This is a genomic window from Methylobacterium aerolatum, from assembly GCF_022179085.1.
In the GTDB taxonomy this organism is placed as follows: Bacteria; Pseudomonadota; Alphaproteobacteria; order Rhizobiales; family Beijerinckiaceae; genus Methylobacterium; species Methylobacterium aerolatum.
The window spans coordinates 1-56,184 of record NZ_BPQE01000017.1; the positions used below are offsets into that span (position 1 = coordinate 1).

Genomic DNA, 56,184 nt, shown 5'->3' on the forward strand with positions numbered 1-56,184 from the left:
GGGCGCCGCGACCTACTCCTACGCACGGTAGGCCCGTCCCGGCGCGCCTGCAGCCGACGCTGCTTGCGGGGTTCCGGGAAGAGGACGAACAGGCCACAGGTTTGTGGCCTGTTCTACGGGCGGATACGGAAAAGAAATCGCGTTCAGGCTAGACCTCGCGTATGGGCTGCGGGCAACCTGCCGGACGAAGGACCGGCCGCCGAACCCGCCGCTCGCGAGAAGGGTGCTGAGCAGAAGCCCGATGAAAGCCGGACGCGCCGTTCCCGCCCGCGGGTTCCTCGCCGCTGTATTCTCGTTCTCGAGCCTGTGTCTCGTCCTCGCCGCCCCGGCGCGGGCGGACGTGACCGTCGGCGTCGCCGTCCCGCGCTCCGGCCCCTACGTCGCCGTGGGCGAGCAGGTGCTGCGCGGGGTCGAGGCCGCCGCCCGGGACGCCAACGCCATGGGCGGCCTCGACGGGCAGACCGTCGTGCTCGATGTGCAGGACGATGTCTGCGACTCGAACTCGGCCACGGCGGTGGCCAACCACTTCATCAATTCCGGCGTGCGGCTCGTGGTGGGCCATGTCTGCTCGAACGCCTCCATCGCGGCCTCCGACCTCTACGCCGCCAACGGCATCGTCATGATCACCGCCGCCTCCGTGGCGGCGAAGCTCACCGACCGCGGCCTGCCGACGATCTTCCGGGTCTGCGGCCGGGACGACGACCAGGCGCGCCTCTCGGCGGCCGTGCTGGCGGAGCGGTTCCGCGACCGCAAGATCGCCCTGCTCCAGGACCAGACCGCCTCGGCGCGGCTGCTCGCCGCCGCCACCAAGGACAACCTCAACCGCATCGGCATCAACGAGGCGCTGTTCATCTCCTTCCAGCCCGCGGAGAAGGACGACGAGGCCCTGGTCGACCGGCTGAAGGCCGCCGGGATCGAGGTCGCCTATTACGGCGGCGACGCCGCGGAGATGGGCCGCCTCGTCAAGATCGCCGCCGACCGGGGCTACCGGCCGCAATGGTTCGGCACCTCGGCCATCGCCACCCCCGACTTCGCCAAGATCGCGGGTCCGGCGAGCAACGGCGTGCTCATGACCTTCTACCTCGACCCGAGCCGCCAGCCCGCGGCGGCCGGCGTCGTGAAGACCTTCAAGGGGCAGGGGGTCGATCCCACCGGCTCGACCGTCTACGGCTATGCCGCGATGCAGGCCCTCGTGGCGGCGGGCAACTTCGCCCACTCGACGGAACCCCGTCCCATCGCCCAGGCGCTGCACACCGAGCGGTTCGACCTCGTGCTCGGCACGGTGGGCTTCGACTCCAAGGGCGACGTCACCGCCCAGGGCTACGTTCTCTACGTCTGGAAGGACGGCACCTTCACCCCCGCCGGCAAGTAGCGGGTGTCCAGAGGGCTATGCCCTCGGGTGGGGTCCAGGGGCGAAGCCCTTGGAACAGGCAGGGCTCTGCCCTGCGCCCGCCAAAGGACCCGTCTTTTGGGATCCCCTATCTGAGAGCCGCGTCCACCTCTTCGCCCCGGCCCAGGTCGCGGAGCAGGTCGGCGAGATGCGGGCGCACCTGCAGCTGGAGGCCGTGCAGGCGGCGGACCGCCTCGCTCAGGGAGCCGCCCCGGCCGAGCGCCGCGTCGGCGAAGGCGGTCATCCGGGCATTGGGCCAAGCGGGCTCCCGCAGGGCGTGGAGTTTCTCCACCAGCGCCGACGCCTCGGTGCCGGGCTCCCCTTGTGCGAACAGCATCAGCAGGGCGGCGGTGGAACGCGACAGGCCGTAATGGCAATGGACGAGGACATGCGCCGCCCCGTCGAGCTCGTGCCCGAAGGCGAGGATCGCCGCCACGTGCGCCGGCTCCGGCGGGACCAGGGCGCGCCCGTGCTTGGTCGTGCCGGGGCCGAGGCAATCGTCGAAATGCAGCGTCGTGCGGCGATGCTCGCCATAGACCCCGAAGGCGTCGGGCTCCGGCGTGCCGGGATCGAGGAGGGAGAGCACATGGCTCACCCCGCCCGCGCTGTGGCCCGACAATTCTTCCAGGCCGCAGACGGTGTGCAGGGTGAGGGCGGGGTCGGAACTCGGCATGGGCCTCATATAGCGTGCGGCGGTCAATCCGGTCGCGGCTGAACCGAACGGCCGGCTGATTTGTTTCGGGACGGGGCGCGGCCGTGCTATCCGCGCCCGCCGAATCCCCGCATCCCCGCGAGACGGACCATCAGCCCCGGACGAGATGCCTTCGGACGATAGCCCCACCCCGCCGCGCTCCGCCGCCCCGGCCCGGCGCGGCCTCCTCACGGCCGGTCTCGGCGCGGCCCTCGCGGCGCCGCTGGCCGCCCCCGCCCTGGCCGAGGGCGCGCCGGAGGTGCGCTGGCGGCTCTCCTCGGCCTACGCCAAGAGCCTCGACATCCTGTTCGGCGCGCCCGAGAGCCTGAGCCGGATCGTCGCCGAGGCGACGGACGGGCGATTCCAGATCCAGGTCCAGGGCCCCGGCGAGCCGGTCCCGGCCGAGGGGCTGCTCGATGCGGTCGGCGCGGGCACCGTCGAGATGGGCCACGGCCCGGCCTCCCTGGCCACCGCCAAGGATCCGACCTTCGCGCTCGCCACCGCGATTCCCTTCGGCCTCAACGCGCGGGGACAGGCGGCGTGGTGGCAGGCCGGCGGCGCGGCGGAGCTCTTCGCCGAGATCTTCGCCAAGGCGAACCTCGTCTGCCTGCCCGGCGGCAACACCGGCGCGCAGATGGGCGGCTGGTTCCGCAAGGAGATCAAGACGCTGGCCGACCTGCAGGGCCTCAAGCTCCGCATCGGCGGCCTGGGCGGGCAGGTGCTCGCGAAGTTCGGCGTGCAGCCCCAGGCGACGCCCGGACCGGACCTCTACGCCGCCCTCGAATCAAAGAAAATCGACGCGGCCGAGTGGATCGGCCCCTACGACGACGAGCGCCTCGGCCTGCAGAAGGTCGCGCCGATCTACCACTATCCCGGCTTCTGGGAGGGTGGGGCGATGCTCCACGTCTGGATCAACGCCGAGAAGTGGAAGGGCCTGCCCAAGGCCTACCAAGCCATCCTGCGGGCCGCCTGCGCGCAGATCAGCGCCGAGGTGCAGGCCAAGTACGATGCCCGCAACCCGCGCGCCCTGCGGCGGCTCGTGGCGGGCGGCGCGCAGCTCCGGCCCTTCCCCCAGGAGGTGATGGAGGCCGCCCTTAAGAACGCCAATGACGTCTACGCCGAGATCGCCGCCAAGAACGCCGATTTCCGCCGGGTCTTTGAGGCGCTGCGCGTGTTCCGCAACGAGGAGTATCTCTGGTTCCAGGTGGCGGAATACACCTTCGACAACTTCATGATCCGGGCGCGGGCGCGGGGCTGAGGCAGGGCTGGCCATCCCGGGCCGGCCGTGTCACGCCACGGTCACGGGCAGGGCCTAACGGCGCCCCCGGATGGATGGAGAGGGCGTCATGCGGCACATCACGGCAACCGGCCTCGCGGTCCTGTGCCTGGCGGCACCCTCGCCCTGCCTGGCGCAGTCGAGCCTCAACCTCCACGCGCTGCAGGGCCTCGCGCCCTTCGCCCGCCTGCTCGACACCCCCGAGGGCAAGGCCGCCCTCGACGCGAACCTCAAGGTCACGGGCGACATCCAGAGCGGAGCCGCCCGGCAGCCGACGCTTCTGCCGCTGGCCGAGCAGCGCCTCCAAGCCCTCAAGGACTGCTTCATCACCGACGGCAACGCGGCCCAGCTCGCGGACGGCCTCGGAACCCGCATCGGCGACGCCTACCAAGCCAAGGCCCGCTACGCCGACCACAAGACCTTCACCAGCCTCGCCCCGGCGGTGGCCCGGCTGATCGGCTACACCAACACCATCACCAAGTCCGATTCGAACGCCGGCAAGTACTTCTTCGCCAACGGAACCACCGACGGGAAGAAGCCCGTCTCGGAGCAGGCGACCGCCCTTCTGGCGAAGGGCGGCACGGTCGACGTGCTGGGCAAGGCCTATGGCCGCCCCGCCGGCTCGCCCGGCTCCGATGCCTACGGCGATCCCCGGCCGTTCCAGACCCTGCCGGCGCTGGCGGCCTACCGGGGCGAGGATTACTTCGGGCGTCCCTCGCACAGCCTCGACTGGCTGCGCGGCCCCAGCCAGGACCTCGTGAACAGCCCCTCCTTCCCGAGCGGCCACACCACCTACGGCACCACCGAATCGATGATCCTGGCGATCCTCGTGCCCGCCCGCTACCAGCAGATGGTGGTCCGGGCGGCCGAGTACGGCAACGATCGCATCGTGGTCGGCGCCCACTACGCCGTGGACGTGATCGGCGGCCGGGCCACCTCGCTGCACGCCCTGGCGCACCTGCTCGCCAACGATCCCGCCTATGTCGGGCAGATCCGCGTGAACCCGGCGGTGATCGACCCAGATACCGCCGACACGGGAAAGACCGTCAGCCTGTCCGACTACCCGGCGGTGGTGCGGGAGGCGCGGGCCGAGATCGACGCCTTCGTGCGGGAGACCTGCGGCGCGGACGTCGCCGCGTGCGCCGCCCAGGATACGAGCCGCTTCAAGGACGCGGCCGCCAACGCCGCCTTCATCGCCTCGACCCTGACCTACGGCCTGCCCGTGGTGCATCAGGACCGGGCGGACGGCCACGACGACGTCGCCGCCACCGCGCCGGAGGCGGGCCATCTCATCACCGCCGCCTTCCCGGACCTGACCCTCGCGGAGGCGAATCGCATCCTCACCGAGACGCTGGCGCCCGGCGGCGGCTTCCTCGACAACGGTTCGGAGTTCGGCATCTATTCCCGGCTCGACCTGTACGAGGCGGGGGGCCGCGCGGCAAAGCTGGCGCAGGCGAAGCGGGACGGAGCCGCGCCCTCGCGCTGAGGCCGGGGCGGTCGTTCCGGGGCGGCCGATCGCCCGAAGGTTCGGACACCAAAGAAAAAAGGCCGCTCACGAGGAGCGGCCCGAAGTCTAGGGAGGAAACGCCCAAGGAGGGCAGCGGGACTGCGACGCCATCGCTGTCCCGCACTGCACAAACTGAGGGCGGAACCCGGCGAAGACAAGGCCCTCGCCGGGAGAATTCGCGACCTCGGCCGCGCGGGCGCGACTTCCGAAGCGGCTGTGCTCAAAAGGTCGCACTGCAATCGGAGCTATAAAGCTGTCCCCCGCCAGTAGCGTGGCCTGTGTTTCCCGAGGGAGAGCAAGGCGATCCTCGCCCTCGGCCGGGTTGGCCATCCCTTCGACCGCCCTCGACTATTCCTGTGCTGGCCGCCCCGCCCGCCGCGGGTCGCTGCGACATCGACGGCACGGGCCCGGACGCGAAATCGATCCCGTCCCCGCGCCGCCGCGGCCTCCCCGCCCTAGCTTGGCGACACGATCTATTCTGCCGGGGGCCGGGACGTGGCGATTCAGGGCGAGCGCATCCGGGTGCTCAACGATGTCGAGCCGGAGGAGAAGGGGGCCTACGTCCTCTATCTGCTGCAGCAGGCCAACCGGGCGCGGTTCAATCCGGCCCTCGAATACGCCATCGAGGAGGCGAACCGGCTGGGCCTGCCGGTGGTGGCCTGCTTCGGCCTGCTCGACGGAAAGAACGGCTTCCCCGAGGCGAACGCCCGGCACTACGCCTTCCTGCTCCAGGGCCTGGCCGAGGCCAAGGCGGGCCTGGAAAAGCGCGGCATCGCCTTCATCATGCGCAGGGCCTCCCCCGGCGAGGTCGCCATCGACCTCGCCAAGGAGGCGGCGCTCCTCGTCCTCGACCGGGGCTACCTCGCCATCCAGAAGCAATGGTACGGGCAGATCCAGCGGCAGGTGAAGCGGCGGATCGTCCAGGTCGAGGGCGACGTGGTCGTGCCCGTCGAGACCGCGTCGGGCAAGCACGAATTCGCCGCCCGGACGCTCCGCCCGAAGCTCAACCGCCTCTGGGATCCCTTCATCGAGGACCTGAAGGCACGGCCCGTGAAGCACGAGGCCAAGGGGCTCGGCCTCAAGGGCGAGATCGACGTGTCCGATCCCGACACGGTGCTGGCGGACATGACCCTCGACCGGGAGGTCGGCCCGGTGAAGCGCTTCGTCGGCGGGGAGGGCGAGGCGCGCAAACGGCTGAAGGCGTTCCTGAAGGGCGGGTTCGAGGGCTACGGCGCCGGGCGCAACAAGCCCGAGGCCGCCGCCGCCTCGCACATGAGCCCCTACCTGCATTTCGGGCAGATCTCGCCCGTCGAGATCGCGCTGGCCATCCGCGAGGCCAAGGCGGGGGACGACGACGACCGCGGCGCCTACCTGGAGGAGCTGATCGTCCGGCGCGAGCTCGCCATGAACCACGTCTTCTATACGGCGGGCTACGATTCCTACGACAAGGCCGTGCCCGATTGGGCGCGCAAGACGCTGGCCGAGCACGCCGACGACGAGCGTCCGCACCGCTACACCGAGAAGCAGCTCGCGGCGGGCGAGACCCACGACCACTACTGGAACGCGGCCATGCGCGAGATGCGCGAGACCGGCTACATGCACAACCAGCTGAGGATGTACTGGGGCAAGAAGATCCTCGAATGGTCGCCCTCGCCGAAGGCCGGCTTCGAGCGCACCCTGCGCCTCAACAACCGCTACTTCCTCGACGGGCGGGACCCCAACTCCTTCACCAACGTCGCCTGGGTCTACGGCCTGCACGACCGCCCCTGGCAGAAGCGGAAGATCTTCGGCACCGTCCGCTACCAGAGCGAGAATTCCCTCAAGAAGTTCGATGCCAAGGCCTATGTGAGGGCGGTGGAGAAGCTCTGCGCGGCGGAGGGCTAGTGCAGTGACGCACTCACTTCGTTCCTACGTGTCTGCACGCGCTCATTGTTCTTGCATCAATTTTTCCAGTCTCGGCTGCCGCCTCCGACTGGATCGATGCACCAGAGCCGTCGTCGATCGGGGCGAGCCCAGTCCGTCGACGGCCTTGGGCGCGCGCCGGTTCTCCCCCTCGCACTCACCTCTGCACCAAGCTAAGCTTGGCCCCTAGAGGGATCGTTGCAGAATTCCTCCCACCCTCGACCTCATCCTGAGGTGCCCGCCTCGGCGGGCCTCGAAGGAGGCCTCCAGAAGGCGTCGCGATCCCTGGAAGCCTCCTTCGAGGCGGCTCGCGCCGCACCTCAGGATGGGGGTGTGGGTGGGAGGGAGGCGCCGGGCCGATGTGGCAAGGATCCCCCGGGACCGAAGGGAAACGGGAGTGATGGTGGGCAGGCAGAAGGGCCGGGATGAAGCGCCGAGGCGCTCCCGCTACGGCCGGTCCATCGCCCGGCTCCGTTCCGTCTCGATGGGGGCCTTCCCCCTGTGGCGCTCGCGGCTCCTGTTCCTGGCGGGCGGCATCGGCGTCGGCCTCGCGGCGGTGGGGATGGCCAAGGGCGCGGACCTCGCGCAGGAGGGCTTCAAGGCCCTCACCGCCCCCTCGCCCCTGATCGCCCTGCTCCTGACCCCGGCGGGCTTCGCGCTGGCCGCCCTCCTCGCCCGCACGGTCTTCCCGAACTCGCAGGGCTCCGGGATCCCGCAGGTCATCGCCGCCCGCCACGCCCGCGACGACGGCTTCCGCAAGGGCTTGATCTCCCTGCGGGTCGGCGTGGGCAAGGTGCTGGTGCTGTTCCTCGGCCTGCTCTGCGGCGCCTCGGCGGGGCGCGAGGGGCCGACGGTGCAGGTCGGGGCGGTGATCATGGCGGCCTTCGGGCGCCTGACGCCGGACCGCCTGCCGGGCCTTCTCCTGGCGGGCGGGGCGGCCGGCGTCGCCGCAGCCTTCAACACGCCGCTCGCCGGCATCGTCTTCGGCATCGAGGAACTGGGCCGGGCCTACGAGGCGCGCTCCTCCGGGCTGATCGTGGCGGGGATCGTGGCGGCGGGCCTGACCTCCCTCGGCCTCATGGGCAACTACACCTATTTCGGCACGACCCCAGCCGACATGCCCCTCGCCACCGCCTGGATCGTGCCGGTGGTCGCGGTGGCGGGCGGGCTCGCCGGCGGCGTGTTCAGCCGCCTTGTCATCCTGTTCGCGCGGGGGCTGCCGGGCCGCCTCGGGCGCCTCGTCGCCGCCCGGCCGATCCTGTTCGCGGCGGCCTGCGGCCTCGCCGTGGCCCTGTGCGGCCTCGCCTCGGGCGGATCGGTCTACGGGACCGGCTACGAGGAGGCCCGGGCGATCCTGCACGGCGACGCTCCCGCGAGCCCGCTCTTCGCGCCCCTCAAGTTCCTGGCGACGGTGCTGAGCTCGGTGAGCGGCATCCCCGGCGGCCTGTTCGCGCCCTCGCTGGCGGTGGGCGCGGGGCTCGGCGGCGTGATGCACCCCCTCGTCCCGGCGGCGCCGGTGGGGGCCATGGTGCTGCTCGGGATGGTCGCCTACCTCACCGGCGTCCTGCAGGCGCCGATCACGAGCTTCGTCATCGTCACCGAGATGACGCAGAACCACGCGCTGATGATCCCGCTGATGGTCGCCGCCCTCGTGGCGGATGCCGCCTCCAAGGCGGTGTGCCGCAGCGGCCTCTACCATACCCTGGCGGAGATCATGCTGGAGCGGGCCGACGTACCGGGCCAGCCCGTCGCCCGGACGGGATGAGAATAAAGGCCCTGCCGGGGGGACGAGGGAAGGAACAGTCGCGCTTGGCTGCCGGTTGACCCGTCGAGAGACAACCGCCTCGCGCCGCGGCGCGAGCCATCGGAGGATGCCTGATGACCCTTCTGAAATGGGCCCTGATCTGCTTCGTGATCTCGCTGATCGCCGGCGGCCTCGGCTTCACCGGCATCGCGGCCGGCGCGGGCTCCCTGGCGCGCATCCTGTTCGGCCTGTTCCTCATCGTGGCGATCGTCATCGTCGTCATCGCCTTCGCCGTCGGCCAGGTCGTCTTCTGAGCACGATGCGCGGACGGGTCTGCCTCGTCACCGGCGCGACGGGCGGAATCGGCCTCGAGACGGCCCTGGGCCTCGCGCAGGCGGGTGCCCAGGTCGGCCTCATCGGGCGCGATTCCGGCCGCCTCGCGGCGGGCGCGGAGCGCATCCGCGCGGCGGTGCCGGGGGCGGAGGTCACGACCTTCGCCGCCGACCTGTCCTCGCAGGGGGAGATCCGCCGCCTCGCCACCGAGGTCCGGCGGGCCTGCCCGCGCCTGCATGTCCTCGTGAACAACGCCGGGGCGATCTTCGACCGGCGGGAGGTCACGGCCGATGGGTTCGAGCGGACCTGGGCGCTGGACCATCTCGGCTACGTGCTGCTGACCCTCGAACTCCTCGACACCCTGGCCGCGACGGCCCAGTCCGGCGGCAAACCCCGCATCGTCAACGTCGCCTCGGCCGCCCACTACCGCGGGCACATCGCCTTCGACGACCTCAATGCCGAGCGCCGCTTCGCGCCGATGCGCGCCTACTCCCAGGCGAAGCTCGGCAACGTGCTGTTCACCTACGCCCTGGCCCGCCGCCTCGCCGGGCGCGGCATCACGGCGAACTGCCTGCATCCGGGCGTCGTCAACACCGGCTTCGCCACGAACACCGGCGGCCTGTTCGGCGCCGCCTGGGGCCTCATCCGCCCCTTCCTGATCACTCCGGAGAAGGGCGCGCGGACCTCGCTGCGCGTGGCCACCGCGCCCGATCTCGACGGCATCACCGGCCGCTACTTCTCCCATGGCCAGCCGAAGACCTCCTCCCGGGAGAGCCGCGACGAGGCGGTGCAGGAGCGCCTGTGGCGGGTCAGCCTGGAGCAGGTCGGCCACCGGGCCTGAATCCGCCCGTTCTCAGGGGGAGGGCGGCGAGGTCTCGGCCAGGAGCCAAGCCGCCGTGCCGGGATCTGCCTCGGCCACCGGCAGGGCGAGGAGGATCGGCGTGTCGTAGGGATGCTTGGCCTTCACGGCGGCGAAGAGCGCGTCCTTCAGGCCCTCGCGGCTCTTCAGGATCGCCACCACCTCGTTCGCCCGCTCGACGGCCCCCTGCCACGCGTAGACCGATTGCATCCCCGGCAGGACGTTGACGCAGGCCACGAGGCGCTCGCGCACCAGGGCCTCGCCGACGTTAACGGCGGAGGCTTGGTCGGGAAAGGTGGTGTAGACGAGGAGCGGGCGCTCCATGCTATGCCTCCGGAGTGCGGACGGCCCTGAGTGCGGCCCCGCGACGGCCGACGTCAACCGGGCGGGTCCGCTCGACAGTTTGGGAGCCCCCGCCGTGACCCCGCCGTTCCGGCCGAACCCGGCCTAAAGTCCATGCGCAACAAGTCGATCGCCTTCGTGGCGAGCCCCACCCGGGATGCCCGCGAGGCCGCCGCCCTGCTGATGCGGCGCTACGACCATGTGCCGCCCGAGGAGGCGGACGTGGTCGTCGCCCTCGGCGGCGACGGCCTGATGCTGCAGGTCCTCCACCGCTTCATGGACGCGCCGAAGCCGATCTACGGCATGAATCGCGGCACCGTGGGCTTCCTCATGAACGAGTTCGGCGAGGACGACCTGCGCGAGCGCCTGGAGAAGGCCCACCGCAGCGTCATCCACCCGCTCCTCATGGAGGCGACGGACACAGAGGGCCGCGCCCACAAGGCGCGGGCGATCAACGAGGTCTACCTCCTGCGCCAGACCCACCAGACGGCCAAGCTCAAGATCTCGGTGGACGGGCAGGTCCGCCTCGAACAGCTCATCGCCGACGGAGTGCTCTGCGCCACCGCCGCCGGCTCCACGGCCTACAACCTCTCCGTCGGAGGACCGATCCTGCCGCTCGACGCCAAGCTACTGGCGCTGACCCCGATCTCGGCCTTCCGGCCCCGGCGCTGGCGCGGCGCGCTGCTGCCGGACTACGCCCGCATCCACATCGAGGTGCTGGATGCCGGCCACCGGCCGGTGGCGGCGGTGGCCGACCACACGGAGTTCCGCCGCGTCCGCACGGTGGAGACCTCCCTCGACCGCACCACGGACCTCGTGCTGCTGCACGATCCTGGGCACAGCCTGGACGAGCGGATTCTCAGGGAGCAGTTCGGGTAGGTGCCGTTGCCGTCACTGCGTTCGCAATGACGAGCGTGAACTTAGGGCCGCCGGTACACCCACACCCGCGCGGGCGGCAGGTTGAGCCACACCCGGTTCGAGGGGGCGGCGGTGTAGCTGCCGGCCTCGCACTTGGCCGGGATCGGCGGCACCACCGCGTAGGTGAACTGGATGAACGGGGCCCCCGGCCGCATCAGGTCGTGGGCGGCGTTCAGCAGGTCGAGGCGCTGCTCCAGGGGCTTCGTGAACAGCGGCAGGCTCGACACCGCCGCCGCGCCGGGCTCGGACAGGGCCGAGGCAAGGGTGGTGCGGATGTCGTAGGCATCGCCCCGGATCACCGTAACGCCGGGGAAGCGGCGGGCGAGCAGGCGGCAAAAATCCGGATTGAACTCCACGAGGATCAGCCGCTCGGGCGCGATGCCCCGGCGGATCAGCGCCTCCGTCACCGGGCCCGTGCCGGGCCCCAGCTCGATCACCGGCCCGCCCTGCTGCGGATCGACGTAGGACGCCATGGTGCGGGCGAGCATCTTGCCCGACGGCGTGACCGCCCCGGTGACCAGGGGCCGCTCGAACCACGAGCGCAGGAATCTCGCCTCGTCCTCCAAGGGATCGCGTCGCGGCCCGCGAATCGCGCCCTCGACTCCGGAGACCTTTGCACTGGGATGGCGCAGCGGCGGCAAGTCCTGGATTCCCGATGCCGTGGAGAAAAGAATCGTGAGACGACGAAACGTTCTTATCGCTCCGCCTGGGCGCCGCCTAGGGTGCGGATGCCACGTTTCGCAGGTGCGAAAGTCGGCTCATCCCACCCCATGGCGAGGCCTCGGCCGGGTCACGCCTTGGCGGCGCCCCCAAAGAACTCGCGAACCTTGGAAAAGAACCCGGCCGATTCCGGATGATTTTCCGGCGAGGCCGACTGATCGAACTCCAGGAGCAGCTCGCGCTGCCGCTTGGTGAGGCTCTGGGGGGTCTCGACGAAGACCTGGATGTAGAGGTCGCCGACCTCCCGCGAGCGCAGCACCGGCATCCCCTTGCCCTTGATGCGGAACTGCTTGGCGGTCTGGGTGCCCGCCGGGATGCGCACCTGGGTCTGGGAGCCGTCGATCACCGGCACGGTGATCTCGCCCGAGAGGGCGGCCGTCACCATCGAGATCGGCACGCGGCAGAACAGGTCGGCCCCGTCGCGCTGGAAGAACTCGTGCGGCTTGATCGACAGGAAGACGTAGAGATCGCCCGAGGGACCGCCCCGCAGGCCGCTCTCGCCCTCGCCCGCCAAGCGGATGCGCAGGCCGTCATCGACGCCCGCCGGCACGTTGATCGACAGGGTGCGCTCGCGGTTGACCCGACCTGCGCCCTGGCAGCTCGGGCAGGGATCGTCCACGATCTCGCCCCGGCCGTGGCAGTTCGGGCAGGTCCGCTCGATGGCGAAGAACCCCTGGGCCGCGCGCACCCGGCCGTAGCCGCCGCAGGTGCCGCAGGTCCGGGGCTTGGAGCCCGCCTTGGCGCCGCTGCCCGAGCAGGTCTCGCAGGTGATCGAGGTCGGGATCTTGATGGTCTCGGCCTTGCCGGTGAAGGCCTCTTCCAGGGAGATTTCCAGGTTGTAACGCAGGTCGGCGCCGCGCTCGCGACCCGGCGCGCCGCCCCGGCGCCCGCTGCCCGGCCCGCCGCCCCGGCCGTCGCCGAAGAAGTTGTCGAAGATGTCCGACATGAAGTCGCCGAACTCGTTGCCGAAGCCCGGCCCGCCCCCGCCGCCCTGGCTGAAGGCGGCATGGCCGAACCGGTCGTAGGCGGCGCGCTTCTGCCCGTCGGAGAGGCACTGATAGGCCTCGTTGATCTCCTTGAACTTGATCTCGGCTTCCTTGTCGCCGGGATTGCGGTCGGGGTGGTACGACATCGCAAGCTTGCGGAAGGCGGTCTTCATCTCGCCGTCCGACGCCGTCTTCGCGACCCCCAGAACCTCGTAGTAGTCCCGCTTCGACATCCCGTTCCGTCTCCGGACAATTCCAAGCGCGACCTCACGGCGTGGCCGGCGAGATCGCGCGCCCCGTCATGGCGAGCGCAGCGAAGCGATCCAGGGTCGCGCCAAGGCGTCGGTCCGTTCCGCTGCCCTGGGTTGCTTCGCTGCGCTCGCAATGACGGCGAGGGTCTCGTGCGCTTCTTCCAACCGGCCCGGTCCGACACTCGCAGGAGGTCTTGGGCGGACGAAGCGGCGCCTGAGCCTGTCCCTCACTGCTGTACCCTCGCACGGGGCCACCGCAAGCGACGGCGGGGCCGGATCGCTCCGGCCCCGCACGATTTCAGACGAGCGTGGCGATCACGCCCGCTTCTTCTGGTCCTTCTCGTCGACCTCCTGGAAGTCGGCGTCGATGACGTCGTCCTTCTTCTCGGCCGACGCCTCGGCCGAGGCCGCGCCCTCCGGGCCGGCCGCCTGGCTCGCGGCATACATCGCCTCGCCGAGCTTCATGGAGGCCTGCGTCAGGTCCGTGGTGCGGGCCTTGATGGTCTCGACGTCGTCGCCCTCCAGCGCGGTCTTCAGCGCGGCGATCGCCGTCTCGATGCCGCCCTTGTCGGCCGCCGAGACCTTGTCGCCGTACTCCTTCACCGACTTCTCGGTGGAGTGGACGAGGCTCTCGCCCTGGTTCTTGACCTCGACGAGCTCGCGGCGGCGCTTGTCGGCCTCGGCGTTGGCCTCGGCGTCCTTCACCATCCGCTCGATGTCGGCATCCGAGAGACCGCCCGACGCCTGGATGCGGATCTGATGCTCCTTGTTCGTCGCCTTGTCCTTGGCCGTCACGTTGACGATGCCGTTGGCGTCGATGTCGAAGGTCACCTCGATCTGCGGCATGCCGCGGGGGGCCGGCGGGATGCCGACGAGGTCGAACTGGCCGAGCAGCTTGTTGTCCGCCGCCATCTCGCGCTCGCCCTGGAAGACCCGGATCGTGACCGCGTTCTGGTTGTCCTCGGCGGTCGAGAAGGTCTGGGACTTCTTGGTCGGGATCGTGGTGTTGCGGTCGATCAGGCGGGTGAACACGCCACCCAGCGTCTCGATGCCGAGGGAGAGCGGGGTCACGTCGAGGAGCAGCACGTCCTTGACGTCGCCCTGCAGCACGCCGGCCTGGACGGCGGCGCCGATGGCCACGACCTCATCCGGGTTGACGCCCTTGTGGGGCTCCTTGCCGAAGAAGGACTTCACCACCTCCTGGATCTTCGGCATGCGGATCATGCCGCCGACGAGCACCACCTCGTCGATCTCGGAGGCCGAGACGCCGGCATCCTTGAGCGCCTTGCGGCAGGGCTCGATGGTGCGCTGCACCAGATCGTCCACCAGCGACTCGAACTTGGCGCGCGAGAGCTTGAGGGCGAGGTGCTTCGGGCCAGTCTGGTCGGCGGTGATGTAGGGCAGGTTGATCTCGGTCTGGGTGGCCGAGGACAGCTCGATCTTGGCCTTCTCCGCCGCCTCCTTGAGGCGCTGGAGGGCGAGCTTGTCCTTGGTCAGGTCGATGCCCTGCTCCTTCTTGAACTCCGCGGTCAGGTACTCGACGATGCGGTTGTCGAAGTCCTCGCCGCCGAGGAAGGTGTCGCCGTTGGTGGACTTCACCTCGAACACGCCGTCGCCGATCTCGAGGATCGACACGTCGAAGGTGCCGCCGCCGAGGTCGTAGACCGCGATGGTGCCGGCCTTCTTCTTATCGAGGCCGTAGGCGAGCGCGGCGGCCGTCGGCTCGTTGATGATGCGCAGCACCTCGAGGCCGGCGATCTTGCCGGCGTCCTTGGTCGCCTGGCGTTGGGCGTCGTTGAAGTAGGCGGGAACGGTGATCACCGCCTGCGTGACCGGCTGACCGAGATGGGCCTCGGCGGTTTCCTTCATCTTCTGAAGGGTGAAGGCCGAGATCTGGGACGGCGAGTACTTCTTGCCGTCGGCCTCGACCCAGGCGTCGCCGTTGTCGCCGCGCACGATCTTGTAGGGGACGAGACCCTTGTCCTTCTGGGTCATCGGGTCGTCGTAGGTGCGCCCGATGAGGCGCTTGATGGCGAAGAACGTCCGCTCGGGGTTCGTGACCGCCTGGCGCTTGGCCGGCTGGCCGACGAGCCGCTCGCCGTCGTCGGTGAAGGCGACGATGGACGGCGTGGTGCGGGCGCCCTCCGAATTCTCGATGACCTTGGGCTGCGTGCCTTCCATGACAGCCACGCAGGAATTGGTGGTGCCGAGGTCGATACCGATAACCTTACCCATGGTGGGATCCCTCTTCTGTCGCGTTCAAGCAGACCGCCGAGCCCCGGAGCAGCTCGGCCCATGGCATTTCAGAACTCGCGATGGAGACTGACGCGTGAGATGTGAGAACGGGATCCGGGCCGGATCAAGGGCCGAGGACGGACGAGATCCGGCGGATAATCCCGCGTCGATCGCGATATAAGAAGCGGCGCGCGGCCCCGCAAGAAGCCTCCTCCGAACGGAGTGGCGATGGCTGCATCCCGTTCTCGCGGCTCGCCAATTTCAACCCTGCCGCAGCCTTCGGCTGGTTCTTGGCCGCATTTTGTTGCTTCGCTGCCACGTCAGCGCCACCGATCGCGTGTTAACCGTGGCGCAAGGGATCGTGATCGGCCCCCGCGAGACAAGAACCATAAGAGCCGCCCGCCCGTGAGACCGACACGCTCGATCCGCCTCCTGCCCCTCGCCGCCCTCGCCGCCGCCCTCGCGATGCCGGCCGGTCCGGCGCAGGCGCAGAACTTCCTCGAGCGTCTCTTCGGCATCAAGCCGGAGCGGCCCCCCGTGCCGCAGCTCCGGCCGTCGGATGGCGGGCCGGTGCCCGGGCCCGGCCAGTCCGAGGACGCGGTTCCCGGCCAGCCCGCCCCCGAGATGCGCCCGCCGCCCGTGCCGCGGGGACCCGTGGTCCTCAAGGCACCGGCCGAGGACAGCGTGATCGGGCAGGACCTCCAGCGCAACGGCATGGGCGGCAGCCTGAGGCTCGAGCGAGCCGCGGGCGGCGTCGCGGCGACGATCACCCTGCCGGGCACCAAGATCTCGCAACCGACCGAATCCTGTACCGTCAAGCTCGGGGGCGGCAAGCCCGTCCCCTTCACCTCCGCCGGCAGGCCCGAGGGCGTGCCGCGCTACGAGGCGCCCACCGCCGAGTGCCCCCTGCGCCTCGACGTCACCGAGGGCGCGGTGCTGGCGACGACCCTCGAAGGCGGCGCGACCTGCACCTTCACCGCCGCCGACTGCGCGACGACCCCCGTCGGGATGTGGGGGCCGGCCCCGGCCAGCCTCACCCCGCGCGCGGGTGAGTTCGACACCGCGCGGGGCGTCGCCGACAAGGCGGTGCGGGACAATTACAAGCTCATGACCCAGCGGGCGCGCTCCGAGGACGTGCGCCCGATCGTGGCCGAGCAGGCGGCCTTCTCGGCGGATCGGGAGCAGTTCTGCCGGGCCTATGCCCGGGAGGGCGTCCACGGCTTCTGCCACCTCCGCTACACGGAGAACCGCGCCCTGGCGCTGGCCACCCGCCTCGGCGCGAACACCGCGGCGCCCACCGCCGCGACGGCAGTAGCGCCGCGCCGGGCGCCCCGCCCGAGGCCCGCGGTGGAGGGGCTGAACCCGGATGCGGGGGCGGGCTTCGGGGCGGACCCGGAGTAGGATCGGCTGCCGCCTTCACCATCCTTGCGACGAGGGCGCGGATCTCATTCCCGCGAGCCGGGCCGGGACGCCGGATCGTGTCCCACCCTCCCCCTCGGAGCCTGACCGGGACACCGCCCGCTCCCACCCGACATCCCCATCCTGAGAATCTGGCCGTCGAGGTCCTGGCGGCTCATGAAGCCCGCCGCGTCATTGCGAGCGTAGCGAAGCAATCCAGGGCAGCGCGCCGACTCCGAACGTGGCGTATCCCTGGATTGCTTCGCTACCCTCGCAATGACGGAAATGGGCGACGACCTTTCCGGCCAGACACTCAGGATGAGCTCCCGGTGGAGAGACGAGGCGACTGCCCGGTCAGGTCCCTCACGCCCGCCCGACGCTCGCCGAGAGCATGGCCGGATCGATCCCGTTGCCGCGCAGGGTGCGCTCGTACTTGGACTCGAGGTCGGCGTTGAAGATCAGGCTCGGATCCGCCTGGCAGTTGAGCCAGCCGTTGGCCATGATCTCGCTCTCGAGCTGCCCCGCCTGCCAGCCGGCATAGCCCAGGGCCAGCACCGCGTTCGCCGGCCCCTCGCCGCTGGCGATGGCGCGCAGGATCTCGACGGTGGCGGTGAGGCAGATCCCGTCATCGATGATGAGGGTCGATTGGGCGATGTGGAAGTCGTCCGAGTGGAGCACGAAGCCCCGCCGCCCCTCGACGGGGCCGCCCATCAGCACGGGCATGTGGCCGACGCGCTCGCGCAGGCGGATGGCGTCGGCCTCCGGCGCCACGTCGAGCTGCACCAACAGGTCCGGCATGCTGATGTCGGTGGCGGCTTTGTTGACGATGATGCCCATCGCCCCGTCGGCGGAGTGGGCGCAGATGTAGATCACCGACCGGGCGAAGCGCTCGTCCGCCATGCCGGGCATCGCGACAAGGAACTGTCCGTCGAGGAAGTGGGTGCCGGAGAGCGCGGTCTGCCGGGCGGGGCGGGAGGTCGGCATGGTCCCATGCTGGCCCCGCGCCCTGCCGTTGTCCAGCGGGCAAAATGGCGGCGCCCCGCCGAACGTCACCGGGAGGATGGGCGGCCCCGCCTCGACAGTCCCGGCGTGCCACGCTAGGTCACCCCCCGACCCCGCGGGGATGCCCCGCCCCACCGGAGAGACTCGAACGATGATCCAGGTTGGCGACCACCTGCCTCAGGCGACCTTCCGGGTGATCGGCCCCGAAGGTCCGATGGCCCGCACCACGGACGACGTGTTCAAGGGCCGCAAGGTCGTCCTCATCGGCGTGCCGGGCGCCTTCACCCCGAGCTGCCACCGCAACCACCTGCCGGGCTTCGTCCAGAACCGGGAGCAGATCCTGTCGAAGGGCATCGATGCCATCGCCGTCACCAGCGTGAACGACGTGTTCGTCCTCGACGCGTGGCAGAAGGCGAGCGCCGCCGAGGGCATCGAGTTCCTGGCCGATGGCAACGCCGACTTCGCCAAGGCCATCGGCCTCGACATGGACGGTACGGGCTTCGGCCTCGGCACCCGCTCGAAGCGCTACGCGATGGTGGTCGAAGACGGCGTGGTGCGCGTCCTCAACGTGGAGGAATCGCCCTCCAAGGCCGAGGCGTCCGGCGCCGAGGCGATCCTGAAGGTGCTCTGACCCGCCCGCCGGGGATACGCTCCGGCGAGGAGGGGGGCTACCGGTTCGGCCCTCGTGAGGCCACGTTCTGCGGGCTAGGGCTCCGCCCGAGCCCGCCGCCGGCCTCCGAGGACCCATGGCCTTCCTGCACGACCTGCCGATCGCCGACCTGATCGCGAATTACGGCTACATCGCCATCTTCGTGATCATCGCGCTTGAGAGCGCCGGGGTGCCGTGCCCCGGCGAGACGGTGCTGATCTCCTCGGCGGTCTATGCCGGCAGTACCGGCAACCTCGACATCGCCGGGGTGATCGCGGCGGCGGCCGCCGCCGCCATCCTTGGCGACAACGTCGGCTACTGGGCCGGGCGGAGGTGGGGGATGCCCCTCCTGCTGCGCTACGGCCATCTGATCGCCCTCGATCACGGCCGCCTCAAGCTCGGGCAGTACCTGTTCCGGAAGCATGGCGGGAAGATCGTGTTCTTCGGCCGCTTCACTGCGATGCTGCGGGCCTACGCGGCCGTGCTCGCCGGGGTGAACCGCCTCGACGCCCGCCGCTTCTTCGCCTTCAACGCGCTGGGCGGCATCGTCTGGGCGGCGAGCATGGGGCTCGGCTCCTACTATTGCGGCCGCTCCATCGAGACGGTGGCGGGCCCCCTCGGCCTCGGCCTCCTCGCCCTGGTGATCGTGGGCGGCATCGCCCTGTGGCTGTTCGTGCGCCGCCACGAGGCCCGGCTGCTGACCAAGGCGGAGACGGCGATCCCGGGGCCGTTGGCCTGAGGCCGTCCGCCTCACACCTCCAACTCCTCCAGATCGTCGTGGTGCAACAGCAGTACCCCCGTCGCTGCCGCGAGACGGCGGGCGGCGGGGGTGAAGCCGGCGTTCGAGACCACCGCCGCGCGGTCGCCGGACCAGTAGGGGAGGGCGGCGGCCGCCTCCTGTACCGCCGCGTTGCCGACCGGGCGGCCCAGGCGCTTGCACTGGACGACGAGGCGGACCCCGTCGCGGATGGCGAGGACGTCCGCGCCCTGGTCGCCACTCGCCGGGGTGCGGTGGGTGCGCCAGCCCGCGCGGCTCAGGCGTTCGGCGCAGAAGCGCTCGTAGTCGATGCCGTCTTCCGGCGCCTCGTCCTCGTCGGGCAGGTCCACCTCCGCCGCCACGGCCTCGACGATCGCCAAGAGGCGCGGCCGCTCGCGCGCCAGCAGGTTGGCGTGGCGCGGGCCGAGGCGCGGCAGCACCGTGCGGTCGAGGAAGTAGGCGCATTCCCGCTGCCAGCCGTCGTCGATCAGGGTGCCGTAGGCATCCTCGAACCGCTCCTGGCGGCGGCGCAGGGCCAGGGTCTCGGCGTGGCGGCGGGCGATCCGGCGGACGCGGGCGCGCAGGCGGCGCGGCCGGTCGAGGTGGCGGGCCAGGACGGCGAGGAGGGCGAGGCCGGTCCCCGCGAAGGCCATGGGCCCGTACCAGAAGGCCAGGGCGCTGCCCGTCGTGCCCGTCCAGAACAGGCGGGCAACGAGGTTCGGCGAACGGGCCGCCTCCCCGTCGGAGGCGGGAGCGGCGGACGGCCCGCGGCGCGCGGACGGGATCGACATCGGCACCTTTCGGGGGATCGCTGCGGCGCAAAGCCTTGCAGTTCCCCCTTGCCCGATCCTGAAGCTCCGGGGAAAAGCTGTGGATCGCGGGGGCTGCCGGCGCGCCGGGATCGGCGGGGTCGAAGGGCCGGTCCGGCAGCGGGCCCGAGGGCGGGGACGGCATGAGCACCTACCGCTTCGACAAGCTCCTGGCCCCCCGGTCGATCGCCTTCGTCGGCGCCGGGGCACGGGACGGCTCGGTGGGGCGCAGCATCCTCGAATCCCTGCGCCGCTCGGGCTATCCCGGCGCGATCACGCCGGTCCACCCCACGCAGGCCGACGTGGCGGGGCTCGCCTGCGCGCAGAGCCTCTCGGCCCTGCCCGCCCCGCCGGACCTAGTGATCGTCGCGATCCCGCCGGAGGGCGTGCCCGCCATCGTGGAGGAGGCGGGCCGGATCGGCGCCGCCGCCGCCGTGATCCTCACCACCGGCCTCGGCACGGGCCCGGACGATCCCGGGACCCGGGCCCGCATCGCCGCCCGGCGCCACGGGTTGCGCCTGCTCGGCCCCAACAGCGCCGGGCTCGTCGTGCCCGCGCGGCGGCTCGACGCGGCCCTGTTCGCCCACCCCACGGCGCCGGGGGACCTCGCGCTGATCTCGCAATCGGGCTCCGTGGCGGCGGCCATCGTGGAATGGGCGAGCCGCCGCTCCGTCGGCTTCTCGGCGGTGCTGTCCATCGGCCATTCCCTGGACATCGACGCCTCCGATTGCCTCGACCACTTCGCCGCCGACCTCCGCACCCGCGCGATCCTGCTCTGCCTCGACCGCGTGGAGGATGCCCGCCGCTTCATGTCCGCCGCCCGTGCCGCCGCCCGCGCGAAGCCGGTGGTGGTGCTGCGCGCCGGGCGCCACCGGCCCCATCCAGCCTCCGTGGCCGGGCCGGTGGCGACGCATACCGGCGCCCTCGCCCGGCCCGATGCGGTCTACGCCGCGGCCTTCCGCCGGGCGGGCCTGCTCGCCGTGCAGGATCTCGACGAGATGTTCTCCGCCGTCGAGACGCTGGGCCGCCAGCGGCCGTTCCCGGGCAAGCGCCTCGCCATCGTCAGCAACGGCAAGGGCATCGGCCTCTCGGCCACGGATCGCCTGATCGAGCGGGCCGGCAGCCTCGCGGAGATCCCCGCCTTCGGCGCGCGCCCGGCCGGCAACCCGGTCAACCTCGGGATGGATGCGGGCGGGCCGACCTTCGCCGAGGCGTTGGCCCCGCTGCTGGCGGACGAGGGCAACGATGCCGTGCTCGCGGTCCATGTGCCGACCATCCGCTCCGATGCCGCCGCCGTCGCCGGCGCCATCGCCGGGGCCGTTCGCGAGGCGCGCCAGGGCCAGACGCGCCGGAAGCCGGTCTTCGCCGTCTCCCTGGGGGAGGCCGAGGCGGTGCGCGAGACCTTCTCCGCCGCAGGGATCCCGCATTTCTCGACCGATTCCGAGGCGATCGAGGGCTTCCTCCACCTCGTGCGCTACCGCGAGGCGCAGGACGACCTGATGCGCACCCCCGACTCCCTGCCCCGGGATTTCACCCCGGACACGGAGGCGGCGCGGCGAATCGTGGCCGACGCCCTGCGGCAGGGGGCGTCCTGGCTCGATCCGATCGCGGTGGGCGAACTGCTCTCCGCCTACCGCATCCCGGCGGTGCCGCTGACACTCGCCCCGGACAGCGACGCGGCGGCGGCCGCCGCGTGGCCCATGATCGCTGCCGGGCAGGCGGTGGCCCTCAAGGTCGTCTCGCCCGACATCGTGCACAAATCCGATATCGGCGGGGTCCATCTCGACCTCACCGGCGAGTCCGACGTGCGCGAGGCCGCCCGCCGCATCCTCAGCCGCGCCCGCCGGGAGCGGCCGGATGCCCGCGTCACCGGGTTCGCCGTGCAGCCGATGGTGCGCAAGGGCCGCCGCCGGGAGCTGATCGCGGGTCTCGCGGAGGATCCGGTCTTCGGTCCCGTCGTGGTGTTCGGCCGGGGCGGCACCGCGGTGGAGGTGATCGACGACCGGGCGCTCGGCCTGCCGCCCCTCGACCTGACGCTCGCCCGCGACCTCATCGCCCGCACGCGGGTCGCCCGGCGCCTCGACGCCTACCGCGACGTGCCCGCCGCCGACCTGCCGGCCATCGCCCTGACGCTCGTGAAGATCGCCCAGCTCGCCGCCGACCTGCCGCAGGTCCGCGAACTCGACATCAACCCCCTTCTCGCCGACGAGACCGGCGTTCTGGCCCTCGACGCGCGGGTGCGGATCGGCCGGATCCCGCAGAGCCGCACGGGCGACCGTGACCGCCGGGGCGGTGGCCATCCGGGCTTCGCCATCCGCCCCTACCCGGCGGAATGGGTGCGCACCCTCAACGTGAAGGATCGGGTGGTGCGGGTCCGTCCCGTCCGGCCTGAGGATGAGGACCTCTTTCGGGCGTTCTTCGAGAACCTCGATCCCGAGAGCCTTCGCCTGCGCTTCTTCGGCCCGGTGAAGGCCTTCAGCCACGCCTTCCTCGCCCGGCTGACGCAGCTCGACTACGCCCGCGCCATCGCCTTCGTCGCCGTCGAGATCGACCCCGACGGGCGGGAGAGGATGCTCGGCGCGGTGCGGCTCCACGCGGACGCCAACCACGACAGCGGCGAATACGCCATCGGCGTCGGCCGGGACGCACGCGGCACCGGCCTCGCCTTCGCCCTGATGCGGCTGATGATCGATTGGGCCCGCTCCGAAGGCATCGGGCGGGTCGAGGGGAGCGTGCTCGCGGAGAACCGGGCGATGCTCGCCGTCTGCCGCCGCCTCGGCTTCACGCAGATGCGGGACCCGGAGGATCAGGGGATCCTGAAGGTGACGCTGCGGCTCGGCCCCGCCGACCGCGCCGCGCCTCAGGCCCCGCCGACCGGGTAGCTGCGGCCCTTCCACGTCGCCGCCCCGGCGCGCTCCCGGCGCAGCAGGACGTTCCACTGGATCGCCAGCGCCACGGCGATGGAGACGGGATGGAGGGGGATCGTCGCCGCCGGCTCGCGGGTGGCCAGCGTGATCGCCGCACGGGTCCCGAGCGACAGGGCCGAGGCGGCGCCCGCGAGCGCCGTCGCCTCCGGCGGCAGCAGGCCGAGGAGGCCGAGGCCGAGGAGCGGCAGCGGCAGCAGGTGGCCGAGGCCGAGCAGCGCCGTCCACAGGGGGAGCGCCCGGGGCGTGGCGAGGCCCTCGTGGGCGTTCTTCGAGAACCCCGCCCAGGCAGCGGGGAAGGTGTCGTACATCCGGCAGGTGGCGAGCTCCGCCCCCGCCACGAGGTCGGTGCGGTAGCCGGCCCGGCGGAACAGGGGCGCGAGGCGCACGCCGTCGTGCAGGAAGGCGCGCACCGCCCCGTGACCCCCGGTGGCGGCGTAGGCTTCCGCATCGAACAGCACCATCTGCCCGCAGGCGGTGGCGAGCGACGGGTTCGGCAGGCGCCGCATCAGCGGCATCGGCAGGTAGCCGACGAGCAGGAAGTTGATCATCGGCACGGTCAGGCGCTCACCCGACGTGTCCATGCGCTGGCGCGGTACGGCGCTGACGAGGGCCGTGCCGGTGTGGCGGGCGCGGGCCGCGAGGGCGGCGGCGGCGGACGGCTCCAGGGTGACGTCGGCATCGATGAAGAGCAGCCAGCGCCCGCGTGCCTGCGTGGCGAGGTGGGCGCAGGCGTGGTTCTTCCCCGTCCAGCCCTCGGGCAGGTCCGGGACGGGGGCGAGCCGCAGGCGCGGGTCGCCGATCCCGGTCACGATGGCGGCGGTGGCGTCCGTCGAGTGGTCGTCGCCGACGATCACCTCCACCGGGACGCCCGTGCTCGCCAGCGCCGCCCGCACCGTGCCCGCGATGTTGCCCGCCTCGTTCCGGGCGGGGATCAGGATCGAGACCAGCCCGTCGTCGGGCTCCGGCGCGGGGGTCTTGAGGACGAGGAGGTTCGCCACCGCCACGCCCGCCGACAGGAGGGCCGCGAACACGCAGAGCAGGGCGAGGAGGGTGAGGATCACGGCGGCGACTTTCCGGCGCTGCGGTGGGCGGGGTCGAAGGACCGGCCCCGCAAACGGGCGGCGGTAGCCCGCCACAGGTCGTAGAGCCCGCCGACGCCCTTTCGCCCTGCGAGCAGGGGACGGAACCGGTCCGGCTCCCGGCTCATCACGTCGGCGCCGAGGCGGTCGAGGGTGTCCGTGAGCACCCCCTCGAGGCGGGCGAGGCGCTCGGGCCGGGGCAGGGCGGCGAGTTCGCCCGCCGTCATCGGCGGGCCGAAGGCGGCGAAGGCCTCGGCCCCGCGCTCCTCCCAGAAGGCGTATTCGAGGGCGAGCGGCACGAACAGCGCGTCGGGCGCGAGTTCCGCCAGCCGGGCGACGCCGGGACGCAGGCCCAGGGGCCGGACGCGCACGTCCTGGAAGCGCCCCTGGGCGGTGATCCACAGCACGGCGCCGGGCCGGGTCAGGATCGCGCGGGCGGCGGCCAGGAACTGCGCCCCGCCGCGCGCCGTTTCCAGATCGACGCCGAAGGCGCCCATCCGCTCGAAGATCCGGTACTTGGCGAGCATGGCCGCGTCGAAGGGCGCGCGGTGGTCGCGGCCGGGATAGAGGCGGTTTGCCAGCAAAATAATTACTGCGGCGTCCCACCACGCGGGGTGGTTGCAGTAGATAATGAGGGGACCCGGATGCGCGGCCGGCGGCGGCGCGCTCCAGTGCGGCTGGCTCAACCCGTCGAGATGGCGGCGCAGGAAGCGGGCGAACCACAGCCCCATGAAGCGCCAGAGGGCGGGGGAGACGGGCGGTACGGAGCGCGACGTTTGCCCTCCCCCCTTTGCGGCGCGATGGGTTGGCGAAGGCGGCGGAAGTCCCGTCACCGCATCATCCACCCAGCCGACCGGACGTGACGCCCCCCTCTCCCCGCCAGTGGGGAGAGACCCGTTTGCACCGCGTCGGGCAAACGGGAAGCGGAGGCGAAGCCGCAGCGGCGGCGAAGAGGCTTGCCGGATGAGGCTCGTCCCGCGTGCCCCCTCATCCCCGGCTGCCGCCCCGCTTCGGCGACATCCCAAGTCGGGCCCGCCCGACTTGGGCAACGAGGATCGGATCTCGGGCAAGCCCGAGGTCCGTGGTCACCGAAGCCCTCTCCCCGCAAGCGGGGCGAGGGGTTCCCACGGCGAAGTCCGTGCTTCCTCACGCCGACTTCCGCTCCTGGCCGCCGGCTCCCCGCGCATCCGCGTCCAGCGCGTCGGCGGCGATCCAGCCGGACATCATCACCATCGGCATCCCCGGCCCGGGATGGGCGGCGCCGCCCGCGAGGTAGAGGCCGCGCACCTGACGGGAGCGGTTGCCGGGCTTGAAGGCGCCCATCACCTTGCCGTGGGAGGCCAGCCCGTAGATGGCACCGTTCAGCACCTTGTAGCGCTCGTGGATGTCCTGGGGCGTCAGGTGGCGCTCCACCACGATCCGGTCCTCAAGGTCGGTCAGCCCGGCGGTGCGCTTGAGCTTGTCGATGATGGTCCGGCGGTAGTTCTGGAACAGCGGCCCGTCCGGGCGCCAATCGTGGTGCGGGCGCAGGTACGGCGTGTGGACAAGGACGTAGAGCGCCTCGCCGCCCTCGGGCGCCACCGAGGGATCGGTGGAGGAGGGAGCCGCGAGGTAGGCCGTCGGGTCCGGGGCGGGCTCGCCCTTGCGGTAGATGTACTCAAACTCCTCCTCGGGATCGCGGGAGAAGACGAAGTCGTGGTGGGCGAGGTGCTCGTAGCGCTCCTTGAGGCCAAGATAGAGCACCACGCCGGAGCAGGCCGGCTCGGGGTTCTTCTTCTCGAAGGATTTTCCGGGTTCGCCGCCGATGAGTTCCTTGTAGGTCCTGACCGAATCCATGTTCGAGATCACGGCGTCGAACGCCGTGGTGCCCTCGGCCGTGCGCACACCGCGTACGGCGCCATTGGCGGTCTCGATGCCCGTCACCTCGACGCCCGGCTTCAGGGTGGCGCCGAGTTCGCCCGCGAGCTTGGCGAGCCCCTCCGCCACGGCGCGGGTGCCGCCCATCGGGTACCAAACGCCTTCCGAGGTCTGCATGTGGGCGATGGCGCAGAGCACGGCGGGGGCGCCGTAGGGCGAGGAGCCGACATACTGCACGAAGTGGTCGAGCATCTGCGCGAGCCGCGCATCCTTGACCTTGCCGCGGATGGTGGAGGCCACCGAGGCGTGCATCCGCAGCGACAGCACGTCCCGCAGAGTGCCGGGGTTCATGTTCTCGCGGATGTTGATGGTGTCGAACAGGTCTTCGACCGGCTTCCAGAAGAAGAACTTTTCCGAGACCCCGTGCAGGTGCTCGGAAATGGAGATGAACTTTTTGTAGCCGTCCCCGGTGCCGGGGGCGAAGCGGTCCATCTCGCGGGCCATGGTGGCCACGTCCTGCATCAGGTCGATGCGGGTGCCGTCGTCGAAGAAGCAGCGCCATTGCGGGTCGAGGCGGCGCAGGTCCATGTAGTCGTGCACGGAGCGACCGGCCTCGCCGAAGATGCGCTCCAGCACCCGGGGCACGGTGAGGATGGTCGGCCCCATGTCGAAGCGGAAGCCGCCCTCGTGCAGCACGGCGGCCTTACCGCCGAGCCAGCCGTTCTTGTCGTAGACGGTGACGCGATGGCCTCGGGCGGCGGCGACGCAGGCGGCGGCGAGTCCCCCGAGCCCAGAGCCGATGACGGCGACGCTCGAATCCTGGCTCATGAGGCGGGTACGCTCCGATCGGACGGGGCAAAGGGCCCGGCCCTGAAAGCCCATTCCGACGCAGCGGATACCGGTCCGTCGCAGGAATGCGCGTTGCAACGATGATCCGGAGCCGGTCGCGATCGCAGCGAGATCGCGGCTAGCCCCAGGGTGAAGCTAGACATGGGCCGTTGGCGGTCAACGTGCCCAGCCGTCGCGGAGAACGGTATCCCCGTCGTCTTTGCGAGCGGTGCGAAGCGATCCGGGGCGGACGCCTCGTCCGCCGACGGCCCGCTGCCCCGGGCCGCTCCGCGTCGCTCGCGATGGCGGGACGGCGATGCCATCAGATCGGCCGTCTCGCGACGCCCGCCAGCGCCACGCCGATCCCGGCGAGCGCCAGGGCGGCGAGTACCGCCAGGGAGGGCAGGGCGGCGGCGAAGCCGTCCCCGAGGGCCGACTGGTAGGCCTCGATCGCCCAGGCGTTGGGGGTGAGCCAGCCGGCCTGCTGGAGCCAGGGCGGCATCAGGAAGCGCGGCACCATCGAGCCGCCGACGGCCGAGAGCAGGAGCACGCCGAAGGTCGCGGCCAGGTGCGCCTGCTGCCGGGAGGCGGCCAGCGCGCAGGCCGCCAGCGCCAGCCCCGCCGCCATGGCCGAGACGAGGAGGCAAGCTGCCAGGAAGGCGGGCCAGTGCGGCCCGATCTCGACCCCGTAGAGGAGGGCCGCCGCGAGGAAGATCAGCCCCGCCTGGACGACGCCCTGCACCGTGAGGAAGCTGAACTTGCCGAGCACCACGACGGGCAGCCCGCCGGGCCCGGCCATCAGCCGGTCGCTTAGGCCCGATTCGCGCTCCTCCACCAGGGAGAGGGCTCCCTGCATGGCGGCGAACAGCAGGAACACGGCGGTGATCGCCCCGGCATAGTAGCTCACCCGGGCGTTGGCGGTGCCGGCGGCGGTGCTCGTCCGCTCCACGAGGTCGGCGAAGGAGAAGGGCTCCTTCTTGGCGCGCTGCTCGGCGAAGGCTTCGTCGAGGAAGCGCCGCTCGTCGGGGCCGATCTTGCCGCTGCGCTCCACGTCGGCCACGACGCGGGAGAGCACCACGTCGGGCAGGGCCTCGTTCAGCACCCGCTGGAGCTGGCCCAGCGCGATGGGCGTCGCCAGCGCCTTGGCGGGGTTCTCGACGAGCACGACCGGCTTGTCGGCCGGGGCGGGCGTATCCCCCGCGGGGCGGGCCAGGAGATCCCCACGCAGCGCCAGTGCCACGTCCACCTCCCCGGCCCGGACCGCATGGGTCACCTCCACGAGGTTCGTCGCCGGCAGGCGGGTGATGCGCAGCGACGGGTCGGCTGACAGCGCGTCCATCAGCCGATGGGTGGCGGGCGAGCCGACGAAATCGGCGAGGCCGAGATGGATGCGGATCCGGTCGCCGATGGCGCCGGAGAAGATCGCCGCGAAGATCGAGAAGATCACGGTGGGCAGCACGAAGGCCATCACCAGCGCCGCCCTGTCGCGGAGCAGGGACAGCAGCATCACCCGGAAGGCGGCGCCGATCATGGGGTGAGCCCTCGGGCGCGGTGTTGCAGCATCTCCCTCGCCCCGCTTGCGGGGAGAGGGCTGACCGCCCCTCGTCGGGGGCGAAGCGAGGCGGCAGCCGAAGGTGTGGGGGTGGCCAGGATGAGATTCATCCTGTCGGCCCCCACCCCATCGCTTCGGCTGCGCCTCCGCTTCCCGTTTGCTCGACGAGGTGCAAACGGGCCTCTCCCCGCAAGTGGGGAGAGGGGGACCGGCGCTCGATCCGGCGTAAACTCCTCACGGCCGCTGACCCGATGCCACCAGCGGCCGCACCTCCGCCTCGCCGACATCGCGCGGCCGCAGGGCCTCCACGTAGAGGGTTTCCAGGCGCGGCGAGCGCACCCGCACCTCGCCCACCGGCACCCCCTGGGCGCGGAGCGTGCCGAGCAGCGCTGCCCCGTCGAGGCCAGCGCGCTCGCTCGTCCGCCAGCGCAGGCCGGAGACCCCGGCCGAGGCGAAGCCCGCCCGGCGCAGCACCTGCTCGGCGGCGGCGTCGGGGGCGGCGTCGAGGATCAGTTCCCGCTCCGGTGGGCCGGTGCGGAGCCGGGCGAGGAGGTCGGCGAGCCGTCCCTCGCGCACGATCCGGCCCTGCGCCAGGAAGGCGACCCGGTCGGCCAAGCGCTCGGCCTCGGGAAAGTCGTGGGTGGCGATGAGGATCGCGGTGCCCTGCTCGCGCAGGCGGTGCAGCACCGCGTGGATCGCGGCGCGGGCGGCGAGGTCGACGCCGTTCGTCGGCTCGTCGAGGAGAACCAGGGCGGGCTGACCGATCAGGCCGGCGGCGATGTTGACCCGGCGCTGGTAGCCGCCGGACAGGGTCATCACCACCCGGTGCGCCACCGCCTCGATGTCGGCGAGACCCAGGGCCCGGTCCACGGCGGCCCGGCGCTCCCGCCGGGGCAGGCCGGCGAGCTGGGCGAAGACGGAGAGGTTCTCGGCCACGGTCAGGCGGGGGTAGAGGGCGATCTCCTGCGGCACCCAGCCCACCGCCCGGCGGGCCGCCCCGGCCCGGTGCGGGTCGGCGCCGCCGACGCGGACGGTCCCGGCCTCGGGACCCAGGCGCCCGGCCACGAGGCGCATCAGCGAGGTCTTGCCCGCGCCGTTCGGCCCGAGCAGCGCCAGGGTTTCGCCCGCCTCCAGAATGAGATCGATGCCGTCGAGGACCCGCCGCCCTCGCAGGGAGAGGGCGACGTTCGTCAGGACCGCGACCGGCGGCATCGGCCTCAGCGCCTCGGCAGGGCGCGGGCGAGGCGCACGCGCAGCGCCACACCCGGCTCGCGCAGGGAGAAGGCCGCCTCGCGGAAGTCCGGGCGGCTGCGGCGCCCGGGCTCGCCCGAGAAACCGTAGGGCTCCAGGGGGAGGCCAAGGGGCGTGCGGTCGAGCTGGCCGCTCCGGTTGGTGTCCTGGAACGCCGCCACCGCGTAGACGCCGGGCGGCACGTTCTGGAAGACGACGCGGGCCTCGCCCCCCTGGGGCTGGACCTTGTCCCCCTCGTTGCAGGCGGAGCCGCTCAGGCCTCCCTGACAGAGGGCGACGAGGATGGGCCCGCCGCCGGGCTCGGCCCCGTCCACCTCGACCTCGACCGTCGCCGCCCGGGATGCGGTCGCCCAGCCCACGGCCGGGAGGATCGCCAGCAGCGCGGCGGCGCCGAGATGCGCCGGGCCCCTCAAGACACCTCGCCCGGCGCGGCCAGGGGGGCTGTCTCCGGCAGGCCGGCATTCTCCGCCGCGCGGGCGCCGGCCAGTTCCTCGATCAGCAGCTTCGCGGAGATCCGCGCGCCCTCGTAGATCACCGGCAGGCCCGAGCCAGGATGCGTGCCGCCGCCGACGAGATAGAGGCCCGGTCCGAAGCGGTTGTGCGGCCGGAACCACAGCATTTGCCGCAACTCGTGCGAGAGGTTGAAGGTCGCCCCCTCGTGGACGGCGAAGTCGCTCTCCCACTCGGTGGGGTCGATGATCCGCTCGTAACGGATGCGGTCCTCGATGTCGTGCAGGCCGAGGAGCTTCAGCCGGTCCAGGGCGAGCTTGCGGTAGGAGGCGCGGATCGACGGCCAGTCGATCCCGGCCTTCAGGTTCGGCACCGGCACGAGCACGTAGAGGGCGGTGTGGCCGGGGGGCGCCATGCCACCGTCGGTATAGCCCGCGTGCTGGACGTAGAGGGAGGGCTGCATCGGCAGCGTCCCCTCGGTGATCTCGCGGATGTTCTTCTCGTACTGCTCCGAGAGCAGGATGGTGTGGTGCGACAGGCTCTCGGGCACGGTGCCCTCGATGCCGAGGTAGAGCATGAAGGTCGAGCAGGAGAGCCGGGCGTCGGCGATCTTGGCGTCCTTCCAGCGGGGGCGGCGCTCCTCCGGCACCAGGGCCTTGGCTACCTTGGCGAAATCGCCGTTGATGACCACCGCGTCGGCCCGGAAGGTCTCGCCGTCCACCACCACGCCGTTGGCGCGGCTGCCGTCGAAGGTCACGCGCTCCACGTCGGCGCCGAGGCGGACATCGACGCCCATGCGCCGGGCGAGGCCGGCCATCGCCTCCGAGATCGCGCCGCAGCCGCCGATCGGGTGGTAGACCCCGTGCTCGTATTCGAGGAACGAGAGGATCGTGAACAGGCTCGGGCAGCGGAAGGGGCTCATCCCGAGGTATTTGGTCTGGAAGGAGAAGGCGAGGCGCACCCGCGGGTCGCTGAAGTGGCGCCTGAGGTCGCGGTCGACACTGCGGCCGGGGTGCAGGTAGGGCAGGGCCGCCAGCATCGCCGGGCTTGCCATGCTGAGGAAGCGGTGGAACGGCTGCTCCAGCACCGGCTTGAAGAACTGGAGCTTCGTCCGGTTCTCCGAGAAGAACTTCTTGACGTTCTTCGCGTCGTCGGGGGCCAGCTTGGCGATCTCGGCCTCCAGCCGGTCGAGGTCGCCGGTGGCGCGGATCTCCCCGGAGACACCGCCGTTGCCCTCGAAGACGAGGTGGTACTGCGGATCGAGCCGCTCCAGCGTCACGTGGTCTTCGAGGCGCTCGCCGCAGCTCGTGAAGATGTCCGCGAGGATCTGGGGATAAAGGAAGAAGGTCGGGCCGATGTCGAACTTGTAGCCGCCCGGCGCCTCCACCGTCTTGGTGCGCCCGCCGACTTGGCTGTCCTTCTCGAACACGGTGACGTGGATACCCGCCCGGGCCAGCAGGAGCGCGGTGGCCAGTCCACCCGGCCCGGCGCCGACCACGGCCACCCGATGCCCGGAGAGAGCCCTCAACCCGTCACGCGCCTGCAGCAACTCACTCGTCTCCCAACCTCACGACCGTGAGGCCAAGCTAAACTCGCATGTTTCGTCTTCAATTGCAGCCCATTGTCGCGCGCAGGAATGCGGATGAATTTTCGAGGTTCCGTCGAAGGGCTCTGCCGTCCCCGCAAGGCCCCTTCGCCCTCGGCGCACGGGCGAGGGGAGGCGGCGGGCCGGATCCCCGCCGGGGAGGGGGCCGGCGGGAATCGCCTCGGCCCGGCGCGGGGCGAGGCGTGCCTTTCGCGCGGGACGGTTACCGTTCCGTATTGAACCCTCGGAGCCGTCCCTGCGCCCGGGCGACGGCGTGGAGGGCGATTCCCGCCGCCGTGGCGACGTTGAGCGAATCAAAGTCCCCCGCCATCGGGATGCGCAGGCTGCGCGCCCGGCCGAGCAGTGCGGCCTCCAGGCCGGGACCCTCCGTGCCGAGCAGCAGCAGGGCGCGGGCCGGGAGCGGCGCCGCGCCGAGTTCCTCTCCGGCGCCGGGGCTCAGCGCCAGGGCGTCGAGGCGCAGGCGATCGGCGAGGGCGAGCCAGTCGGCGCCCGCCTGGAGCCGGGCGAAGGGCGTGATCAGCGCGGCCCCGGCGGAGACCCGGATCGCCTTGCGGTAGAGCGGATCGCAACTCGCCGCGTCGAGCAGCACTGCGTCCGCGCCGAAGGCCGCCGCGTTGCGGAAGGCCGCGCCGACGTTGTCGTGGTTGGTGAGCCCGGCGAGCCCCAGGACCAGGGCCGGGCCTTCGGGCGGCACCAGCGCCTCGGGCGCGGGCGCCTCCCCGCGCAGGCCGATGGCCAGCACGCCCCGGTGGATCGGGAAGCCCGTCACCGCGCTCATCACCGGCTTGTCGGCGAGGTAGACCGGCGCCGGGCAGTCGTCGGCCTCGCGGGCGAGGCCCGGCAAGCGCTCGGGGGCGAGGAGAACCGATTCGGCCCGGAAGCGCGAGCGCGGCCCCAGCAGCAGCCGAAGGGTCACCTCGCCCTCCACCACGAACCGCCCCGCGCGCCCCACGAGGTCGCGCTCGCGCATCCGGGCGTAGGGGTCGAGGCGCGGGTCGGCCGGATCGGTGAGGGTCTCAGGCCTCACTGGGGGGAATGCGGCTCCGCTCCATCCGCACGGCCAGCGGGTCGGCCTCGGCGCGGTTGGGCACCTTCACCCAGGCTTCGCCGTCGAGGACGCTCTCGCCCGCCACGGAGCAGAGGCAGGCGAGCCGGGCGCGGCGGCGCTCGGGCATCAATTCGGCCACCGTCACCGTGACGTCCACCGTGTCGCCGATGCGCACGGGCGCGCGGAAATTCAGGGTCTGCGAGATGTAGACGGCGCCCGGCCCCGGCAGGCGGGTGCCCAGCACCGCCGAGATCAGCCCGGCGGTGTAGAGGCCGTGGGCGATGCGGGTGCCGAACGGGGTCCGCGCGGCGAAGTGCTCGGAGAGATGGATCGGGTTGCGGTCGCCGGTGATCTCGGCGAAGCCCACCACGTCGGAGGAGGCGATGGTCTTCGTGAGGGTCTCCGACAGACCGACTTCCAAGTCCTCGAAATACAGGACGCGCAGTTCCGGCAGCATGGCTCGACGAAGCCTCCGTGGGCGGCCGATCGTGCTGTCGGCCTCTGACCACGGGCGTGGCACAGGCGCGCGCCCGAATCCACCCGGACCAAGGCGCAACTTTCTTGAGGCGCCTCGCGACTTTTTCTGACGCGTGCCGCCTCGACAGGGCGGCCGCGCCGGGACAAGAGGCGGTCTGCCGCCGAACCGCCGTCCCGGCGGGCGGTGCCACGACGGCTCGGACGAGACGACCGGAGCGAGATGCCGTGACCGCCGCCCTGCGCCCGGTGGTCGCCCGCGTGGCGGCCCTCAACTTCGCGTGCTTCTTCCTTGAGATCGCCGTCGCCCTGGCGATCGGCTCCGTGGCCCTCGTCATGGACAGCCTCGACTTCTTGGAGGACGCGGCGATCAACCTCCTGATCGTCGCCGGGCTCGGTTGGAGCGCCCGCAACCGGGCGCGGCTCGGCACCGGGATGGCCGTCCTCCTCGTCCTGCCCGCGCTCGCCGGCGCGGTTGCGGCCTACGAGAAGTTTTCGGATTTCACGCCCCCGGCCGCCCTGCCCCTGGTGCTGACCGGGCTCGCCGCCTTCGCGGTCAACCTCGCCTGCGCGACGATGCTCGCCCGGCACCGTACCGGCTCGGGCAGCCTGACCCGCGCGGCCTATCTCTCCGCGCGCAACGACACGGTGGCCAACCTCGCGGTGGTGGCGGCGGGGCTCACCACCATCGCGGTGCCCTCGCCCTGGCCCGACCTCGTGGCGGCGGCGCTGATCGCGGTCATCAACGCCGATTCGGCCCTCGACATCCTCCGCGCCGCCGCCGCCGAGCGGCGCGCCGCCGGGTGAGGCACCTCATGCGCATCTTCCCGCTCTCCGACCTGCATCTCGAGCGCCGACGCCTCGACCTCATCCCCCTGCCGGAGGGAGAGTTCGACGTCCTCGCCTGCGCGGGCGACCTCCACGAGGGGCATCCCGAGCGCGGCCTCGCCGCCCTGCTCCACCTCGCGCAGGGGAAGCCGGTGGTGCTGGTGCCGGGAAACCACGAGCGCTACGCGCCGACGGGCGACCCGCGCACGGCGCCCCAGCTCCTGGCGGTGCTGGCGGCCGAGGTGGAGCGCCTGAACGGGCTCGGCGCCACGATCCATTTGTTGCAAGAGAGCGCGAGCGTGGTGCTCGGCGGCGTCCGCTTCCTCGGCGCGACCCTGTGGAGCGACTGGACGCTGGCTTCCCGCTGGCTCCGCGAGGACACGCCCGGCCGCCCGTCCGATCCCATCGCCTTTGCCGCCGCGCGGATGACCGATCCGGTCACGGGCTCGCGGGAATATCTCGGGGCGATCCGCAAGGAAGACGGCAGCCCCTGGCAGCCCGCCGACGCGATGGCGGCCTTCCTCGCGGAGCGGGACCGCCTGCTCGCCGCCCTCGCCGTCCCCCATGCGGGGCCGACGGTCGTCCTCACGCACCACCCGGCGAGCCCGCTCGCCGCCGACCGGTTCCGCGAGGCCCCCGGCGTGCCGTGGTGGGTCCCGGCCTTCTACGCGACCACGCTCCTCGACGACCTGCCCGACGCGGCCCGGCCGGACCTCTGGATCTCCGGCCATTTCCACGCCGGGCACGACCTGCGGATCGGCCGCTGCCGCTGGGTGGCGAACCCGGTGGAAGGCGCAACCTACCGGGCGGATGCCGCCGTGGCGGTGTGAGGGGTTCTTCGCATCGACAGGCGGGCCAAGCCGGCCGTGTTCACCTCCGTCATTGCGAGCGGAGCGAAGCAATCCAGGGACGCGCCTCCTCTGGACGCCGGCCCTCCGCCCCTGGATTGCTTCGCTGTCGCTCGCAATGACGGCAAGGGATCTCAGAACCGGAGCGCGGGACCCGTGCCTGTGAGGATCGCGGAGGTGGTGGGGGCGACCTGGCGGGCGAATCGCTGGCGGAGTTCCGCCTGCTTCGCGCGCACCATGCGGGGGATCAGGAACAGGTCGATCACCAGCCAGATGAGGCCGACAACCAGCATGTTCAGCACGAGCTGGCAGATCGCGCTGCCGATTCGCCCGAGGTAGAACCGGTGAGCGGAGACGAACCCGAGGAAGAACCACAGCAGATACGCCGCCACGACGCTCGGGCCCTCGTTGGTGACCCGCTGCTCGATCAGGATCTGCTGCTCGACCGTGGAACTCATCGCCGCCTTCCCCATGGGAACGGCCGAGATTGGTACGCGCGGCCGGCGATGACAAGGCGCCGCCGCCCCGGATGGCGGGACGGCGGCGGAAACGCTCTCAGCGATGCACGAGCACGTTGCGGAACTGCCAAGCGTCGCTTGTGTCGATATCCTCCGGGAACAGGCCCGGACGGTCGGTGAGGGGGGTCCAGTCGGTGTACACCCCGACCACCGGGCCGAGATACGGCGTCTGCACTTCCAGGCAGCGGCGGAAGTCGATCTCGTCGGCCTCCACGATGCCGGCCTCCGGGTTCTCGATGGCCCAGACCATCCCGGCGAGCACGGCCGAGGTCACCTGAAGGCCGGTGGCGTTCTGGTAGGGGGCGATGCGGCGGGTTTCCTCGATGGAGAGCTGCGAGCCGTACCAGTAGGCGTTCTTGGCGTGGCCGTAGACCAGCACGCCGAGTTCGTCGATGCCGTCGACGATCTCGTTCTCGTCGAGGATGTGGTGCTTCTCCTGCACCTTGCCGGCGTTGCCCCACATCTCGTGGAGGGAGAGCACGGCGTCGTCGGCCGGGTGGTAGGCGTAATGGCAGGTCGGGCGGAACACCGCCTTGTCGCCCTCGCGGACCGTGTAGTAGTCGGCGATCGAGATCGCCTCGTTGTGGGTCACGAGGAAGCCGAACTGCGCGCCGACGGTGGGCACCCAGGTGCGGACGCGGGTGTCGGCGCCGGGCTGGAGCAGGTAGATCGCGCAGCGCGAGCCCTTCTCTTGCTCGCGGGCGTTCTCCGGCTTCCACGTCTCGTTGGTGCCCCAGCCGAGTTCGGCGGGCTGGTTACCCTCGGAGACGAAGCCCTCGACCGACCAGGTGTTGACGAAGACGCCGCGCGGCTTCGGATTCTTGGCCCGCTGCGTGTCGCGCTCGGCGATGTGCACGCCCTTCACGCCGAGGGTGTGCATCAGGGCCGCCCACTCCTCGCGGCTCTTCGGCTCGGGCGTGGTGATGCCCGTGTCCTTGGCGATGTTGAGGAGCGCCTGCTTCACGAACCACGAGACCATGCCCGGGTTGGCGCCGCAGCAGGACACGGCGGTGGGGCCGCCCGGCTTCTGCGCGCGGGCGTCGAGGATGTCCTGGCGGAGCGCGTAGTTGGTGCGGTCGCCCTGGCTGCGGGTCTTGTCGAAGTAGAAGCCCGGCCACGGCTCGGCGACGGTGTCGACGTAGAGGGCGCCGAGTTCCCGGCACAGCTCCATGATGGCGCGCGAGGAGGTGTCCACCGACAGGTTCACGCAGAAGCCCTGGCCGCCGCCCTCGGTGAGCAGGGGCGTGAGGACATCGCGATAATTCTCGGGCGTCAGCGCCACGGTCTCGAAGCGCAGGCCGTGCTTTTCGGCCAGCGCCTTGTGGGTGTCGACGGGGTCGATCACCGTGAAGCGGGCCTTGTCGTAGTCGAAATGGCGCTCGATCAGCGGGAGCGTCCCGCGCCCGATCGACCCGAAGCCGATCATCACGATGGGGCCGCTGATGCGGCCGTGGTTCGGCCAGCGCGTGGGCGCGTCGGTCATGCTGCTATCCTCGGTCTGACGGGCGCCAGGGGCGCCGCGATGGGGCACGGGGCGGCGGTAGGCCGCTCGCGTGACAGTTCCGCGACGGACAACAGGCCGGGGCGCCCCTGCGGAAGACCCCTCGCGGGAATTCCGGCAAGGGCCCAGCCGGGTTCCATCGCGCAGGCCCGCTCCATGGCGTCTCGTTTCCGAAGGGTCAACTGCCGGGCGGAGACTCCACCCGGTCACCGGCGCGTTAACGCCACGGCCGGTAGCCATGCGTCCGCTGCATGATCAGGCCGCCGCGATCGCCGTTGGAGGTGAAATGCGGATGGCTCATATTGCGATGCAGCAGGCATCACAACCGCCGCGGAAACGTCCGAGCCTATCGACACCGGAGTCGTCATGCTCGCTCTCATCGCCACCCAGACCCCGACCCCCGCCGAGGAAGCGGCCGACCGCGACCCCGGGTTTCTCACCCTCGCGATCTCCCTGATTCGGGCCGCGCGCCACCACCTGAACTATGCATTCGCGTGCCATTGCGACCTGATGGCGAAGGCCGGCGGTCCCGAGCCGCTCTGAGGCCGCGCCGGGCGTCCATCGCCCGGGAGCGCACGAGGTTTTGCGGCGCCGCGCGATTGCACCCGGTCCGGCCAAGCGCTAGGCGGCGCACTCGATCCGTTCGTCCGAGGACCCGAGCCCATGCCGCCCGCGCCGATGTCGCCGAAACGCGCTCCCGCCCCCGCTCGCCGGACCGGAGCGATGTCCCTCGCGGCGATCCTCGTGGCGGCCGCGGCGCTCGCGGCTCCGGTGGCCGTCTCCGTCCCTGCCACGGCGCAGGATGCCGAGCCCGAGGCGGCGGCGCCCGCCCCGGCGGCGAAGCCGAAACCCAAGCCCAAGATCGAGCCCAAGCCGAAGCCCGCCGCGACGCAGGACGCGGCCGGGAAATCCGCCCAGAAGGCCGCCCCGGGCTCCTCGCCCTGGCCGGCCGGGGCGACCAGCGTCAGCGAGAGCTACGGCGACTGGACGGTCTCCTGCGTGAAGCCGCAGGACAGGCCCGCCTGCATCGTCGTCCAATCGCAGGGTGATTCGAAGACGGGCCAGCGCAAGTTCGGCTTCGAGCTCAGCACCCCGAAGGACGGCCGGTCCGAGGGCGTGGTCCTGATGCCCTTCGGCCTGTCCATCGAGGCCGGGATCGCCTTCAAGCTCGACGAGCAGAATCTCGGCAAGGGCGCGCCCTATGCGAGCTGCTCCGCCGAGGGGTGCATGGTGCCGATCAGCTTCCCCACCCTGGCGACGGACGGGATGCGCGCCGCCAAGACCCTGACGGTCACCGGCCAGAAGGCCAACAGCAGCGAGCCCGCCGTCATCTCCGTGCCCCTCATGGGCTTCCCGGCGGCCTTCGACCGGGCCGTCGCCCTCGGCGGCTGAACCGGTCCGATCCGTCGGTTACGGTTAAGCCGCCATTAGCCCCGCTGGGGCAGGATGCGGGTCGATGTGGCGTCGAGGCGTCGCGGCCGCGGGCCGTGGGCCGGGAGCGGGTCGGCTCGAACGATGGGAGCTTTGCGCGGGAGATCCCCGACAGGTCGCGAGGGGCGGCTCCGCCTGCGGCTCGGCCGGAAGGCGCGCGCGGCGACCCTCTCGGCGGCGTTGGCCGCCGCCCTCGTCGGCCTCGGCATCGCCCCCGCCCTGGCGGCGCGGCTCGTGGCGGCCAAGGGCACGGAGGCCGAGGGCTATGGCCGCCTGCTCCTGACCTTCGACAAGCCGGTCACCGTCAAGGCCACGGTCTCGGGCGGCGTGCTGATCCTCGGCTACGGCGAGAGCGTGAAGGCCGGGCCGGAGCGCCTGACCGAGGAGATGCCGGCCTACCTCGCCGCCGTGCGCCGCGACCCCGACGGCACGGGCCTGCGCCTCGCCCTCCAGCGCCCCTTCAAGGCCAGCGTCCAGAGCGCGGGCGAGCGCGTCTTCATCGATCTCCTGCCCGAGGGCTGGAAGGGAATGCCGCCCTCCCTGCCGCAGGACGTGGTGGCCGACCTCGCCCGGCGGGCGCGTACCGCCGAGGAGGCCCTCCAGGCCAGGGTGCCGGTGCCGCCGCCGAAGCCCCTGGCCCTCACCATCGCGCACCTGCCGACCCTCACCCGGTTCTCCCTGCGCGTGCCCGAGGATGCGGTGGCGACCGTCGAGTCCGACGGCCCCTCGACCCGCCTGCGCGTGTCGGGGCGCTACGTGGTGGATGCCAGCGCCATCCGCGCCCGGCCGCGTCCGGGCGTGACCCGGATCGCCACCGACGCGGACGAGACCTCCGCCAGCGTGACCATCACCCCGGCCGAGGATTACGCCGTCACCGCCGAGCGGGAGGATGGGGTCTATCTCCTCGACGTCGTCCGCAAGACGCCCGCCCCGGCGAAATCCACCAGCGTCGAGATCCCCGCCGACGCGCCGGCGCCCAGGGCGGTGCCGGCCCGTGAGCCGGCAAAGGACGTGGCCAAGGACACGGCGAAGGACGGCGCCGCCGCCCCGGCCGCGCCCGCCAAGCCCGCCCCGGCCACGGTGCCCACGCGGGCGGCGGGGTCGGGCCTCGTCTTCCCCTTCGCCCGGCTGCCCGCGGCCGCGCTGTTCGAGCGGGGCGGGCTCGCGGTCCTCGCCTTCGAGACGGGCGACCCCATCGCCGTGCCGCCGCCGGGGAGCACCGGCCTGCGTCCGGTCGGCGAGCCCCTGCGGGCCGGTCCCCTCACCGTCCTGCGCTTCGCGGTGCCCGCCGGGCGCCTGATCGACCTCGCCGCCGTCACGGTCCCGGGCGGCGTCGCCTGGGAACTCTCGGCGGGGGAGGGACTCGCCCCGAGCAGCACGCTGGAGCCCACCCGGCGGACGAGCCCGTCCGGCCAGGTCGCCATGACGGTGCCGCTGCCGCAGCCCGGCGCCGCCAGCTGGATCGACCTCGACGGCGAGCGGATCGCCGTGGTGCCCTCCGCCGCGATCGAGCCGGCGGGCAACCCCAAGAGCCGCCGGTTCGTGGATTTCGAGATCCTGCCGGGGCGCCAGGGCCTCGCCGTCCTGGCGGGCGCGGACGACCTCGCGGTGCGGTCCGACCTCGACGGGGTGCTCATCGGCCGCGAGGGCGGGCTCGCCGCCTCCACCGCGCCCAAGCGGCCCGAGGCGGTACTGGACGCACCCGGCGCCCTCGTCGTGGACCGGGCGGCCTGGGAGAAGGCTCGCCTCGGCAACGTCCGCGAGACGCTGCGCGGCCTCTTCTCCGACGCGGTCTTCGCGCCCGCCATCGAGCGCGGCCCGGCGCGGATGGCCTATGCCCGCGCGGCCATCGCGAACGGGTTCGACCTCGAGGGCCTCGCCGCCCTCGAGGCGGCGTCGGACGACGTCCTCGTCGCCGAGAACCGGGAGACGATGATCCTGCGCGGCCTCGCCCTGGTCCGGGCCGGCCGGAACGCGGAGGCGCTGAAGGCCCTCTCGGTCCCGGCGCTCGCGGCCGATCCCGAGGCTGCCCTCTGGCGCGCGGCGGCCTCCGCCGGCCTGGAGGACTGGAAGACGGCCGAGACCGGCTTTCTCAAGGTGCTGCCCCTGGCCGAGCGCCTGCCGGCCGAACTCGCCGACACGGTGCGGACCCTGGCGGCGGAGTCGGCGATCGAGACGGGCGACGCCGAGACGGCGGCGGCCCGGGCGGTGGCGGGCTCGGGCCAGACTCCGCTGATCCGCGACCGGCTCGCCCTCGTTCGCGCCCGGGCCGCGGAGGCGACGGGGCAGAACGCGGCCGCCCTCGACGCCTACGGCAAGCTCGCCGAGGCGGCGGAGCGGCCGGTGGCGGCGGCCGCCGCCCTGCGCGGCGCCCTCCTCGCCAACGCAACCGGCAAGATCGACACCCCCGCCGCCATCGAGCGCCTGGAGCGCCTCGCCATCACGTGGCATGGCGGACCCGTCGAGGAGGCGCTGAACGCGGGCCTCGCCCGCCTGTCCCTGGCGGATGGGCGCTGGCGGGCGGCCTTCACGGCGGTGCGCCGGGCGAACACCCTCGCCCCCAACTCCCCCGTCTCGCGGGCGCTGACCACCGAGGCCCAGGCCGCCTTCGAGGATCTCTACCTCGGCGGCAAGGGCGACAGCCTGCCCGGCGTCGCGGCGGTGGCCCTGTACTTCGATTTCAAGGAACTCGCGCCGATCGGGCGCCGGGGCGATGCCGTGGTCCGGCGCCTCGCGGACCGGCTGGTGGGCCTCGACCTGCTCGAATCGGCCTCCGAACTCCTGCAGTACCAAGTCGATCAGCGCCTCACCGGCCAAGCCCGCTCCGCCGTGGCGGCCAAGCTCGCGACGGTGCTCTTGATGGACGGCAAGCCGATGCGGGCCCTCGCCGCCCTCGAAACCACCGACATGCCCGAACTGCCCACCGAACTGCGCCGGGCCCGCTCCCTGGTCCGCGCCCGCGCCCTCTCCGACCTCACCCGCACCGATCTCGCGCTGGAGGCGGTCGAGGACGAGTCCGGACCCGACGTGTCGCGCCTGCGCGCCGACATCCTGTGGAGCGCCCGGCGCTGGCGCGAGGCCGGCGAGGCGCACGAGGCCCTGCTCGGCGAGGTCTGGCGCGGGGGCGGGCCCCTGGACGAGGCCGCCCGCGGTGACGCCATCCGCGCGGCCATCGCCTACGACCTCGCCGGGGAGAAGCTCGGCCTCGAGCGGCTGAAGGCGAAGTTCGCCGGGCCCATGGCCCAGGGGCCCGACGCGCGGACCTTCGCCCTGCTCACAGCCGACGGGGCGACGCGCAGCCCCGGCTTCCGCACCATCGCCGCCCGGGCCACCAAGGCCGAAACCCTGTCGGCCTTCCTCGCCGAATACCGCAAGCGCTATCCCGAGGCCGCCGTGGCCGACCGGGGGACCGCCCCGAAGGCCGAGGCCCCCGCCGAGAGCCCGCCGGGGTAGAGGGGGTGCCGGGCGGGCCGGCCCGCGGGATCGCCCTCCCACCCTCGGTCCGGGACGCCGCCTCGGCGGGCGCGGTCGCCCGCGCCCCGGTTACTGCGTGATGCGCGCCATGCGCAGGGCTTGGTCGAACATCGCGTTGAGGGATGCGGTGATGTCGGCCGGGGTGTTCGCGGTGTAGAAGAAGCCGGGCGAGGCGCAGGCCTTCAGGGGTGTCGCCAGCGTCGGGCTGAAGGCGTTCACCCGGTTGTTCTCCCAGGCGATTCCGCCGCCGTTGTTGACGAAGGAAATCTGGTTGTAGGGGATGTACAGCACCGAAATCGTGGCGCCCGCGCTCTTCAGCGCGGAGCAGGTGGTGGCATCGATCTGCGACGGTTGCGACCCGTCCCACCACGCGTTGGCATAGCCCACGAATTTCGACGGGTTTCCGGGATAGGTGTATTTGCCGTTGACCGACGTGAAGAAGTGCTGCCCGTTCTGCATCCCGTCGGTGACGAGGAAGACGAAGGGCTTCGGCTTCGACGCGCTGGACCCGTCGCCGTAGTTCACGATGGTGGATTGCATCTGCGCCATCGCCACCTCGAAATGGGTGCCGCCGGCGCCGGTCCCGGTGCTCGGGTCGAGGCCCGTGTAGAGCTGCGTCGAGCCGGTATCGAGGAGATTCGTCAGGGCCATCGGCCAGCTCTGGGCGCACTGGGCGGCGGTCGAGAGCGTCGCCATGGTGCCCGTGAGGGGCGAGAGCGTCGCGAGCTGGTTGATGAAGGGATAGAGGCCGACCCGGTACTGGTTCGGCACCAGGGGCTGCGACGCCCGCTGGATCAGCGAGCAGACCGCCGAGTTCACCGCGTCCGAGCGGAGCTGGATCTTGCCCGCCGCCTGGTTCCAGCCGTTGTAGCCGGGGAAGTGGCAGGCGAATTGGCACCCCTGCTGGTAGTCGGACCACATGTCGGTGTTGACGGCGGCGAGCTGGCTCATCCCGGTGGGTGTCGCGGGCAGGCCCATCGAGCCGGAGACGTCCATCATCAGGTAGAAGTCGAGGTAGCTCGCGAGGTCGGCGGAGGCGGTCACCGTGTTGGTGAGCGGCACGGTGGGCGCGCGGAAGATCTTGCCGAAGTTGTTCTGCACCGTCGCGGTGTAGGTCACCGTGGCGGTCAGGGTCTGGCCGGAGCGGACGACGGAGGGCGTCTGCAGGGTGAAGGTGGTGAAGGGCACGCGGCCCGCGTTCACCGCGAAGGCGTTGATGGCTTGGTTCGTCCCCGCCGTGATGCCGCTCTGCGTCACGTTCGCCTGCGCCGGGTTGTTGGCGATGTAGGCCTTGGCCGTCACCACGGCGGCCAGGGCGGCGGCGTCGGCGGCGTTATTGAGCTTCGTCTTGGCGGTGATGGCGACGCCGTAATCCACCCCGAGGCCGATCATGCCGATCAGCGGGATCACGCTGAGGCCGAAGAGGATGTTGATGCTGCCGCCGCGCTCGCGGCGCAGGGCGACGGTCCGCGCGGCGAGGCGGTGGGCGAGGGTCAGAAGCCGGGGCATTTCGAGGCGATCCCGTCGCTGCCGGTGGTGTCGTAATTGACGAAGGTCGCGTAGCGCGGCTGCACGTAGGCGGAGCGCGCGATGCGAAGCGGAGGCAGGAAGGCCGAGGCGAAGGTCGGCGTGAAGGTGAACACCACGTCGATCACGATGAGCGAGGCCGGGCCGAACACGGACCGGGGCAGGCTGGTCCGGCTCGGAGCGGCGTTGTTGGCCGCAGCGAGTTGCGGCGTCACGCAGGGGCGGTAGTTCGCGCCGCCCGGCTGGGCCGTGCCGGTGCTCGTCCAGGCGACGGTGGCGAGGTAGCAGGCGCTTTGGTCGGTGGGGTTGTTGCAGGTGGAGCCCGTGACCGGCGTGAACACGATGCTGGAGAAATTGATCGAGATGTCGGTCCACCACGCCATCCCCTGCCGCCGGGCATCCGTCATTACGAAGGGGAAGATCACCAGCGTCGCGTCGAAGCTGAAATGCAGGTCGGTGGCGTTCACCGTCGCCGTGGAGGAGTTGCTCGGCGGCACGGCCTGCGAGATCATCTGGCTGATCGAACGTGCGACCTGCCCGACCTTCCGCGTCGCGTTGACGTAGAGCACCACTTGGCTGCCCATCAGCAGGATCGCCGCCAGGATCGGCATGACGAGGGCGAATTCGAGGGCCGCCATGCCGCGCTCGGCGCCGGGGAAGCGCCGGGCGGCTCCGCCGGAGGCTCCGGGGCCGGGGATGTCGCCGGCGGCCATCAGTACTGCTCGTTGCGGAACGCCGCCGTGGCAATCGCGAGATAGGCCGGCTTGCCGTTGAAGGTGGCCCCGTTGCTCAGCATCGCCGCGAAGCCCGAGGGCAGGAAGGTGACCGGGTAGATCACCTGGAGGTACTGGTAGTCCCCCTGCTGGCCGAGGGTGAACTGGCCGGAGCCGGGGGTGAGGGCCGGGATCGTCAGGCCGCTCAGGTCGGGCTTCACGTAGGCGTAGTAGCCGGAGGGCTGGGTCGCCTTGGGCACCACGTACAGGTTGACGACGAGGTTGCCGCACTGGAGCCCGGGGGGAAGGCGGCCGCACAATTTCTGCGTGAATGTGCTCGCCGTCGTGGAGGTCGTCTGCGCGTTGCCCGTCAGGATGTCGCGCGCCGCGCTCGTGGTCGCGTAATCGATCGCCTCGCCAATGTAGAAGATCGCGCCGGCCACCAGCACGAACAGCATCGTCAGGATGAACAGCGAGCCGACCAGAGCGAATTCCACCGCCGTGGCGCCCCTGCGGTTCTCGATGAATGACCGGAGACAAAGCATCGCCCGAAGGTACTGGGCAAATTTTAACTCGCGGCTAATTCGATCTCAAAGAATCAATCACGGAACGTTGAAAAGACAGAATTTGCCGCAAATCAGTGCGTGATTACTGTGGATTTTCGCTGCGTCCTCACCCGCCGTAGCTCTGGACGAGGGAGCCCGCCACCAGGGTCCAGCCATCGACGAGGACGAAGAAGATCAGCTTGAAGGGCAGGGCGACGGTCGCGGGCGGCACCATCATCATGCCCACCGCCATGAGGACGGAGGCGACCACGAGGTCGATGATCAGGAACGGGATGAAGAGCAGGAACCCGATCTCGAAGGCGCGGCGCAGCTCGGAGATCATGAAGGCGGGGGTGACGACCTCCAGGCCGACCTGTTCCGGCCCCTGGGGCACCGGCACCTTGGCGAGATCGAGGAAGAGCTTCAGGTCCTTCTCGCGGACGTTCTTGAGCATGAAGGTCTTGAACGGGGCCGAGGCGCGCTCGAAGGCCTGTGCCTGCGTGATCCGGCCGGCCACCAGGGGCTCGATGCCGACGGTGTAGGCCTCGCGGCCCGTCGGCGCCATGACGAAGGCGGTGAGGAACAGGGCGAGGCTGACGATCACGGCGGTGGGCGGCGCCGTCTGCGTGCCGAGGGCCGAGCGCAGGATCGAGAGCACCACGACGATCCGGGTGAAGGCGGTGGCCATCACCAGCACCGAGGGGGCGACGGCGAGCACCGTGATGAGCGCGACGAGCTGCAGCGCCCGCTCGGTGGTGCCGCCGCTGCCGAGATCGACCGTCACGCTCTGCGCCCAGGCGGGGGCGGCGAGGAGGAAGGCCGCCAGGGCGAGGCCGGGGACCAGGGCGGCGGTCCGCCGGGGCATGGCGCGTGTCCCGGTGCGTCTCATGGCTGCCCCGCCGGGGCGAGGGAGGCGCGCCGGGCTTCAAGGTTCTGCCAGACGATCAGGGCGGGCAACCCCAGCACCACGTCCGGCACGCGCTTGGCGAGGGAGAGGGCGAGGGCGGTCCCGCTGTCGATGCCGAACAGGCCGCAGACCAGCACGAAGCCCCCCTCCTGCACGCCGAGGCCGCTGGGCACGAGGAAGGCCGCGGCCTTGATCGCCTGGCTCAGCGCCTCGATCACCACCACCTCGCTCACGCCCACGGAGCCGTGCCCGGCGCAGGCGAGCACGATCGCCACCTCCACGCAGCCGAACAGCCACGCGAGGGCGTGCAGGGCCACGGATTGGGCGATGTGCCCCCGGCGGGGGCGGCCCCACACGGCGTCGAGGGCGCCCTGCACCTGCGGCCGGGGCTCCGGCCGGGGTTCGGCCTCGCGCACGAAGCGGCGGCCGAGGGCGGCGACCTTCTCCTCGAGGACGTGCACGACGCCGGTGCGCTGCAGGGCGAAGAAGGCGGCGAGCAGCAGGCTCGCCACGATCAGGGTTCTGCCGGTCCATTGCGAGAGTTCGGCGGCGGCGCTGCCCTCGACCTGTCCGAGGAGGGCGGCGCCGATGCCGGCGAACAGGGCGAGCGTCGCGACCTGGATCAGCATGTCGGCGAGCACCGAGGCCGCCGCGAGGGCGCCGGGCACGGCCCAGAAGGTCAGGAGCCGCGCCCCGAGCACGTCCCCGCCGACGGAGGCCACGGGCAGAAGGACGTTGATGCCCTCGCGCACGAAGCGCAGGATCAGGCAGGCCGAGGCCGGCGCCGGGCTCAATCCGTCGAGCAGGCGCGCCCAGGCCAAGCCGCAGGCCAGGACCGCCGCGATCCGCACCAGCACGAGGCCGGCGAGGCCGAGGACGCCGATGCGGCCGAAGGCGGCTCCGACGGCGGCGAGATCGTTCGTCGCCACGAGCCACGCGGCGAGGCAGAGACCCACCACCGTCCCCGCGAGGGGCAGGCGGCGCAGGACCGCGTGCGCGATCCGCGACCGGCGCGACCGCCCGTCCGCCGTCACGGGCACCCCCCGCGTCCGGGCTCGCGGCGGAGGCGGGCGGCCGGGCGGCGCGGCGGGACCGGAGGTACGGGACCCAAGGATGCAAAAGCCAAGGATGCGGGTGCCAAGGATGCGGGAGCCAAGGGCGGACGGTCCTCGGTCGTGGTGTCAGGAAGCGGGCGGCGGGGCGGCGCGCGGGCCGGCCGTCTCCGGCTCAGCGGCTAGTGCGCCATTGGGGCCGAATTCGGGGAGCAGGGCCGCGCGGGCGCCCTCGCGCCCGGCCTTCGGATCGAGGAGCAGGACCCGCCCGGCGGCGAGGCTCGCGCCCGTCGCCACCGCCACCGCGTGCTTGGGGCAGGGGCCGAGGCAGCCCGATTCCACCACGCAGAGCTTGCGGGCCTTGCCCTTCTCCTTGCCCTCGCGCCGCTCCGGGGCGGGGCTCACCGTGCGGTAGGCATCCCGCAGCAGCGCCCGCAGCGCCTTGGGGCGCAGGCCCTGCCGTTTGGCGCATTTGGCGCAGACGACGGCGACCCCGCCGAACTTGGTCTTCGCGGCGGGAACCTTGCCGCCGGGAGCCTTGCCGCCGGGAACCTTGCCGGCAGGAGCCGAGGCGGCGGGCCGGGCCGAAGGGGCTGGAGGGGAAAGAGGTATCGTCATGCCTCCGTAACGATCGCGCAGGTTGTATGTGCCCGTCAGGCGCCGCGCAACGCCGGAAGCGGTGCCTTAAAAAGGGCCGAAAAGAACGGGATTCCCGGTGGGCGCAGGGGTCGAGTTGCGGCCCGGCCTTCGCGGGAGCGGGACCGGCGCGGATTCGGGAAAAGTTGGCGGAATGAGCTTGGACGACGTCAAGGAGGACACGCGCGAGGGCGAACTCGTCGCGTATGTCCAGCCGACGATGGCCGAACTCCGCCGCGAGGCGGAGACGATCCGGCCCATTCCCGAGAAGCGCGGCACCCTGGCGCTCCTCCGCTCGGCGGGGTCGCGCCTCGACTGGCGGCGCCTGCCCGGCCTGCGGCCCGTCCCCTTCGAGGAGACCGGGAGCTATGCCGGCCACCTGATGCGCCGGATCGGTCTGTTCGTCCTCCTGCCGACGGCGGTGGTGGCGATCTACCTCCTGGGCTTCGCCTCCGACCAGTACACCGCCTCCGCGCAGTTCACGGTCCGCGGCAACGTCGAGCCGATGGAGAGCGTCGGCCTCGGCCAGTTCACGAGCCTGATCCAGAAGCACAACAGCCAGGACAGCTACATCGTCCGCAACTACATCCAGAGCCAGACCCTGGTGCAGGATCTGGAGAGGGACATCCATCTTTCGAAGATCTTCTCGCGCAAGGAGGCGGACTTCTACGCGAGGTTCAACCCGTCCGAGCCGATCGAGGAGCTGACGAAGTACTGGAACAAGCACGTCTCGGTCGATATCGACGCCATCTCGGGCATCATCCGCCTCGGGGTGCGGGCCTTCACGCCCGAGGACGCGCTCCTCATCGCCCGCGAGGTGGTGAAGCGGACCGAGGTGCTGATCAACGGGATCTCGCGCCGCGCCCAGGCCGACATGGTCGCCCAGGCCCAGGCCGACGCCTCGGTCGCCCAGGAGCGCCTGCGCAAGGCCCACCTCGCCCTCCAGACCTTCCGCAACCGCTTCGGCCTGATCGATCCGATCAAGTCGGCCGAGGGGACGCTGACCACCCTGGTCACGCTCCGCAAGGACAAGCTGAAGCTGGAGGCCGACCTCCAGGTCCTCCGGGGCTCCACCCTCGACGAGCGCTCCCGCTCCATTCAGATGCTGGCGACGCAGGTCGCCTCCCTCGACCAGCAGATGAAGCTGCTGCAGGACGAGATGACCAGCAACGCCGCCGGCGACGGTCAGCAGAACCTCACCGACGCCCTCCTCGCCTACGAGGGTCTGCTCGTCGAGCGCACCATCGCCGAGAAGCTCGAGGAATCGGCCCACATCCTGTTCGACCGCGCCCGGATCGCCGCCGCCAAGCAGCACATCTTCCTGGCCACCTTCGAGCCGCCGGTCCTGCCGACGGAATCGCTCTATCCCGAACGGGCCCAGACCATCTTCGTGACGCTGTTCTGCTTCCTCGTGGTCTGGAGCTCCTTCACCCTGGTGAAGGCCGGCATTCAGGATCAGCGCAGCTGAGGCCACGATTTCCTCCGGCCCTCCACCTGCGGTAGACGGGACGGACGATTTCTATGGTCCCGGTCCCCGTCATCCCTCCATGTCGGATTTCACGGCTCTCATCGCGAAGGCGATCACCCCCGCAATGCCGCGGGAGGAGCGGGAGGCCGTCTATACGATGGTCCGCGATGCGGTCGCGCGGCTGCAGGAGCGGGACGGATTCAGTTCCGACGATCCCCGCGCCGCCCTGCGCCGCCACCTCGTCGAGGAGACGATCCGGGACATCGAGGGCGACCTCTCCCGCTTCGAGGCCCTACGCAAGCTCGAGGCGGCCTTCGCCGCCCAGTCCGTGGAGCACAAGGCCCAGGGCTCCCGGCGGCGTTAGGGCGTTTCGGTTCGATCCGGGGCGCCTGCTCGACCGTCCGTGCGGGCGTGAGCGAAGCACACCAGGGATCCGCCACGGTCGGTCAGCTCCCGCTGCCCTGGATTGCTTCGGCTCACGCTCGCAGAGACGGGGCGGCGTGTGATCCCGGTCATCCGATCGCCGCGCCCACCCGGGCGCCGCCCGGCTCCGCCACGTCGAGGCCCGCCGCCACGTACTCGTTGAGCTTGTTGCGCAGGGTGCGGATCGAGATGCCGAGGATCTTGGCTGCGTGGGTGCGGTTGCCCAGGCAATGGTCGAGGGTGTCGAGGATCAGGTCGCACTCGACCTGGGCCACCGTCCGGCCGACGAGGCCGCGCGTCACGGCCTCGGCCGCCTGGGCCGCCCGCGCCGCCGGGCCTTCCGGCGCCAGGGTCTCGCCCTCGGGGCTGAGGATCGCCTCCGGGCCGATCTCGGCCCCCGTGGCGAGGAGGACGGCCCGGTGCAGGGTGTTCTCCAACTCGCGCACGTTGCCGCGCCACGGGCTCTTCAGCATCAGCGCCTGGGCCGCCGCCGAGAGCGGCCGCTCGGGCAGGCCGTTCGATTCGGCGTAGCGCCGGGCGAAATGGCCGGCGAGTTCCAGAATGTCGGCGGGCCGCTCCCGCAGGGCGGGCAGGCGCAGGGACACGACGTTCAGCCGGTAGAGCAGATCCTCCCGGAACGTCCCCTTGCGCACCTCCTCCGCGAGGTTGCGGTTCGAGGTGGCCAGCACGCGGATATCGACCTTCACCGGCGCGGTGCCGCCGACCCGGTCGATGACCCGTTCCTGCAAGGCCCGCAGGAGCTTGGCCTGGAGGCGCACGTCCATCTCGGAGATCTCGTCGAGGAGCAGCGTGCCGCCGTTCGCTTCCTCGAACCGGCCGATGCGCCGGGCGATGGCCCCGGTGAAGGCGCCCTTCTCGTGGCCGAACAGCTCGGATTCGAGCAGCGCCTCGGGAATCGCGGCGCAGTTCACCGAGACGAAGGGCTTGGCCGCCCGGTTCGAGCGGGCGTGGAGGTAGCGGGCCAGCACCTCCTTGCCGGTGCCGCTCTCGCCGGTGATCAGCACGGAGGCTTCCGACCGGGCGACCTGCTCGGCGAGCTTCACCACCCGCTCCATGGCCGGGTCGCGCCATACGAAGGGGTTGCGGTCGGCGGCCACCGCCTCGATCACGGCGGCGATCAGTTCCGGGTCGGGCGGCAGGGGGATGTAGTCCCGGGCGCCGGCTCGGATCGCGGCGACGGCGGCGTTCGCGTCGGCGGCGACGCCGCAGGCGACGACCGGCGTGCGGATACGCTCCGATTCCAAGGCGCCGATCAGCCCGGCGATCGGCTGGGCGACATCGATCATGACGAGGTCCGCGCCCTTGGCCCGCAGGACGTTGAGGCCCTGGGGCACGCCGTCCGCCTGCGTCACCGAGGCGCCGCGGGACATGGCGATCTTGGAGGCGGTGATCAGCTCGCCGTTGAGCCGCCCGATTATCAGCAGCCGCATGAGTGTATTCCTTGCGCTAGATCCGAAGCGTCGAAAGGCCGGCCGCCTCCCCTCCCCGCAAGGGGAAGGGAAAACTCACGGGGCTCATTCGCCCTTGACGATCTCGGTCATCGTCACGCCCAGGCGGTCCTCCACGAGGACCACCTCGCCGCGGGCGACCAAGCGGTTGTTGACGTAGATGTCGATGGCCTCGCCGACCCTGCGGTCGAGTTCGAGGACGGTGCCAGGCCCGAGCCGCAGCAGGTCGCCGATCGGCATCCGGGCGGCGCCCAGCACCGCCGAGACCATCACCGGCACGTCGAACAGCTGTTCGAGGTCGGCGGCGGACTTCGGAGTGGTCGGCCCGTCGCGGATCGAATCGGGGGCGAAGTCGCCGTCGGTGTCGCCGAGCTGGGGCAGGCTGAAATCGTCGGACATGGGGATGCCGGGCCTCAGTCGAGGGAGGGAAGGCCGAGGGCCTGCGCGACGGCGGCCTCGATGCGGGCGCGCTCGCGCACGACGCCGCCGTCGGCCCACTCGATCCGGGCGTCGCCGGGCGCCGTGTCGGGATCGCCCAGCACCACGAGGCGGCCCTCGTAGCCGCGCTCGCGGGCGAGGCGCTTCACCAGCGCCTCGGCGTCCTCGACCAGGGTTTCGTGGACCCGCACGACCAGATGCGGCACCCCGCGCAGGTGCTGGAGCGCGGAGCGGGCGGCCTCGCCGATCCCGGCCAGCGGCTCGGCGGCGAGGGCGTCGGCCGCGACCTTGCGGGCGATCAGGACGGCGACCTCGGCGGCCTGGGCCTCGCGCTCGGCCTCCCGCGCGTCGGCGGCGGCGAGCAGCCCGGCGGCGGCGAGGGCGAGGCGGGTCATGGCGTCGGCGAGCCGCGCCTGGACCTGCGCCTCGGCCTGCATGCGGCCGTCCTGGAGGCCACGGGCATGGGCGGCCTGCTCGGCCTGGGCCGCCTCCTCGGCGGCGCGCTGCGCCTCCGGGCTCGGACGGGGCTTGCGGAAATCCGTATCGAACAGGAACGGCGTGGTGCGGGACGAGGCGTTCAATAGACCAGCTCCTCCTCGGCGCTGTTCTTGGCGATCATGATCTCACCCTTCTCGGCGAGTTCCTTGGCGGTCTCGGTCATCTTGGCCTGCGCCTCGTCCACCTCCTTGAGGCGAACGGGGCCGAGCGCCTGCATCTCGTCGGTGAGGTTCTTGGCGGCGCGGGTGGACATCTGGGCCATGAAGAAGGATCGGGTGCGCTCGTTGGCGCCCTTGAGGGCGCGGCACAGCGTGTCGGTTTCGATCCGCTGCATGAGGGTCTGGACGCTGCCCGGATCGAGCTTGAGCAGATCCTCGAAGGTGAACATCAGCTCGCGGATCCGCTTGGCGGAGCCGCGGTTGGCCTGGTCGAGGGCGGCGAGGAAGCGCCCTTCCGTCTGGCGGTCGAAGGCGTTGAACACGTCCGCCATCAGCTCGTGCGCGTCCCGGCGCTGGGTCTGCGCGATGGTGGAGACGAATTCGACGCGCAGCGTCTCCTCGATGTGGCGCAGGGCCTCCTTCTGCACGGTCTCCATCCGCAGCATCCGGTTCAGGACGTCGATGGCGAAATCCTCGGGCAGGATGGTCAGCACCTTGGCGGCGTAGTCGGCCCGCACCCGCGAGAGCACCACCGCCACGGTCTGCGGGTACTCGTTGCGCAGGAACGAGGCCAGGATCTCGGGGTCCACCTGGGCGATGGAGGCCCAGACCCGCTTGCCCGACGCCCCCTTGATCTCCGCCATGATCAGGGAGACCTGCTCGGAGGGGAAGATCTTGAGGAGCAGCGCCTCGGTCCGCTCGAAGTTGGCCGAGATGCCGCCGCTGTTGCCGAGCTTCGTCACGAACTCGATGATGAGCTTCTCGACGGTCGGCGCCTCCAGGGCGCCGAGCTGCACCATCGCGTGGCTGACCTTCTTGACCTCCTCCTCCTCCAGGGCCTGCCAGATCGGCGCGCCCTCGGCCTCGCCGAGCATCAAGAGCAGAGCCGCCGCCCGCTGCGGCCCGGGCAGGGACGCCAGGGACCCGGCGCTGGCGCCTGCCGCTAGATCCTGCGTGTCGATTCCCGCCGCCATCGCCCGTCCTCGCGCTCCCGGCTACTCTTCGTTGATCCAGGCGCGCAGCACCTCGACCGTCTCGGACGGGCTCGCGCGCACCATGTCGATCACCCGCTGCACCGTCTCCGCCTGCACCTGACCGTTGATCTTCGCGAATTCCATCAGCTTGGCGGTCGGGTTGTTGGGGTCGACCACGATCGTCCCGCCGCCGCCGGGGGCGGACAGGGTGATCGTCGTGCCCGCGGGCAGGACGTCACCGATGGACTTTCCCGCGCCGCCCGCCTCGGCGGCCACGGGCGCGAGCATCTGGCGGACGAGGGGCCGCACCACGGTCAGCAGCACGATCAGGGTCAGGAGGGAGAGCACGGACAGCTCGACCATCCGCATCACGTCGTCCTTGGAGGGCGACAGGAGGGACTGGATCAGCCCCGGCTCGTCCATCGCCTGCGGCCCGACCGGGCTCTCCGCCAAGCGCAGGTTCACCACCTCGATCTGGTCGCCACGGGCCTTGTCGAAGCCGACCGCGCTGCGCACCAGGGCCGCGATCCGCTCGATCTCGGCGGGCTGGCGCGGGCTGTAGACGGGCTTGCCGTCCGGCCCCGGCGCGTAGACGCCGTCGACCACCACCGCCACCGAGAGCCGCTTGATCCGGCCGCCCTCGGCGACCTCGGTCTTGGTGACGCGAGAGATCTCGTAGTTCGTGGTCTCCTCGTTCTTGTTGGTGGAATCCTTCTGGGTCGGCGGCTTGTCGCCGCCGGTGGCACCCGGCAGCTCGTTGCCCACCGTGGTCTGTCCCTCGGCGCCGCCGGTGAGGGAGGATTCCGTCCGGGTCTGGCTGGAGCGCACCACCCGGCTCTCGGGGTCGAAGGTCTCGGAGCGGCTCTCGATGCGCTTCAGGTCGAGCTCGGCGTTGACCTGCACCCGCGCCCGGCCGGGGCCGACGATGCCGGCCACCACGTCCTCGACCTGGGCGCGCAGGCGCTTCTCCAGGCCGACCTGCCGGTCCTCCTGGGCCGCCGCGTCCTCCTGGTTCTCGCCCTTGGCGCCGTCGGCCAGGAGGCGTCCGCGCTCGTCCACGATGGAGACCCGGTCCGGCCGAAGTCCCTGCACCGCCGAAGCGGCGAGGTGGCGGATCGCCCGGACCTGGCCGGGATCGAGATCGCCCGTCAGCTTCAGGACGATCGCCGCCGAGGGGGTCTCCCGGTCGCGCTCGAACAGGCGCCGTTCCGGCAGGACGAGGTGGACGCGGGCCGCCTGCACCCGGCCGATGGCGCGAATCGAGCGGGCGAGCTCGCCCTCCAGCGCCCGCAGGTGGTTCACGTTCTGCACGAAGTTCGTGGAGGAGAACGCGTCTCCCTTGTCGAAGATCTCGTAGCCGACGCCGCCCTGCACCGGCAGCCCCTTGCCTGCGAGGTCCATGCGCAGCTTCGCGAGGTCGCCCCGCGGCGCCAGGATGGTCTGTCCGGCATCGCCCCGGGTCTCGTAGCGCAGGCCCCGCGCGTCGAGCTCGCGGATCACGGCCGCCGAATCCTGCATCGTCAGGTCGGAGAAGAGCACGCCCATGTCCGGCCGCGAGACGCGCAGGATGATGAAGGCGAAGAATCCGATGAGGGTCAGCGTGACGGCCGCCATCGCCGCGAGCCGAGCGGGGCCGAGCTTCGTGACGAGGTCGAGGATCGGCTTCACGGATTGAGACGCTCGAAACGCGGGCGGACCGGGGATGGGCCGCTCGGCAGAAATTGCCCGGTTTGTGGTTAGCGACCCGTTAATGACACCACTTCTGATTGGAGTTGCTGAACGCGAAAGCCGCCCCCGGCTGTGACCGGACGCGGCTTTTGGGGGGCGGTGGCCGTCCGTGCGAGCGGAGCGAAGCCATCCAGGGATGGGAGGCGCCTCGGGCCGCGGCGCCGTCCCGGATCGCTTCGCTTCGCTCGGGGCGACGGGGACGGCGTCAGTGCCGGTAGTGCTGGATCCGCGTCGTCCGCAGGCCGGCGAGGCCGTGCTGGTCGATAGAGAACTGCCAGCTGAGGAATTCCTCGGTGGTCAGGGTGTAGCGCTTGCACGCCTCTTCCAGGCTGAGAAGGCCGCCGCGCACGGCCGCCACGACTTCCGCCTTGCGCCGGATGACCCAGCGCCGGGTGGTCGGCGGCGGCAGGTCCGCGATCGTCAGGGGACTGCCGTCGGGCCCGATCACATACTTGACTCTCGGGCGGTGGGGTTCGGTCATGATACGCTCTACACTCGACTAACCCGTCGAGGATGGAAGCTACTTGCGCCCGCCTAAAAGATGGTGAAGCCGAACCGTCGAATGTGATTCGTTACGAACCACTTGTGGACAACCCTATCTGCTGGACGCTGGAGAGGGGCACCCGCTGGGAGCCCACGAGAAGCACCGGCGTGCCGCCCGAGAGGTCGACCTCGCTCACCAGCCCGGTCACGCTCGTGTCGACGGCGACGCTCGACCCCGTGGCGTCCGTGGCCGCCACCTTGATGGAGTAGGTGCCGGCCGGCGCGTTGAGCCCGGCCGAGGTCTTGCCGTTCCAGGTGAAGGCTTGGCTCCCTGCCGCCAGGGTCGTGGTCTGCGAGGCGACCACGTTGCCCTTCGAATCGCTGATCGTGACCACCGCCTTCGCCGCCGCGCGGGCGGGATCGAGGGTCCAGGTCGCCGACCCGTCGGCGAGCTGCGTCGAGGCGCCGTCGGTGGTGATGGTCTTGCCGATGTAGCTCGTGGCGGAGGCGGTGCTCGCCGCCTGCGAGGCGCTGAGGATCGTGTCGAGGCGGTCGTTGGTCTTCAACTGCTGCTCGACGCCGGCGAACTGCACCAGCTGCTGGGTGAACTGGTTGGTGTCCATCGGGTCGAGGGGGTTCTGGTTCTTCAACTGCGTGGTGAGCAGCGTCAGGAACTGGTTGAAGTTGTTCGCGAGGCCGGAGGCGCTCGAGGCCGTGCCCGTCTGCGTGGACGAGGAGGCGGAACTGGTTACGAGACTCGAGATGCCTGCGGTCATGGGTGTCGTCTCCTGAAGGCGTGGGGCGGGGCCGGAGGCTCCGGGTCAGATTCGGATGTCGAGGCCGCCGTAGCCGCGCAGCCTCTGGGTGGGGATCGGATCCTGGACGGCCTCCATCCGGTCCGTGGACCAGGGCGAGCCGGCGCCCGGCTCGCCGCCGGCGCCGCCGCCACGGCCGCCCGCCTGCTGGCCGCCGTCGCCGCGCAGGGACAGGTTGATGCCGCTTGCGCCCGGATCGAGCCCCGCCTGGGCGAGGGCCTGCTGCAACTGGCCCGCGTCGCGCTGGAGCAGGGCCAGGGTGTCGGGCCGGTCCACCGTGAGATGGGTCGCCACCGTGCCCTTGGCCTTGTCGATGGCGAGCTTGACCTCGATCCGGCCGAGTTCCGCCGGATCGAGGCGGATCTGGAACTCGCTGGATCCGGCGAGGGCCCGCAGGCCGATCGTCATCGGCACCTGCCCGAGGGGGATCGGCGGCGCGGCGGGGCCGGTCGCGGGGGCGGCGGTCGCCGCCTGCGCGGCCGTCGCGGCAGCGGTCCCGGCGGCGGGTGTCGTGGCGGCGGGGGTGGGCGAGGGCGCGCCCGCACCGCCGCCCGTGGGCGCGGCGAGGCCCGGATCGGCGGCGGTCAGGGCAGAGAGGAACCACTTCGCCGGGCCGGAACCGCCGGTCCCGGCCGTGCCGTCGGCCTTCGTGCCGGTGGCCTGCGTGCCGTCGGTTTCCGCCTTATCCTGGGTCTCCGCGACGGGGACCGCCGCGCCCCTTCCGCCGCCTTGCCCCGTCGATCCGACGGCCTGCGGGCCACCCGCCGGGGCCGCGCCCGGCCCGGCTTCCCCGGCGACGGGCGTCGGCGCGGCGGGCGGGGGCGGGGGAACGGGGGCCGCCACCGGAACGAGCGCCGTCTGGCCCGCCTCCATCGTCTTCGCCTCGCCGGTCCCGGTCTCGTCGGCCTT

The 56,184-nt window shown here is 71.6% G+C and carries 51 protein-coding genes (1 of these 51 only partly in view); 19 read left to right on the forward strand and 32 right to left on the reverse strand.

From position 1 onward, the window contains the following. Nucleotides 1–241 precede the first annotated feature (241 nt). A complete protein-coding gene (locus tag MFF06_RS11920; protein WP_238204031.1) occupies nt 242–1,372 on the forward strand; it encodes a branched-chain amino acid ABC transporter substrate-binding protein in 1,131 nt (376 codons plus the stop codon). Between the two features lie 106 nt (nt 1,373–1,478). Here the strand turns inward: MFF06_RS11920 and MFF06_RS11925 are convergent, their stop codons facing one another. Continuing rightward, nucleotides 1,479–2,072 (reverse strand): tyrosine phosphatase family protein, encoded by a 594-nt coding sequence (locus MFF06_RS11925; protein WP_238204033.1) that lies wholly within the window; start codon nt 2,070–2,072, stop codon nt 1,479–1,481. Between the two features lie 136 nt (nt 2,073–2,208). Here MFF06_RS11925 and MFF06_RS11930 point away from each other — a divergent pair, with 136 nt between their 5' ends. The 6 genes from MFF06_RS11930 to MFF06_RS11955 all read left to right on the forward strand — a co-directional run bounded on the left by MFF06_RS11930 (nt 2,209) and on the right by MFF06_RS11955 (nt 9,684). Further along, nucleotides 2,209–3,339 (forward strand): TRAP transporter substrate-binding protein, encoded by a 1,131-nt coding sequence (locus MFF06_RS11930; RefSeq protein WP_238204035.1) that lies wholly within the window; start codon nt 2,209–2,211, stop codon nt 3,337–3,339. Nucleotides 3,340–3,427: 88 nt separating this feature from the next. Continuing rightward, nucleotides 3,428–4,843 (forward strand): phosphatase PAP2 family protein, encoded by a 1,416-nt coding sequence (locus MFF06_RS11935; RefSeq protein ID WP_238204037.1) that lies wholly within the window; start codon nt 3,428–3,430, stop codon nt 4,841–4,843. 516 nt (nt 4,844–5,359) lie between these two features. After that, nucleotides 5,360–6,748, forward strand: a complete 1,389-nt coding sequence (locus MFF06_RS11940) for a deoxyribodipyrimidine photo-lyase (RefSeq protein ID WP_238204039.1) — start codon at nt 5,360–5,362, stop codon at nt 6,746–6,748. 418 nt (nt 6,749–7,166) lie between these two features. Then, on the forward strand, nt 7,167–8,531 hold the full coding sequence (locus MFF06_RS11945; protein ID WP_238204041.1) for a chloride channel protein: 1,365 nt from the start codon (nt 7,167–7,169) through the stop codon (nt 8,529–8,531). 113 nt (nt 8,532–8,644) lie between these two features. After that, entirely contained in the window at nt 8,645–8,824 is a 180-nt protein-coding gene (locus tag MFF06_RS11950) for a DUF1328 domain-containing protein (protein ID WP_238204042.1), read from the forward strand. A 5-nt stretch (nt 8,825–8,829) separates the two neighbouring features. Then, nucleotides 8,830–9,684, forward strand: coding sequence for an SDR family oxidoreductase (locus tag MFF06_RS11955; RefSeq protein ID WP_238204043.1), 855 nt, complete (start codon nt 8,830–8,832; stop codon nt 9,682–9,684). A 12-nt stretch (nt 9,685–9,696) separates the two neighbouring features. Here the strand turns inward: MFF06_RS11955 and cutA are convergent, their stop codons facing one another. After that, nucleotides 9,697–10,026: a divalent-cation tolerance protein CutA gene (gene cutA / locus MFF06_RS11960; protein WP_238204044.1), complete on the reverse strand. Its 330-nt coding sequence runs from the start codon at nt 10,024–10,026 to the stop codon at nt 9,697–9,699. A gap of 132 nt (nt 10,027–10,158) precedes the next feature. On the opposite strand from cutA, the gene MFF06_RS11965 reads away from it, so the two are divergent. Continuing rightward, entirely contained in the window at nt 10,159–10,923 is a 765-nt protein-coding gene (locus tag MFF06_RS11965; RefSeq protein ID WP_238204045.1) for an NAD kinase, read from the forward strand. Nucleotides 10,924–10,964: 41 nt separating this feature from the next. Here MFF06_RS11965 and MFF06_RS11970 read toward each other — a convergent pair whose 3' ends face one another. The 3 genes from MFF06_RS11970 to dnaK form a co-directional block, all read right to left on the reverse strand. Continuing rightward, the gene (locus MFF06_RS11970; protein WP_238204046.1) at nt 10,965–11,603 is read right to left on the reverse strand and encodes a class I SAM-dependent methyltransferase; all 639 of its coding nucleotides are present in this window, start codon (nt 11,601–11,603) and stop codon (nt 10,965–10,967) included. A gap of 149 nt (nt 11,604–11,752) precedes the next feature. After that, nucleotides 11,753–12,901, reverse strand: coding sequence for a molecular chaperone DnaJ (gene dnaJ, locus MFF06_RS11975; RefSeq protein ID WP_238204047.1), 1,149 nt, complete (start codon nt 12,899–12,901; stop codon nt 11,753–11,755). Between the two features lie 333 nt (nt 12,902–13,234). Further along, on the reverse strand, nt 13,235–15,154 hold the full coding sequence (gene dnaK / locus MFF06_RS11980) for a molecular chaperone DnaK (RefSeq protein WP_238204049.1): 1,920 nt from the start codon (nt 15,152–15,154) through the stop codon (nt 13,235–13,237). Nucleotides 15,155–15,559: 405 nt separating this feature from the next. Here dnaK and MFF06_RS11985 point away from each other — a divergent pair, with 405 nt between their 5' ends. Beyond that, nucleotides 15,560–16,555, forward strand: coding sequence for a hypothetical protein (locus tag MFF06_RS11985; RefSeq protein ID WP_238204051.1), 996 nt, complete (start codon nt 15,560–15,562; stop codon nt 16,553–16,555). Between the two features lie 360 nt (nt 16,556–16,915). Here the strand turns inward: MFF06_RS11985 and MFF06_RS11990 are convergent, their stop codons facing one another. Further along, the gene (locus MFF06_RS11990) at nt 16,916–17,536 is read right to left on the reverse strand and encodes a YqgE/AlgH family protein (RefSeq protein WP_238204053.1); all 621 of its coding nucleotides are present in this window, start codon (nt 17,534–17,536) and stop codon (nt 16,916–16,918) included. 169 nt (nt 17,537–17,705) lie between these two features. On the opposite strand from MFF06_RS11990, the gene MFF06_RS11995 reads away from it, so the two are divergent. Together MFF06_RS11995 and MFF06_RS12000 are read left to right on the forward strand one after the other, a co-directional pair. After that, entirely contained in the window at nt 17,706–18,185 is a 480-nt protein-coding gene (locus tag MFF06_RS11995; RefSeq protein WP_238204055.1) for a peroxiredoxin, read from the forward strand. A gap of 115 nt (nt 18,186–18,300) precedes the next feature. After that, the gene (locus tag MFF06_RS12000; RefSeq protein WP_238204057.1) at nt 18,301–18,942 is read left to right on the forward strand and encodes a DedA family protein; all 642 of its coding nucleotides are present in this window, start codon (nt 18,301–18,303) and stop codon (nt 18,940–18,942) included. An 11-nt stretch (nt 18,943–18,953) separates the two neighbouring features. On the opposite strand, the gene MFF06_RS12005 is transcribed toward MFF06_RS12000, so the two are convergent. Beyond that, on the reverse strand, nt 18,954–19,751 hold the full coding sequence (locus tag MFF06_RS12005) for a restriction endonuclease (protein ID WP_238204059.1): 798 nt from the start codon (nt 19,749–19,751) through the stop codon (nt 18,954–18,956). Nucleotides 19,752–19,912: 161 nt separating this feature from the next. On the opposite strand from MFF06_RS12005, the gene MFF06_RS12010 reads away from it, so the two are divergent. After that, complete coding sequence (locus MFF06_RS12010; RefSeq protein WP_238204061.1) at nt 19,913–22,651, forward strand: bifunctional acetate--CoA ligase family protein/GNAT family N-acetyltransferase; 2,739 nt, start codon at nt 19,913–19,915, stop codon at nt 22,649–22,651. On the opposite strand, the gene MFF06_RS12015 is transcribed toward MFF06_RS12010, so the two are convergent. From MFF06_RS12015 to croR, 9 genes are all read right to left on the reverse strand, one after another. Further along, entirely contained in the window at nt 22,630–23,757 is a 1,128-nt protein-coding gene (locus MFF06_RS12015) for a glycosyltransferase family 2 protein (protein WP_238204063.1), read from the reverse strand. The genes MFF06_RS12010 and MFF06_RS12015 overlap by 22 nt on opposite strands. Next, nucleotides 23,754–24,506 (reverse strand): lysophospholipid acyltransferase family protein, encoded by a 753-nt coding sequence (locus MFF06_RS12020; RefSeq protein WP_238204065.1) that lies wholly within the window; start codon nt 24,504–24,506, stop codon nt 23,754–23,756. Before MFF06_RS12020 ends, MFF06_RS12015 begins: the two co-directional genes overlap by 4 nt. Nucleotides 24,507–24,921: 415 nt before the next feature. Then, nucleotides 24,922–26,460 (reverse strand): phytoene desaturase family protein, encoded by a 1,539-nt coding sequence (locus tag MFF06_RS12025; protein WP_238204068.1) that lies wholly within the window; start codon nt 26,458–26,460, stop codon nt 24,922–24,924. A gap of 322 nt (nt 26,461–26,782) precedes the next feature. Beyond that, entirely contained in the window at nt 26,783–27,991 is a 1,209-nt protein-coding gene (locus MFF06_RS12030) for an ABC transporter permease (protein ID WP_238204070.1), read from the reverse strand. Between the two features lie 255 nt (nt 27,992–28,246). Continuing rightward, entirely contained in the window at nt 28,247–29,224 is a 978-nt protein-coding gene (locus MFF06_RS12035; RefSeq protein ID WP_238204072.1) for an ABC transporter ATP-binding protein, read from the reverse strand. Nucleotides 29,225–29,229: 5 nt separating this feature from the next. Further along, on the reverse strand, nt 29,230–29,676 hold the full coding sequence (locus tag MFF06_RS12040) for a DUF2141 domain-containing protein (protein ID WP_370876522.1): 447 nt from the start codon (nt 29,674–29,676) through the stop codon (nt 29,230–29,232). Continuing rightward, nucleotides 29,673–31,262 (reverse strand): phytoene desaturase family protein, encoded by a 1,590-nt coding sequence (gene crtI / locus MFF06_RS12045; protein ID WP_238204074.1) that lies wholly within the window; start codon nt 31,260–31,262, stop codon nt 29,673–29,675. Before crtI ends, MFF06_RS12040 begins: the two co-directional genes overlap by 4 nt. Nucleotides 31,263–31,521: 259 nt before the next feature. Next, entirely contained in the window at nt 31,522–32,289 is a 768-nt protein-coding gene (locus tag MFF06_RS12050) for a TrmH family RNA methyltransferase (protein WP_238204455.1), read from the reverse strand. A 46-nt stretch (nt 32,290–32,335) separates the two neighbouring features. After that, the gene (gene croR, locus MFF06_RS12055) at nt 32,336–32,824 is read right to left on the reverse strand and encodes a 3-hydroxybutyryl-CoA dehydratase (protein WP_238204076.1); all 489 of its coding nucleotides are present in this window, start codon (nt 32,822–32,824) and stop codon (nt 32,336–32,338) included. 245 nt (nt 32,825–33,069) lie between these two features. Between croR and MFF06_RS12060 the strand changes: the two genes are divergently transcribed. Together MFF06_RS12060 and MFF06_RS12065 are read left to right on the forward strand one after the other, a co-directional pair. Continuing rightward, on the forward strand, nt 33,070–33,648 hold the full coding sequence (locus tag MFF06_RS12060) for a cation efflux transmembrane domain-containing protein (RefSeq protein ID WP_238204078.1): 579 nt from the start codon (nt 33,070–33,072) through the stop codon (nt 33,646–33,648). Nucleotides 33,649–33,656: 8 nt separating this feature from the next. Next, nucleotides 33,657–34,499 (forward strand): metallophosphoesterase, encoded by an 843-nt coding sequence (locus MFF06_RS12065; protein ID WP_238204080.1) that lies wholly within the window; start codon nt 33,657–33,659, stop codon nt 34,497–34,499. Nucleotides 34,500–34,651: 152 nt separating this feature from the next. Here MFF06_RS12065 and MFF06_RS12070 read toward each other — a convergent pair whose 3' ends face one another. After that, nucleotides 34,652–34,975 carry a TM2 domain-containing protein gene (locus MFF06_RS12070; RefSeq protein ID WP_238204081.1) on the reverse strand — a complete coding sequence of 108 codons (324 nt, stop codon included), beginning with the start codon at nt 34,973–34,975 and terminating at the stop codon, nt 34,652–34,654. Nucleotides 34,976–35,072: 97 nt separating this feature from the next. After that, nucleotides 35,073–36,518: a homospermidine synthase gene (locus tag MFF06_RS12075; protein ID WP_238204083.1), complete on the reverse strand. Its 1,446-nt coding sequence runs from the start codon at nt 36,516–36,518 to the stop codon at nt 35,073–35,075. 384 nt (nt 36,519–36,902) lie between these two features. Between MFF06_RS12075 and MFF06_RS12080 the strand changes: the two genes are divergently transcribed. The 3 genes from MFF06_RS12080 (at nt 36,903) to MFF06_RS12090 (ending at nt 41,420) form a co-directional block, all read left to right on the forward strand. Next, complete coding sequence (locus tag MFF06_RS12080; protein WP_238204085.1) at nt 36,903–37,079, forward strand: hypothetical protein; 177 nt, start codon at nt 36,903–36,905, stop codon at nt 37,077–37,079. A 180-nt stretch (nt 37,080–37,259) separates the two neighbouring features. Next, nucleotides 37,260–37,928 carry an invasion associated locus B family protein gene (locus MFF06_RS12085; RefSeq protein ID WP_238204087.1) on the forward strand — a complete coding sequence of 223 codons (669 nt, stop codon included), beginning with the start codon at nt 37,260–37,262 and terminating at the stop codon, nt 37,926–37,928. Between the two features lie 123 nt (nt 37,929–38,051). Next, nucleotides 38,052–41,420 (forward strand): hypothetical protein, encoded by a 3,369-nt coding sequence (locus tag MFF06_RS12090; protein ID WP_370876523.1) that lies wholly within the window; start codon nt 38,052–38,054, stop codon nt 41,418–41,420. 90 nt (nt 41,421–41,510) lie between these two features. Here the strand turns inward: MFF06_RS12090 and MFF06_RS12095 are convergent, their stop codons facing one another. The 6 genes from MFF06_RS12095 to MFF06_RS12120 form a co-directional block, all read right to left on the reverse strand. Then, nucleotides 41,511–42,950: a pilus assembly protein TadG-related protein gene (locus MFF06_RS12095; RefSeq protein ID WP_238204091.1), complete on the reverse strand. Its 1,440-nt coding sequence runs from the start codon at nt 42,948–42,950 to the stop codon at nt 41,511–41,513. After that, entirely contained in the window at nt 42,935–43,681 is a 747-nt protein-coding gene (locus tag MFF06_RS12100; protein WP_238204093.1) for a TadE/TadG family type IV pilus assembly protein, read from the reverse strand. The genes MFF06_RS12095 and MFF06_RS12100 overlap by 16 nt, the downstream gene beginning before the upstream one ends. Continuing rightward, on the reverse strand, nt 43,681–44,178 hold the full coding sequence (locus tag MFF06_RS12105) for a pilus assembly protein (RefSeq protein WP_306421659.1): 498 nt from the start codon (nt 44,176–44,178) through the stop codon (nt 43,681–43,683). The genes MFF06_RS12100 and MFF06_RS12105 overlap by 1 nt, the downstream gene beginning before the upstream one ends. A 175-nt stretch (nt 44,179–44,353) precedes the next feature. Further along, nucleotides 44,354–45,091, reverse strand: coding sequence for a flagellar type III secretion system pore protein FliP (fliP, locus tag MFF06_RS12110; protein ID WP_370876524.1), 738 nt, complete (start codon nt 45,089–45,091; stop codon nt 44,354–44,356). A gap of 20 nt (nt 45,092–45,111) precedes the next feature. Beyond that, a complete protein-coding gene (locus tag MFF06_RS12115; protein ID WP_238204456.1) occupies nt 45,112–46,167 on the reverse strand; it encodes a lysylphosphatidylglycerol synthase domain-containing protein in 1,056 nt (351 codons plus the stop codon). A gap of 147 nt (nt 46,168–46,314) precedes the next feature. Then, nucleotides 46,315–46,803 (reverse strand): hypothetical protein, encoded by a 489-nt coding sequence (locus MFF06_RS12120; RefSeq protein ID WP_238204101.1) that lies wholly within the window; start codon nt 46,801–46,803, stop codon nt 46,315–46,317. 172 nt (nt 46,804–46,975) lie between these two features. Between MFF06_RS12120 and MFF06_RS12125 the strand changes: the two genes are divergently transcribed. Both MFF06_RS12125 and MFF06_RS12130 read left to right on the forward strand, forming a co-directional pair. Then, nucleotides 46,976–48,289 (forward strand): KpsE/RkpR family capsule polysaccharide export protein, encoded by a 1,314-nt coding sequence (locus tag MFF06_RS12125; RefSeq protein ID WP_238204103.1) that lies wholly within the window; start codon nt 46,976–46,978, stop codon nt 48,287–48,289. A 79-nt stretch (nt 48,290–48,368) separates the two neighbouring features. Beyond that, complete coding sequence (locus MFF06_RS12130; RefSeq protein ID WP_238204111.1) at nt 48,369–48,653, forward strand: hypothetical protein; 285 nt, start codon at nt 48,369–48,371, stop codon at nt 48,651–48,653. Between the two features lie 148 nt (nt 48,654–48,801). Here the strand turns inward: MFF06_RS12130 and flbD are convergent, their stop codons facing one another. The 8 genes from flbD to MFF06_RS12170 form a co-directional block, all read right to left on the reverse strand. Further along, nucleotides 48,802–50,163, reverse strand: coding sequence for a sigma-54-dependent transcriptional regulator FlbD (gene flbD / locus MFF06_RS12135; protein ID WP_238204113.1), 1,362 nt, complete (start codon nt 50,161–50,163; stop codon nt 48,802–48,804). A gap of 84 nt (nt 50,164–50,247) precedes the next feature. After that, nucleotides 50,248–50,580 (reverse strand): flagellar motor switch protein FliN, encoded by a 333-nt coding sequence (fliN, locus tag MFF06_RS12140; protein ID WP_238204115.1) that lies wholly within the window; start codon nt 50,578–50,580, stop codon nt 50,248–50,250. Between the two features lie 14 nt (nt 50,581–50,594). Continuing rightward, on the reverse strand, nt 50,595–51,200 hold the full coding sequence (locus MFF06_RS12145; protein WP_238204117.1) for a FliH/SctL family protein: 606 nt from the start codon (nt 51,198–51,200) through the stop codon (nt 50,595–50,597). Further along, nucleotides 51,197–52,249 carry a flagellar motor switch protein FliG gene (locus tag MFF06_RS12150; protein ID WP_238204119.1) on the reverse strand — a complete coding sequence of 351 codons (1,053 nt, stop codon included), beginning with the start codon at nt 52,247–52,249 and terminating at the stop codon, nt 51,197–51,199. Before MFF06_RS12150 ends, MFF06_RS12145 begins: the two co-directional genes overlap by 4 nt. A gap of 21 nt (nt 52,250–52,270) precedes the next feature. Next, the gene (gene fliF / locus MFF06_RS12155) at nt 52,271–53,917 is read right to left on the reverse strand and encodes a flagellar basal-body MS-ring/collar protein FliF (RefSeq protein WP_238204120.1); all 1,647 of its coding nucleotides are present in this window, start codon (nt 53,915–53,917) and stop codon (nt 52,271–52,273) included. A gap of 265 nt (nt 53,918–54,182) precedes the next feature. Continuing rightward, on the reverse strand, nt 54,183–54,458 hold the full coding sequence (gene sciP, locus MFF06_RS12160) for a CtrA inhibitor SciP (protein WP_238204121.1): 276 nt from the start codon (nt 54,456–54,458) through the stop codon (nt 54,183–54,185). A gap of 91 nt (nt 54,459–54,549) precedes the next feature. Further along, complete coding sequence (locus MFF06_RS12165) at nt 54,550–55,236, reverse strand: flagellar hook assembly protein FlgD (protein WP_238204122.1); 687 nt, start codon at nt 55,234–55,236, stop codon at nt 54,550–54,552. A 45-nt stretch (nt 55,237–55,281) separates the two neighbouring features. Further along, nucleotides 55,282–56,184 carry the 3' portion of a flagellar hook-length control protein FliK gene (locus MFF06_RS12170; RefSeq protein ID WP_238204123.1) on the reverse strand. The gene runs 714 nt beyond the window's last position, so the window shows 903 of its 1,617 coding nt (coding positions 715–1,617); its start codon lies beyond the right edge, outside the window — the gene reads right to left on this strand; it ends in the stop codon at nt 55,282–55,284.

Coding starts and splice junctions, on each gene's coding strand:
- MFF06_RS12030 (WP_238204070.1), bottom strand. CDS start 27,991: ATGATCGGCGCCGCCTTCCGGGTGATGCTGCTGTCCCTGCTCCGCGAC.
- fliN (WP_238204115.1), bottom strand. CDS start 50,580: ATGTCCGACGATTTCAGCCTGCCCCAGCTCGGCGACACCGACGGCGAC.
- MFF06_RS12075 (WP_238204083.1), bottom strand. CDS start 36,518: ATGACCGACGCGCCCACGCGCTGGCCGAACCACGGCCGCATCAGCGGC.
- MFF06_RS11945 (WP_238204041.1), top strand. CDS start 7,167: ATGGTGGGCAGGCAGAAGGGCCGGGATGAAGCGCCGAGGCGCTCCCGC.
- MFF06_RS11920 (WP_238204031.1), top strand. CDS start 242: ATGAAAGCCGGACGCGCCGTTCCCGCCCGCGGGTTCCTCGCCGCTGTA.
- MFF06_RS12050 (WP_238204455.1), bottom strand. CDS start 32,289: ATGCGCGAGCGCGACCTCGTGGGGCGCGCGGGGCGGTTCGTGGTGGAG.
- MFF06_RS12010 (WP_238204061.1), top strand. CDS start 19,913: ATGAGCACCTACCGCTTCGACAAGCTCCTGGCCCCCCGGTCGATCGCC.
- MFF06_RS11995 (WP_238204055.1), top strand. CDS start 17,706: ATGATCCAGGTTGGCGACCACCTGCCTCAGGCGACCTTCCGGGTGATC.
- MFF06_RS12130 (WP_238204111.1), top strand. CDS start 48,369: ATGTCGGATTTCACGGCTCTCATCGCGAAGGCGATCACCCCCGCAATG.
- dnaK (WP_238204049.1), bottom strand. CDS start 15,154: ATGGGTAAGGTTATCGGTATCGACCTCGGCACCACCAATTCCTGCGTG.
- sciP (WP_238204121.1), bottom strand. CDS start 54,458: ATGACCGAACCCCACCGCCCGAGAGTCAAGTATGTGATCGGGCCCGAC.
- MFF06_RS12095 (WP_238204091.1), bottom strand. CDS start 42,950: ATGCCCCGGCTTCTGACCCTCGCCCACCGCCTCGCCGCGCGGACCGTC.
- MFF06_RS12085 (WP_238204087.1), top strand. CDS start 37,260: ATGTCCCTCGCGGCGATCCTCGTGGCGGCCGCGGCGCTCGCGGCTCCG.
- flbD (WP_238204113.1), bottom strand. CDS start 50,163: ATGCGGCTGCTGATAATCGGGCGGCTCAACGGCGAGCTGATCACCGCC.
- MFF06_RS12100 (WP_238204093.1), bottom strand. CDS start 43,681: ATGGCCGCCGGCGACATCCCCGGCCCCGGAGCCTCCGGCGGAGCCGCC.
- cutA (WP_238204044.1), bottom strand. CDS start 10,026: ATGGAGCGCCCGCTCCTCGTCTACACCACCTTTCCCGACCAAGCCTCC.
- MFF06_RS12020 (WP_238204065.1), bottom strand. CDS start 24,506: ATGGGGCTGTGGTTCGCCCGCTTCCTGCGCCGCCATCTCGACGGGTTG.
- MFF06_RS12090 (WP_370876523.1), top strand. CDS start 38,052: ATGGGAGCTTTGCGCGGGAGATCCCCGACAGGTCGCGAGGGGCGGCTC.
- MFF06_RS12120 (WP_238204101.1), bottom strand. CDS start 46,803: ATGACGATACCTCTTTCCCCTCCAGCCCCTTCGGCCCGGCCCGCCGCC.
- MFF06_RS12070 (WP_238204081.1), bottom strand. CDS start 34,975: ATGAGTTCCACGGTCGAGCAGCAGATCCTGATCGAGCAGCGGGTCACC.
- MFF06_RS12125 (WP_238204103.1), top strand. CDS start 46,976: ATGAGCTTGGACGACGTCAAGGAGGACACGCGCGAGGGCGAACTCGTC.
- MFF06_RS11930 (WP_238204035.1), top strand. CDS start 2,209: ATGCCTTCGGACGATAGCCCCACCCCGCCGCGCTCCGCCGCCCCGGCC.
- MFF06_RS11965 (WP_238204045.1), top strand. CDS start 10,159: ATGCGCAACAAGTCGATCGCCTTCGTGGCGAGCCCCACCCGGGATGCC.
- MFF06_RS12165 (WP_238204122.1), bottom strand. CDS start 55,236: ATGACCGCAGGCATCTCGAGTCTCGTAACCAGTTCCGCCTCCTCGTCC.
- MFF06_RS11990 (WP_238204053.1), bottom strand. CDS start 17,536: ATGCCGACCTCCCGCCCCGCCCGGCAGACCGCGCTCTCCGGCACCCAC.
- dnaJ (WP_238204047.1), bottom strand. CDS start 12,901: ATGTCGAAGCGGGACTACTACGAGGTTCTGGGGGTCGCGAAGACGGCG.
- MFF06_RS12025 (WP_238204068.1), bottom strand. CDS start 26,460: ATGAGCCAGGATTCGAGCGTCGCCGTCATCGGCTCTGGGCTCGGGGGA.
- croR (WP_238204076.1), bottom strand. CDS start 32,824: ATGCTGCCGGAACTGCGCGTCCTGTATTTCGAGGACTTGGAAGTCGGT.
- MFF06_RS11955 (WP_238204043.1), top strand. CDS start 8,830: ATGCGCGGACGGGTCTGCCTCGTCACCGGCGCGACGGGCGGAATCGGC.
- MFF06_RS12000 (WP_238204057.1), top strand. CDS start 18,301: ATGGCCTTCCTGCACGACCTGCCGATCGCCGACCTGATCGCGAATTAC.
- MFF06_RS11950 (WP_238204042.1), top strand. CDS start 8,645: ATGACCCTTCTGAAATGGGCCCTGATCTGCTTCGTGATCTCGCTGATC.
- MFF06_RS12005 (WP_238204059.1), bottom strand. CDS start 19,751: ATGTCGATCCCGTCCGCGCGCCGCGGGCCGTCCGCCGCTCCCGCCTCC.
- MFF06_RS12150 (WP_238204119.1), bottom strand. CDS start 52,249: ATGGCGGCGGGAATCGACACGCAGGATCTAGCGGCAGGCGCCAGCGCC.
- fliP (WP_370876524.1), bottom strand. CDS start 45,091: ATGCCCCGGCGGACCGCCGCCCTGGTCCCCGGCCTCGCCCTGGCGGCC.
- MFF06_RS12065 (WP_238204080.1), top strand. CDS start 33,657: ATGCGCATCTTCCCGCTCTCCGACCTGCATCTCGAGCGCCGACGCCTC.
- MFF06_RS11935 (WP_238204037.1), top strand. CDS start 3,428: ATGCGGCACATCACGGCAACCGGCCTCGCGGTCCTGTGCCTGGCGGCA.
- MFF06_RS12080 (WP_238204085.1), top strand. CDS start 36,903: ATGCTCGCTCTCATCGCCACCCAGACCCCGACCCCCGCCGAGGAAGCG.
- MFF06_RS12035 (WP_238204072.1), bottom strand. CDS start 29,224: ATGCCGCCGGTCGCGGTCCTGACGAACGTCGCCCTCTCCCTGCGAGGG.
- MFF06_RS11925 (WP_238204033.1), bottom strand. CDS start 2,072: ATGAGGCCCATGCCGAGTTCCGACCCCGCCCTCACCCTGCACACCGTC.